Below are 54,597 nucleotides of genomic sequence, written 5' to 3'. Positions count from 1 at the left end.
CCTCCTTCATTTGAAAGCAGGAATCAGTGTGGCGAAATTCAGTTGCCAGCCACAGGTGCGGATTTATTGGCGCTTACGGATGTCCACTGAGCGATCCCGTTGCTTGCCCATGTAAAACCCAACCCGACTCTCGGGCTTGATGCGAAGGTAAGTTGCTGCCGCCTGGTGAAGAATTTCTTCCCGGTGGGCGACAAATAGAATTCGTCGAGCACCCACCTGCACTGCGTCGAAGGCCGAGAGCCAGGTTTTCCCGAGCCCTGTTGCCAAAACCACCAAGCCCCGTCGGTAACCCTCTTCGCGGGTCTGCTCCAGTGCATTCAGTGCGGCTGCCTGAACCTCATTTGGTTTGGGTGAAGGCTCCTGTTCTGCACTGCCGGGGGCAACTGGCAGAGGTGGCGGCACCCTTCGCTTGGCGTAGTCATCTATCCATTGGTCGGTAAGGGGGACCACGTTGGGATGCTGAAACAATTCCTCAAACCGGCTGACGGCCTCCAGGTAGCCGGGGTCCGGGGGAAAATCCACTTGGTAGTTCCACTCCAATCCATCCTGTAACGCTTGGCGGCTGATATTGCTGGAGCCTATGAAAGCCCTACCCCAAGACTGGTCATTACCGGAGTGACCTGCGAACAGGTAAGCCTTCATGTGAAAACTGCTGCCGCGACTTTGGTAGACCCTTACTTGGGCACCTTGATCCTGCAAAAGGACCAACTTTCGCAATGCCTCCGGGTCAGTAATATCCAAATAATCACTGGTTAGAATCTTGATAGTGACCGGTGAGGAATCACGTTGAAGGGCGCTAATAAGGTCGGGGAAAAGGAGGTTTAAACCGGTCGTTTTGACAAACGCGACGGCCATATGTACCTGATCTGCCGACCGGATGCCATGGCACAGCTTTGGGAGAAAATGGTGGCTCTTTCCCCCAATTGTGAGCTGCTTGTGGGGCGCGTGCTGTTTGCATACCAGAATGTTCAGCCACTGCTCGTCTCGTCCCGGACGCTGATCAGTTGTGCGCCAAAGTCTGAATGATTCCACTTGAGACAAATGGTGTATCCATCGCTCGGCCAGATCTTCATTGGCATCAGTAAAGTGACGGCCATTACTTTGCCGCTCACCCGAACCGACCTTAAAACTCATATACAGAGCACGACTGGGTTTCAAGGCAAGCCAGAGACGCTCAATCGCATCTGGGACGTCGGATTCCGGGAAATGCAATAAGCTGGCACAGGCCCAAATACCATCGTAAACGCTGAGCTCAGACACATCGGAAAATGTTCGATGCTGAACTGACAGCCCAGACTTCTTCGAAGCGAGCATAGCAATCGATTCGGAGCCATCAAAGGCCGTCACGCGGTAGCCGCTTTGAGAGAAATAAAGTGCGTCCCGGCCAGAACCACAGCCTGCGTCTAAAATGTGGCCACCGCCAGGGACCATTGGTAGAAATTCCTCGTAGAGTTCGTTCATTCTGACCTCAAACGTCGCCTCTACAAACGCTGCGGCATTATTGTCGTAATAGCCTAGCGTGTCTGGCATTTGGTGGTTTCCTTGCAGCTGCTTCGCACCCTACTTATTGATTAACCAGGTTAGCAGTTGGTGATCTGATGGCCAACTTCCGTCAAAGCCTCGTCTTAGATTTCGCAAAAGCCCTACGGCCCACAAAACCCGTTCCTGATACAATGCGCTCAATTATTAGCCGCCGAACAATCGCCGCGGCAGAACACACAAAGATTCGGATCAAGCAGTCAATGACCGCAAACAACGCCACACACACCACCAACCTTTCTCAGGCTCGTGACCAGAGTGCTGGTTCCGGCCCGTCTCGCCGCTTCTGCGTGGCCCCCATGATGGACTGGACCACTACCCACTTCCGTTATCTGGCGCGCCAGCTGAGCCGCAATACGCTGCTGTACACGGAGATGGTAACCACCGGTGCGCTGATCCATGGCGATACCGCCCGCTTCCTGCGCCATGACGAGGCGGAGTACCCGCTGGCGTTGCAGCTGGGCGGCAGTGATGCCGGTGAGCTGGCGCATTGCGCGACGTTGGCGGAGCAGTATGGGTTTGATGAGGTGAACCTGAATGTGGGCTGCCCCAGCGATCGGGTGCAGAACAACATGATCGGTGCCTGCCTGATGGGGCATCCGGACAAGGTGGCCGAGGGCGTACGGGCAATGATTGACGCCACCGGCCTGCCGGTCACGGTCAAGCACCGGATCGGGATTGACGGCCGGGAGTCCTGGGACGATCTGTGCGAGTTTGTGGAAAAGGTTGCCGCCGCCGGCTGCCGTACGTTTATTGTTCACGCCCGCATTGCCATCCTTGAGGGCCTGAGCCCCAAGGAAAACCGCGACATTCCGCCGCTGAAGTACGACTGGGTGTATCGTCTGAAGGCGAAATACCCGGAGCTGGAGATCATCATCAACGGCGGCATCAAGACCTTTGAGGAATGCCACCAGCACCTGCAACACACCGACGGCGTGATGCTGGGCCGGGAGGCGTACCACAACCCCTGGTTGCTGGCCGGCGTCGATCCCGAGTTCTTCGGGCAGGCCGCGCCGGTACAGAGCCGCCATGAGGCGTTGCGGGCGACGCTGCCCTTTATTCAGCGTGAGCTTGAGCGGGGCGTGTTTCTTACACACATGTCACGTCACCTGCTGGGGCTGTTCCACGGGCAGCCCGGGGGGCGTCAGTTCCGCCGCCACATCAGCGAGAACGCCCACAAAACCGGGGCCGGGCTGGAAGTGATCGAGGAAGCCCTCGCGCGGGTCCACGAGCCTGAAAAACCGGTGATAGCGCCGGCTTAATCGGATCTATACCTTTTGTTGTCTTGTTCCTGTCAGACCAGCCCGTTATTGTAGGGAAATTGCCGCAAACTCTGCGTGAGATGCGCGCCAACACCCAAGGAGCGGGTGCTCCAATAACGAATCAACCGGGACGACAGGACGACGAATGACCAGCAAACTTGAACAACTGAAAACCATGACCACGGTGGTTGCCGATACCGGTGATCTGCAAGCCATTGCTCAATGGCGCCCGGAAGATGCCACCACCAACCCGTCCCTGCTGCTGAAAGCGGCGGCGTCCGACGCCTACCGCCCGATGCTGGACAAAGCCATAGCCATGGCCAGCCGCCAGGGCGGGTCGGATACCGAGCAACTGGCGTACGCCACCGATACGCTGGCGGTGCTGGCCGGCCGCGAGATTCTGGAGCTGATACCCGGTGTGGTCTCCACCGAAGTGGATGCCCGCCTGTCGTTTGACACCGACGCCACCCTGGCCCGTGCCCGCCGCCTGATTGAGCTTTACGACCAGCAAGGCGTAGACACCAGCCGGGTGCTGATCAAGATTGCCTCCACCTGGGAAGGTATTCGCGCTGCGGAGCAGTTGGAGAAGGAAGGCGTTCACTGCAACCTGACGCTGCTGTTCTCCTTCATTCAGGCCGCCGCCTGTGCCGACGCCGGGGCGTTCCTGATCTCCCCGTTCGTGGGCCGTATTCTGGACTGGCACCTGGCCAACAGCGGCCGCGACAGCTACCCGGCGGCGGAAGACCCCGGCGTGCAGTCGGTCTCGCGCATCTACAATTACTATAAGACCAACGATTACAAAACCGTGGTCATGGGCGCGAGCTTCCGCAACATCGGTGAGATCGAGATGCTGGCAGGTTGTGACCGCCTCACCATCAGCCCTGCCCTGTTGCAGGAACTGAAGGACGACGCCGGCACGCTTGAGCGCCAGCTCTCTCCTGCCACAGCCAGTAGCCAGGACAAGCCCGGCACACTGGATGAGCGCCTGTTCCGCTGGGAATCCAATGAGGACGCCATGGCCACCGAGAAGCTGGCAGACGGCATCCGCCGCTTCGCCGCGGACCAGATTGAGCTGGAGAGCCGGGTGCGCAAGCTGGCGAGCGCCGCGTAACCCTATTCGCAAACACCGGAGGATCCGCCCCACCATGATCGAACGCCTGAAGCAGTTGTTTGCCCCCAACGAGGGTGATGCCCGCGAAGCGCCGGACCCGCATCAACTGGCCGTCGCCGCCACCGCCCTGATGGTGCAACTTTCCCGTGTGGACAACAACGAAGACGACCGGGAACTGCAAGCCATTCTCGATCTGGCGGTGAACGTGCACCAAGTGACCCGGGAAGAAGCGGAAGACATCCTGCAGAACGCATTAAGCCACGCGGATGAAGCCACGTCGCTCTATGAGTTCACCGGGCAGATCAACGAACACCTGGATCAGGCGGCCAAGCAGTCGTTGCTGGAGAACATCTGGCGGGTGGCGTTTGCCGATGGCCGCATCGACAAGTACGAAGAACACCTGATTCGCAGAATGGCGGACCTGCTCCATCTCAACCACCGCGAATACATGCAGGCACGCCACCGGGCCGACGCCGCGAGCTGACCCCAAAGCACCGAACAAGGAGCGATCATGTTAGCCATTCTTCATCCCGACACTCCGTTGGACAGCGAAGCCTACCGGCAGACCCTGCACTTTCTGGAGCATCTGCCCGGGGTCACCGTGCGGGTTCATGAGATTCAGGGCGCCACTCAGCGGTTGACGGAAATCTACCTGCTCGGCGATACCAAGTCCCTGGACAAGGAGGAGATCGAGGCCCTGCCTGCGGTGGAGCGGGCGATCCGCATATCCGACGACTACCGTATTCTGGGTCGCCATCGGGATGATCGCCGCCAGAGTGGCTTTACCTACAACGGGGTGGAGTTCAGCCAGTCAAACCTGAACATCTTCGCGGGACTGTGCGCCGTGGATGTGCCGGAGCACGTCGAGATGATGATGCAGGCGCTGGAAGAGCATGGCGAAGTCTGCACCCGCATGGGCGCCTACAAGCCGCGCACCAACCCCTATTCGTTCCAGGGCCACGGCAAGGGGTGCTTACCCTGGGTGTTCGAGAAAGCCGGGAAGCATGGTATCAAGGTGGTTGCCATGGAGATTACCCATGAAAGCCACATCGAGGAGATCGACACCTGCCTCGAAAAGCTGGGCCGCCCCACCGGGGTGATGCTGCAGGTCGGCACACGCAACACCCAGAACTTCGAGCTGCTGAAGGCCATTGGCCGCCAGAGCACCTACCCGGTGCTGTTGAAGCGGGGGTTCGGTATTACCCTGAACGAATCCCTGAATGCGGCGGAATACCTGGCCAGCGAGGGTAACGCCAACGTGATCTTCTGTTTGCGCGGCATGAAAACCGAAGCCGGCCAGCCGCACCGCAACATGGTGGATTTTGCCCATGTGCCTGCGGTGAAGCGACTGACCCGGATGCCAGTGTGTGTGGATCCGTCGCACTCGGTGGGCAGCCGCGACCGGGCGCCCGATGGCATCCTCGATGTCATGCACGCCACCGCTCAGGGCGTTATTGCCGGCGCCAACATGGTACTGGTGGATTTCCACCCGAAACCGGAGAAAGCGCTGGTGGACGGCCCACAGGCCCTGCTGATGCGGGAATTGCCGGCGTACCTCGAAGACATTCGCCTGTGCCACGACACCTGGAAGCAACGCCAGGCCATTTATCAACGCTTGAAGGAATCAGCCACAGAATGATTGTGTACGGACACCGGGGTGCCAAGGGCGAAGCCCCGGAAAATACCCTGGCGGGGTTTACCCACGCCTATCGCCACGGCATTCGTCATTTCGAGTTTGATCTGGTGCTGTCCAAAGATGGCAAACCAGTGATCATTCACGACCTGACCGTGGATCGCACCACGGGCCAGAAAGGCGCGGTGGCCAATTACACCGCAGACGAGCTGGCCGCCATGGACGCCCGGCGCAACGGCACACCGTGGCCCCGCAAGGCGGGCGTGCCCTCGCTGGAAGATCTGCTGGACGAATTTCCGGACCTTGAGCACCTGCAACTGGAGGTCAAGAAAGACAGCCGCCAGCGGCTCAACGTCCTGTGTAATCGCCTGACCGAGATCGTTCAGCGGCGGAACCTGTATCAACAGGTGGCGGTGACGTCCTCGGATACCTGGTTCCTGCAGCAGATGCGCCGGCGCGACACACAGATCCGGCTTGGCCTGGTCACCGAGAAGAAATTCCCGCGCCCGGTCAATCTGGCGGCGCGCCTGCATTGCGATTACCTGTGCATCAACTGGAAAATCTGCAGCAAGGCCATTGTAGAGGACGCCCACCGGCGCGGCATGCACGTGTCCGCCTGGACGGTGAACCGTATCCACGACATGCTGGAGCTGGAGCAGCAGGGGGTGAACAGCATCATTTCGGACTTCCCTACCAGCACCCGCATGTTCTTCGATAACCGTGCCAATTCCGTTCTGGCCCTGACCCGCAGCGATTCGGCGGACAGCACAGGCGAGCCCGCGGCCCTGCCCACCAACTGATCCTTCGGCCATAAAAAACCGGGTGGCGGACTTTCCTCCGGCACCCGGTTTCTGGCTTCAGCCCACTCAGAAAATGCGATTCAGGCCGTTCAGCGCCGCCACCCGGTAGGCTTCCGCCATGGTCGGGTAATTGAACGTGGTGTTGATGAAATAATTCAACGAATTGGCTTCGCCTTTCTGGTTCATGATGGCCTGACCGATGTGGACGATCTCGGCCGCCTGGTCGCCAAAACAGTGAATGCCCAGAATTTCCCGTGTCTCGCGGTGGAACAGGATCTTCAGCATGCCTACCGCATCGCCGGTGATCTGCGCTCGCGCCAAATCCTTGAAAAACGCCTGGCCCACTTCGTAAGGCACCTTGGCTTCGGTCAGCTCGCGCTCGGTTTTGCCGACAGAGCTGATCTCCGGGATGGTGTAAATCCCTGTGGGTACATCCGAGACGTAGCGGAAATACTCGTCATGAACAATATCAGACGAGGCTGAGCGGCCCTGATCATAGGCGGCACTGGCCAGGCTCGGCCAACCGATCACATCGCCGGCGGCGTAGATGTTCTCGACCTCGGTGCGGTAATGCTCGTCCACCTTCAATTGGCCACGGCCGTTGGGCTCGAGGCCCACGTTTTCCAGGCCCAGCTTTTCGGTATTGCCGCTGCGCCCGTTACACCACAGGAACGCATCGGCGCGAATCTTTTTGCCGGATTTCAGCGACAGCACCACGCCGGCATCATCGCCGTCGACCCGTTCGTATTCTTCGTTGTGCCGCACCAGCACACCGTTGTTGCGCAGGTGGTAGCTCAGTGCGTCGGAAATCTCATCGTCGAGGAAAGTCAGCAGTCGGCTGCCCGGGTTAATCAGGTCCACTTTCACGCCCAGGCCTGCAAAGATCGAGGCGTATTCCGAACCGATAACGCCGGCACCGTAAATAATCAACGTGCGCGGGGTGTGGGAGAGGTTCAGAATAGAATCCGAGTTGTAGATTCGGTGGTGGCGGAAATCCACATCCGGCGGCAGATACGGCCGCGAACCGGTGGCAATGATTGCCTGCTTGAAATGCAGGATTTCTGCCGACTTGGCGCCACGTACCTCGATCCGGTTAGCGTCCAGGAAATAGGCGCGACCGTTGATCAGCTCCACCCGGTTGCGGGCATAGAACTGGGTGCGCAGCTTGACCTGCTTGCCGATCACTTTCTGGGCGTTCTGCAGTACCCGCGGGAACGAGAACCAGCGCGGCTCACCAATGTCGCGGAACATCTGATTGGTGTTAAAGGTGATGATCTGCTTGACGGAGTGACGCAGCGCCTTGGAGGGGATGGTTCCCCAGTGGGTGCAGTTACCACCAACGGTGGGCTTGTCTTCGATGATCGCGACACGTTTGCCGTGTTTCGTCGCATTCATCGCTGCACCTTCTCCGGAAGGACCAGCGCCGATAACGACGACGTCGTAATGATGTTCTGCCATGCGTGCAGTGACTCCTTAAGTACGTCGCAAGTGATACGCGTGAAACTGTCTTATTATTTCCTGGTGGCGTCGTAACTCAGCGAGTTCGCAGCATTGCCCTCGTTGGCAACCCGCTCATTCTCCTCTTCACATTTCTGGGTGTTACCGCCACAGATATCACAGGACTGGTTGATACCCAACGCCCCGATACCACCACAGGTGCCGCTGATGGGCTTGCGGCCAAAAATAACGCCCACCGACATGGCGGCCACCAGAACCGAAACAATCAACAAAACCAACAGAAAGGTACCCATAAGGCCTCCCCTTTACTGAGTAAGGTACGACGTGAATGCAGGGGTGTGATGGCTCTCGAACCCGCCATCACGACGCACAATGAAATAAGCCGCTATGTTTTCGCGGGTGGCCAACGCCTGTGCCCGTTCGTATCCCATAACGTTGAACCCCGTTGCCAACGCATCCGCCAGCATGGTGTTCTCGGCGATCACCGTGACCGACGCGAGATTGTGCACGATGGGCCGACCGGTATCTGGGTCTATTGTATGCGAATAACGACGGCCTTCCGATTCGTAATAGTTACGATAGTCGCCGGACGTCGCCATGGCATGCTCGTCGAGCGCCACTACCCGGTTGATCTGGCGCTGCTCCGACACCGGCTCTTCGATGGCCAATCGCCAAGCGCTGCCATCCGGTTTGCGGCCGTTGACCCGCACTTCCCCGCCGATCTCGACGAGGTACGACGCCACGCCGGCATTCTCGAGAAAGCGGGAGACGGCGTCGACCCCGTACCCCTTGGCGATGGCCGAAAGATCAATGTACTGGGACTTGCTGGCCCGGATTGCCGGGGGCTCCGCTCTCAACTCGAGCTTTTCGTACCCGGTAGCGTCCAGACGTGCCGCCAGCTCGTCGTCATCAGGCACCTTGTCCGGGCGGGCTTCAGGGCCGAATCCCCAGAGATTGACCACAGGGCCGATGGTGATATCAAACGCACCCCCGGTCAGGCTGGATACGTCGACCGCGGTGGCGAGCACTTCGTGAAGCGGCACGGAAATATCAATCCAGTCGGACTGATCTTCGCGACCGTTCAGGCGGGAGAGCTCGGAATCCTCACGCCAGGTCGACATGGAAGCGTCAACCTCTTCAAGAACCTCTGTTATGCCCTCGCCCAGATTCTCAAGCGAGGCCTCGTCGTCGGTCAATACGACGTTGATATGATAGCGGGTGCCGAAGACAGGTCCGGCAATTTCCCAAATCTGTTGCGGCTTCTCAAACGAACAACCCGCCAGCGCGACCAGGGCCAGCGTCATGAGGACGCTGGTCACTGCCACCCTGGCGGGTCGGAACATGCGGGATGTCATCTGAGCTGATTACCCTCCGAAGTCATCCAGCATGATGTTCTCGTCTTCGACACCCATATCTTTGAGCATCTTGATGACGGATGCGTTCATGATTGGGGGCCCACACATGTAGAACTCACAGTCTTCCGGCGCCGGGTGGTCCTTCAGATAGTTTTCGTACAACACGTTGTGGATAAAGCCGGTCGGGCCTTCCCAGTTATCTTCCGGCAGCGCGTCTGACAGGGCAACGTGCCACTCGAAGTTGTCATTCTCTTCGGCCAGGCCGTCGAAGTCTTCCACGTAGAACATCTCGCGGACACTGCGGGCGCCGTACCAGAAGCTGATCTTGCGCTTCGAGTTCAGGCGCTTGAGCTGGTCAAAGATGTGGGAGCGCATCGGCGCCATGCCGGCACCACCACCGATGAACACCATTTCGGCATCGGTCTTCTTGGCGAAGAACTCACCAAACGGCCCCATCACCGTCACTTTGTCACCCGGCTTCAGGTTGAACACGTAGCTGGACATGATGCCCGGCAGGTGATCAGTGCCCGGGGGCGGTGTCGCGATACGGATGTTGAACTTGAGAACACCTTTCTCTTCCGGATAGTTCGCCATGGAGTAGGCGCGAATGGTGTCTTCCTTGTTGATGGCCTTGTAACGCCAGATGTTGTGCTTGTCCCAGTCTTCGTGGAACTCTTCCTCAATAACGAAATCCTTGAAATCGATTTCGTACGGAGGGCACTCAAGCTGAACGTAACCGCCCGCGCGGAAGTCCACTTCCTCACCTTCCGGCAGCTTCAGGACCAGTTCCTTGATGAAGGTGGCCACGTTGTGGTTGGACACCACTTCGCATTCCCACTTCTTCACGCCGAAGAACTCTTCCGGCACTTCGACCTTCATGTCCTGCTTTACCGGCACCTGGCACGACAGGCGCCAGCCTTCTTTCTCTTCACGATTGGTGAAGTGGGTCTTCTCGGTGGGCAGCATGGCGCCGCCACCTTCCAGAACCTTGCACTTGCACTGGGCACAGGTGCCGCCGCCGCCACAGGCGGACGACAGGAAAATACCATTACCTGCCAGAGTTCCCAGCAGCTTGCCACCGGCTTCGGTGGTCAGCGTATGTTCCGGGTCGTCATTGATTTCGATGGTCACATCACCGGTGCTTACCAGCTTTGAACGGGCCGCGAGAATAATCGCAACCAGCGCCAGTACGATAACGGTGAACATGACCACGCCAAGAATAATTTCAGTACTCATGGTCTCGCCTTTTCGTTAAACCGAATCACCGGGTTGATTACAGTGAAATACCTGAGAACGACATGAAGCCAAGTGACATCAGACCCACAGTGATGAAGGTGATGCCCAGGCCACGCAGTCCCGGTGGCACATCGCTGTACTTCAGTTTTTCGCGGATGCCGGCCAGCGCAACGATCGCCAACGCCCAACCCACACCGGCACCGAAGCCGTACACCACACTCTCGCCGAAGGTATAGTCCCGCTCAACCATGAACAGCGACGCGCCCAGAATGGCGCAGTTCACTGTGATCAGCGGCAGGAACACACCCAACGCGGCGTAAAGCGAGGGAATGTACTTGTCCAGTACCATCTCCATGATCTGAACAATCGCAGCGATTACACCGATATACGTAATAAGTCCGAGAAAGCTCAGGTCCACGTTCGACAACCCGGCCCACTCCAGCGCACCGTCACGAAGGATGCTGTTGTACAGCAGGTTGTTCACCGGCACCGTGACCGTGAGCACCACCACAACGGCGATACCCAGACCCGTAGCGGCTTCGATCTTCTTCGAAATCGCCAGGAATGTGCACATACCGAGGAAGAAGGCCAGCGCCATGTTCTCAACAAAAATGGCCTTCAGAATCAAGCTGATATAGTGTTCCATCAGAAGGCCTCCTTGGCGGTTTGGCGCGACATCTTGTAATCCGCCTCTTCGATCTGGTCAGGCTTCCAGACACGCAGTGCCCAGATCGCAAGACCGATGATGAAGAACGCGCTCGGCGGCAGCAGCATCATACCGTTCGGCACGTACCAGCCGCCTTCGTTGACCACCGGCATCAGGGAAATCCCGAACAGGGATCCTGCGCCCAGCAGTTCACGGAAAAACGCTACAAAGAGCAGCAGTACTGAATAGCCCAGGCCGTTACCGATGCCGTCGAGGAAGCTCAGGTAAGGACCGTTCTTCATCGCAAAGCCTTCAGCGCGGCCCATTACGATGCAGTTGGTGATGATCAGACCCACAAACACCGATAGCTGCTTGGAGATCTCGTAGGCGTAGGCCTTGAGCACCTGGTCCACCACGATAACCAGCGAGGCGATGATGGTCATCTGCACGATGATCCGGATACTGCCCGGAATCTGGGTGCGAACCAGCGATACCGCCAGGTTGGCAAACGCCGTTACCGCGATAACCGCCGCACACATAACCAGGGTTACGTTCATGCTGGTGGTCACCGCCAGTGCCGAGCAGATCCCGAGGATCTGCAGGGCGATCGGGTTGTTACTGAAAATCGGCTCGAAGAGAACCTGTTTGGCTGAAGCGTCTGCCATGATCAGACCTCCCCTTCACGAAGTTTTTGCAAGTAGGGCGCAAAGCCGCGCTCGCTCATCCAGTAGTTGACGAGCTGCTCAACACCGCGGCTGGTCAGCGTCGCTCCGGACAGCGCGTCCACTTTGTGCTCGCGATCCGCAGCATCGGCACTGACGCCGCCTTTCACCAGGCGAACCTGGGGCTCGGCCCGCTCGCCGTCGTAGACCTCTTTACCCACCCACTGCTGCTTCCAGCGGGGGTTATCCACCTCGCCACCCAGACCCGGGGTCTCGGCGTGCGCGTAGAAACCCAGACCTTCGATCGTGTTCAGGTCACCTTCCAATGAGATGAACCCGTACAGTGTTGACCACAGGCCATACCCGTGAATGGGCAGCACCACGCGGGTGACTTCGCCGTTCTCGCTCATGGTGTAGATCTTGGCAACGTTCGGACGACGTTTGATGCCGGCCTTGTCCTCGGACGACGGAATATTGGTCGACATACTCGGGTCCGATGCTGCCTTGTACATGTCGTACTTCATCGGATCCTGCACATTCACCACGGACGGTTCAACGTACTCACCGGTGTTGAGATCGACCAGGCGCACCTCGAACTCGCCGAACAGTTCCTCAATTTCTGCGGCACTGGCGCCTTGCGGCAGCAGGCCGGCAGCCGACAGGATGTTGGTTTTGATATCGAGGTTCTGGTTCTTCACCTGCGCCGGTCTGAGCACGACGGCAGCAGTAGACACCACCACCGAGAAAAAGATACTCAGAACTGCGGCAACAACCAGTGTTCTGGAGACGGTTTCTTTAGCTTTAGCCACGAGCAAGCCTCCGTTTGATGTTGGCCTGAACCACGTAGTGGTCCATCAATGGCGCAAACAGGTTGGCAAAGAGGATGGCCAGCATGATGCCCTCGGGGAAGGCCGGGTTGACCACACGGATCAACACTGTCATCACACCCACAAGGATGCCGAAGCACCAACGACCGGTGTTGGTCATGGCCGCAGAAACCGGGTCCGTGGCCATGAACATCATACCGAACGCAAAGCCACCCATGACCAGATGCCAGTGTGCAGGCACGGCAAACATGGGGTTGGTATCGGAGCCGACAATGTTCAACAGTAAGGACGTGGCAATCATGCCGATCAGCACACCCCCGACAATGCGGTAGGAGGCAATTTTCATCGTCAACAGGATCGCGCCGCCGATCAATACGGCCAGGGTGGAGGTTTCGCCCATGGAACCCTGGATCGTGCCCATAAAGGCGGACATCCAGCCAATCTGGGTCTCCAGCGCTTCCAGGCCGCCACTGGCAGCCCAGCTCAGCGCCGTAGCGCCACTGAAGCCGTCGACAGCGGTCCACACGGTGTCACCGGAAATCTGCGCCGGGTAGGCGAAGTACAGGAACGCACGACCGGTCAGGGCCGGGTTCAGGAAGTTCTTGCCGGTACCGCCGAACACTTCCTTACCGATAACCACACCGAAGGTGATACCCAGGGCCACCTGCCACAAAGGAATGGTCGGCGGGCAGATCAGTGCAAACAGCACCGACGTGACAAAGAAGCCTTCGTTGACTTCGTGACGGCGAACCGTCGCGAACAGCACTTCCCAGAAACCACCGACCACGAAGGTGACGGCGTAGATGGGTATGAAGTACGCCATGCCATATACGAAGTTGTCCCAGACACCCGCACCGGCGCCGGTGACGGCAAGCGCCTGAATGAACGCAGTCCGCAGGCCGCCGTCGCCGATCAATGCATCCGGATTGGTTGCAAGGTAACTGTTGGCCTGAAAGCCGATGTTCCACATGCCGAAGAACATCGCAGGGAAAGTACACATCCACACGGTAATCATGATGCGCTTGAGGTCAACGCCGTCACGCACGTGTGCCGTGGTGGAAGTCACTTTGCCAGGGGTGTAGAAAATGGTGTCTACGGCCTCGTACAGCGCATACCAGCGCTCGTACTTGCCGCCCTTCTCAAAATGATGCTCGATTCCATCGAGAAACTGTCTGATAGCCATCGTATTAGCCCTCGATCTCGATTCGGGTCAGGTTCTCGCGGAGAATCGGACCATATTCATATTTACCCGGGCACACAAAGGTGCACAGCGCCAGATCTTCTTCATCCAACTCCAAAGCGCCGAGCTTCTGTGCCATTTCGGTATCACCGACAATCAGCGACCGAAGCAGCTGGGTGGGCAGAATGTCCAGCGGCATGATCCGCTCGTAGACACCGGCCGGAACCATCGCGCGCTCACTGCCATTGGTGGTGGTGGTGAAATTGAACAGCTTGCCGGACATCAACTTGGACACGTAGATGTTCAGGGTAGAGAACCGATTCGGCCCCGGAGACAGCCAGCCCATGAATTCGCGCTTGTTACCCTCTTCCAGTACCGAAACCTGATTGGCGAAACGGCCGAGATAGGCACAGGGGCCGTCGCTGCGGCGACCGCCGAATACCGAGCCGGAAATCACCCGAACGTCGCAGTCTGTGGCCACTTCGTCTGCCAGCAGCTCGTCCAGATTGGCACCAACACGGGTGCGCACCAGACGCGGCTTGGCGGCTTTGGGCCCACCAATGGCGACAACGCGCTCGACCGGAAGTTCCCCGGTTTCGAACAGTTTGGCGATGTCGATGACGTCCTGATAACCGATGGACCAGACCAGCTTGTTGCCGGCAATCGGATCGAGGTAGTGGATGTGAGTACCCACGTTGCCCGCCGGATGCACGCCGTCAAACTGATGAACCTCAACATTATCCGCCTTGGGAACCGGCACGTCTGAGCCGGGCTTGCCGGTCACAAACACCTTGCCGGTGGTCAGCTTGCCCAGGATTCTCAGGCCTTTTTCGAACGCGGCACCGTTTTCACGGATGATCACGGTCGGGTCAGCGGCCAGGGGATTGGTGTCCATCACAGAGACGAAAATGGAATGAGGCGCTGAATCGATGGTGGGCACCTTGCTGTAGGGACGCGTTCTCAGCGTTGTCCACAGACCGGATTCAACCAGATTATCAACCACCTGCTGGCGTTCCAGACCCGCCAGGCCGGCATCGCTGTAGCGCGCGAAGGTTTCCGCGTCATCGCCATCGATCTCGACGACAACCGACTGGAACACGCGGCGCTCACCGCGGTTAATTTCTTTCACCACACCGGCAGCCGGTGAAGTGTAACGAACGCCCTCGGTCTTCTTGTCCGTGAACAGCAGCGTACCGCGCTTGACACGGTCTCCCTCTTTCACAGCCATCGTCGGCTTCATGCCGTTGTAGTCAAAACCGATCAACGCCACGTGGCGAACGGCTTTGCCATCAGTAATGGTCTGTTCGGGAGCGCCGCTGATGGGAAGATCCAGGCCTTTTTTGATCTTGATCATTAGCCTCATCCAATCATCAGAAACTATTCTATGGATTTGTAACGCCAGACACCTGCGGCCCAGGAAATGTTGAGAAACGGGGTGCCAGACGTACCCAAAATCGCGCCAATTATAGAGATTAGTTAACCTCATTTCCACCAGAAACCCCGCGGACTTTGTGCACGAACGTAACTTGCGGCGGTTTTTTCGGGGCCAAAAAAAGAAACCCCGCCAGCGCGAGCTGACGGGGTTTCGCGATCCTTCAGGGAAAGATCAGTCGCGGGCGCGCTTGGGGAAAATCGGGTAAGTCACGCCGGCCATCTGGTTCACCACACGAACCACCTGGGCACTGTAGCCGAACTCGTTGTCGTACCACACGTACAGGATCAGTCGCTTGCCACCGGCAATGGTGGCCTGGGAGTCAACGATACCGGCATGGCGGGAGCCCACGAAGTCGGTAGACACTACTTCCGGCGAATTAACGAAATCGATCTGCTTCTGCAACTCAGAGTGCAGCGCCATTTCACGCAGGTACTCGTTCACGCCCTCAACGTCCACGTCCTTCTTGAGGTTCAGGTTAAGGATGGCCATGGACACGTTCGGGGTCGGCACGCGGATGGCGTTGCCGGTCAGCTTGCCTTTCAGTTCCGGCAATGCCTTGGCGACTGCCTTGGCGGCACCCGTCTCGGTGATCACCATGTTGAGCGCGGCACTACGACCACGGCGGCTGCCCTTGTGGTAGTTGTCGATCAGGTTCTGGTCGTTGGTGTATGAGTGAACGGTTTCAACGTGGCCGTCCTCGATACCGTATTCGTCATGAATCGCCTTCAGTACCGGCGTGATCGCGTTGGTGGTACAGGAGGCCGCTGACAGAATCTTGTCTTCGTCAGTGATCCAGTCGTTGTTGATGCCATACACGATGTTCTTGATGTCACCCTTACCCGGCGCAGTCAGGATCACGCGGCTCACACCCTTGGACTTCAGATGCAGGCTGAGGCCGGCCTCGTCGCGCCAGATACCGGTGTTGTCGATCACGATGGCGTTGTCGATGCCGTAGGCGTTGTAGTCTACCTGGTCCGGACCTTTGGAGTAGATCACCTGGATGTAGTTTCCATTGGCGATCAGCGCGGAGTTCTCGGCATCGACAGTGATGGTGCCATCGAAAGGACCGTGCACGGAGTCACGACGCAGCAGGCTGGCGCGCTTCTCCAGATCGTTCTCGGCGCCGCCCTGGCGAACCACGATCGCACGCAGGCGCAGGTTGTTACCGCCACCGGCCTTTTCAATCAGGATACGTGCCAGCAACCGGCCGATACGGCCGAAACCATAGAGAACAACGTCTTTGGTGCCATTCTCGGCGTTCTGCTCGGACTGAGCCGCGTACTGACCCACAATCGGACCGATTTCACGGTTGAGAAAATCCTCAAGCGAACCGCCTTCGGCCTTGAACTTGACCGCCAGCTTGCCGATGTCCACGTGGGCAGTGCCAAGCTCCATCTTGTCCATGGCCTGCAGGATGGGCAGCGTGTCATGAACCGACAACCCGCTGTCTTCTACCTGGCGCACAAAACGGTGAGCACGAATGATTCCGATAACCGACTGGTTAATGATGGCGCGACCGTAAACGGAGGTCACCACGTTGTTCTTGCGGTACAGGCGGCCGATCAGCGGAATCATCGCTTCCGCAGTGGATTCTCTGTCGGTCCAGTTAGACAGGTGCTGGTTGATCTGTTCGTGACTCACGCTTGAACCTCTGCAGTTGGCACTTGGAAAATAGGGCGCATATTATCCAACTTAAACCGCCAGACCGCAAATACAGACGCTGATTCCGTTCGTAGACGCTCTGCCCTGCATTGCGGACAGGCCGCTTGCGGGCATGTAGAATACGCGCCTCGCCGCCCCGGACTTCACACAGCAGGAGATTGAACACACCCATGACCGACGGTGCCTCTTCCCGGAATGCCCCCGCGCTGGTCGCCCCGGCTTTTCCCGCCAAAGCCGGCGATCATCGCCAATGGGGCCAATTGCATGGCAGCAGTGATGCACTGGCCATCTGCGAGAGCGCACGCCAGCATCATGGCCTGACCCTGGTGATCACCCGCAGCACCGACGAAGCCATTCAGCTTGAGCAAGCCATGCGCTATTACCTGGGGCTGCCGGCGGAAGAGGACGGTGCCGCGTTGACCGGCAGCGGGCTGGAGTTGCTGTCGCTGCCGGACTGGGAAACCCTGCCCTACGACCTGTTCTCGCCGCACCAGGACATAACGTCTCGCCGTATCCGCACCCTGCACCGCCTGCCGGCCACCCGCCACGGCGTGCTGGTCGTGCCGGCGCGCACGCTGATGCACCGGTTGCCTCCGGTGAGCTATTTGCAGGGCAACACACTGTTGCTAGAAGTTGGCCAGTCGCTGGATATCGACACCTGGCGGCTGCAGCTGGAATCCGCCGGCTACCGCCATGCCGAAAATGTCTATGAGCACGGTGAATATGCGGTGCGGGGCGCCATTCTCGACATTTTTCCCATGGGCGCCACACAGCCGTTCCGCATCGACCTGTTCGATGACGAAATCGAAACCCTGCGCACGTTCGATCCGGAAACCCAGCGCTCCATCGACCGCATCGAGCGCATTGAACTGCTGCCGGCGAACGAGTTCCCCTGGAACAAGGAGGCCCGGTCCGGCTTCCGCAACCGCTGGTTCGAGCACTTCCCCCACGCCGACAAGAACGCCCCGATCTATCAGGACGTGACCCACGGCATTACGCCTCCGGGCATTGAATATTATCTGCCGCTGTTTTTCGACGAGACAGCCACGCTGTTCGATTACCTGCCAGCGGGCACCCACGTGTTTACGGCGGATGGCCTCAACGAGGCGGTTTCCCATTTCGACGTGGATACCCGCGCCCGCCACGAAGACCGTCGCCACGACCGGTTGCGCCCGATTCTTCCGCCGACCGCGCTGTTCCTGCAGCAGGACGAACTGTTCGGGCACCTCAAGCATTTTCCGCGCGTAACCATGACCACCGGTAATGTCGACGGCGCCGGTGCCGAAAACTGCGGCGCCGCAGAGCTGCCCGATGTGGCCATGGACGGGCGCGCTGCCGATCCGGCAGGACGCCTGAAACGCTTCGTTGAAGAGTTTGCCGGGCGCGTGCTGCTGTGCGCCGAGTCATCCGGTCGTCGGGAAGCCTTGATCGACAACCTGTCGGATCAGGATGTAAAGCTGGAGACCCTCGACAGCTGGCAATCGTTCCTCACCAGCCCGGACTGCAAGCTGGGCATCACCATCGCCCCCATGGAACAGGGCCTGCTGCTGCCCGGCCAGGGCCTGGCGCTGATCACCGAAACCGCCCTGTTTGGCGAGCGGGTACTGCAGCGGCGGCGGCGGGAAAAACCCACGGAAGTGGACGACTCCGGCTATCGCGACCTGTCCGAACTGCGCATCGGTGCGCCGGTGGTGCACATCGACCATGGCGTGGGCCGGTATCAGGGCCTGGAAACCATTACCGTAGAGGGCGAAGCCAACGAGTTTCTGATGCTGGAATACGCCGGCAATTCCAAGCTGTACGTGCCGGTTTCCAGCCTCCATCTGATTTCCCGCTACAGCGGTTCCGACACCGAGCATGCGCCCCTGCACAAGCTGGGCACCGACCGCTGGAGCAGCGCCAAACAGAAAGCGCTGGAGAAAATTCGCGATACCGCTGCAGAGCTGCTGGATGTGTACGCGCGCCGCGAGGCCCGCAAAGGCTTCTCGTTTGAGGATCCGAAGGAAGCCTACCGCAGCTTTGCTGCCGGTTTCCCCTTCGAGGAAACCCCGGATCAGCAGATCGCCATCGAGTCGGTGTTCGAGGACATGACCAACGAACGCCCCATGGATCGTCTTGTTTGCGGCGATGTGGGCTTCGGCAAAACCGAGGTGGCGATGCGCGCCGCCTTCATGGCGACCTTCTCCGGCAAACAGGTGGCGGTGCTGGTGCCCACCACCCTGCTCGCCCAGCAGCACTATGAATCGTTCCGCGACCGCTTCTCCGATACCGCGGTGAATGTGGAGCTGCTCAGCCGCTTCCGCAGTGGGGCCCAGACCAGCAAGGCCATGGCCGCCATCGAGGCGGGCAATGCAGACATCGTGATCGGCACCCACAAGCTGCTTCAGGGCGACATTAAATTCAAGAACCTGGGGCTGGTGATCATTGATGAGGAACACCGCTTCGGTGTGCAGCAGAAGGAAAGGCTGAAGGCCCTGCGCGCCGAAGTGGACATGCTGACACTCACCGCGACACCGATTCCCCGCACCCTGAACATGGCCATGGGCCATCTGCGGGATCTGTCGATCATCGCCACGCCGCCGGCGCGACGGCTGTCGGTGAAGACCTTTGTGCGTCAGCGTGACGACGCCATGGTCAAGGAAGCCATCCTGCGGGAGATCCTGCGCGGTGGTCAGGTGTACTTCCTCCACAACGACGTGTCCACCATCCAGAAGACCGCCGAGGACCTGCGCAGGCTCATTCCGGAGGCCCGCGTCGGCGTTGCCCACGGCCAGATGCGCGAGCGGGAACTGGAACAGATCATGTCGGACTTCTACCACAAGCGCTTCAACGTGCTGGTGTGCACCACCATTGTGGAAACCGGTATCGACATTCCCAGCGCCAATACCATCATCATCGAGCGTGCCGACAAGTTCGGTCTTGCCCAGCTGCACCAGCTCCGGGGTCGGGTCGGCCGCTCGCACCACCAGGCCTACGCCTACCTGCTGACACCGCCACCCCGCTCCATCACCGCAGACGCAAAAAAACGGCTGGATGCCATTTCCGAAGCTCAGGATCTTGGGGCCGGCTTCATGCTGGCCACCCACGATCTGGAAATCCGGGGCGCCGGCGAGCTGCTGGGAGAGGAACAGAGCGGCCAGATCGAGAGCATCGGCTTCACCCTGTACATGCAGCTGCTGGACGAGGCGGTCAAAGCCATTCGCGAGGGCCGCACGCCCAACGCCGACCTGCCCCTGAGCCACGGCACCGAGATGAACCTGCGCATTCCGGCACTGATCCCGGACGATTACCTGCCGGATGTGCACAACCGGCTGATGCTCTACAAGCGCATCGCCAGCGTCGGTAAAAAAGAAGAATTAAAAGAACTTCAGGTTGAGATGATTGATCGCTTCGGTTTATTACCGGATCCGGCAAAGAATCTTATGCGCCAGACCGAACTTCGCCTGCAGGCGGAGGCACTGGGCATCGTCAAAATCGATGCAGGAAAGGAGTGGGCGCGGCTGGAATTCGGCGCAACCACGCCGGTTGATCCGCTGGTTCTGGTTAAAAAAATGCAATCGGCACCGGACCAGTACCGACTCGAAGGGGCCAACAGTTTCCGGTTCCGGCTGAAGGATGACTCAACCGGTGGTAAACTCGACGGCATTTCCGACATGCTCGGCCAGCTGACTGCCTGAAACACCGGCAGCGGCCCGCCGACAGACAGCAACTGACACAGTGGAGTACAGCCCTTGCGAATGCCCGGTTATGCCCTGCCCGGAAAGGCCCTGATGACCTTCGCCGCCGCCCTGCTGGCGCTGGCCCCGATGTATGCCGGTGCCCAGTCACGGGACAACTACTACCGGGCCGAAATCGTGATTGTGGAGCGCATTGTCGACCCGGAAAATGTGCAGGAGCGCATGGCCAGCCGCGTGCCGGAATCGGCCGACGACATCACGGGCATGATGAAAGTGGTCGGCGTGGACGGCAGCGTTCAGTCCACCCTCAACCTGGCACCGAACGGTGATCTGCGCCTGCGCTCCGCCGCTCAGAGGCTGGAAAACAGCGGTCGTTACCGGGTACTGATGACCGCAGGCTGGTACCAGTCCTTTCCACCGGATTACGACGGCGAACCCCTGCGGGTCGCGGTGGGCGACTGGCTGGCCGATGCCGGCCATCGTGAAGTGGAAGGGCATATCACCATTGATCGCCAGCGTTATCTGCACGTGGGCGTAAACCTGAACCACTGGCAACCTGCCGCGGCCTCGATCAGCCCGGTTCAGAGTGATGAGCGCATCGACAACAATGCCGCTGAAACCGGCGATTCCGATGCATTCGACACACCGGTAGAGGGTGACGGTTCAACCGGCTCGCTGGCCAACGGTGGAGACATCAACCCGGACAACGCCCCGGCCGCACTGGCGGCCAAGGCGGAACTGCTGACATGGATTCGGGAGACCCGACGCATGCGCAGCGAGGAAGTTCATTTCATCGACTCCCCCACCATCGGCGTGCTGGTATTTTTCAGGCGGGTTGAGGACTGAGGGCGCCAAGCCCACCGATGGATTCTTCGAGAATCCGTTTGATCCCTGACATGCCCTGATCAATGGCGGCCTCGATTTCGTCCATGGTAATGATGTGATCGGACTTGCCGGCCGCCCAGTTCACCACCAGACCCAGGCACACATAATTCAGCTTCAGCTCGGCGGCGAGCGCCGCTTCGGGCATGCCGGTCATTCCCACCAGATCGCAGCCATCCCGCTCCATGCGGACAATTTCAGCCGCGGTTTCCAATCGCGGCCCCTGTGTCGCGCCGTAGACACCAAAATCCGAGAATGTCAGGCCAAGATGACGAGCCGCCCCGACCAGCGCCGCTCGCGCCGATTCCGTGTAGGGGAAGGTGAAATCAATGTGGGTAACGCCGTCCAGCTCACCTTCGAAAAAGGTACTGGCGCGCCCCCAGGTGTAATCAATAATCTGCTCGGGGATGACAATGTGGGCGGGCCCCATCGCCCGATGGATGCCGCCGACGGCGTTAACGCCCACCACGGTTCTGACCCCGGCCTTTTCAAGCGCCCACAGGTTGGCCCGGTAGTTCACCTGATGGGGTGGAATGCGATGGGGATTGCCATGGCGCGACAGGAAAATCACCGGCTGGTCACCCAGCCGCCCTTCAACCAGCGCGGATGAGGGATCGCCCCAGGGCGTTTGCACTTCCCGTTCGCCGGTGATTTCAAGGCCCGACAGCGTTGTCAGTCCGGTACCACCGATAATGCCGACCGGGGCCGGCGCTGCTGCACTGCTCATGAATTCACTCTCTCCTGGGTCATCTCAGTCGGCACCGCCGGTGGCTTCCGCTGACGACCCATGGCGGGTGCGCTGGGAGGCATGGGATTTGTCAGATCCTTCGTCGTCGTTCTCGATGGGCCCGTCGTCGCCAACCTTGTCGGATTTCTGGCTGTCTGCGCTGGCCAGGCGCAGGCTGTCCGCCACGTGCAAGGTGCGTGTCGGGAAAGCCACTTCCGCGCCATGGCTCTCAATGATTTCACTGATCTTCAGCAACACGTCCTGTTTGACCTCATGGAACTTCACCCACTGGGTCGTCTTGGTAAAGCAGTACACCATGATATCGAGGGAAGACGCGTTGAACGCGAGGAAATTGACGATCAGCGTCTGCTCACTTTCTATGTCTTCGTGGTTCTCCAGCATGGTGCGTATTTCAGAGACTATGGTGGAAATCTCGCGAACATCCGCGTAGCGAATACCGATGGTTTCGGAAATACGACGGTGGCTCATGCGGGACGGGTTCTCGACCGCAATGGTGGTGAACGCGGCGTTGGGCACATAGAGAGGGCGCTTGTCGAAGGTACGCACGGTGGTCAATCGCCAACCGATGTGCTCAACCGTGCCCTCAATGTTCCGGTCCGGTGAACGCACCCAGTCGCCGACCTTGAAGGGCCGGTCCAGGTGGATAATAAAACCGCCAAAGAAATTGGCCAGCAGGTCCTTGGCAGCGAAACCCACGGCAATGCCGCCAACGCCACCAAACGCCAGCACACCGGAAATGCTGTAGCCGAGGGATTGCATGGCGATCAGTACCGCGGTGATGATCACCACCGCACGGGACAGCTTGCTGACGGCATTGACGGTGGTGTAATCCATCGGCGCGGCCATCTTCACCGGCGACGTCAGGATACCCTCCCCCTCTTTGATCAAGCGCAACAGCGCCCACACCAGCACCCAGACAAATCCGATCTGCAGCAGTTTGTCATTCACCGCGAATATTTCGGCTTCAGAATAGCGGTAGGCCACTTCGGCGGCCCAGTACACGCCCTGTATCCAGACGAACGCGACCACCGGCTTTCTTGCCGCGTGCAGAAAGGTGTCATCCCAGAGGTTCTTTGTTTTGGCAAAGCGCCTTTCCAGGGCGCCCACAATGAAGCTCGCCAGGTAGGCGGCCGTCGCAGTCCCGGACACCAGGGCGAACACCACGATGCCCACTCGCCAGTTTTCCGACAACAGGTCCCAGTTCTGGATCCAGCCGTTTATAGTCGCCTGCATTTCTCCGATCATTCATGTCCCCGGTGATCAATTCAGTGTCAGGTGAATCTGGGCGATCGAAGCCGCTCAGGCCTCGTCGATAATGACAACGGTGCCGGGCTCGACCAGATCGAACAGCGCGATGACATCGGCATTGCGCATACGGATACAGCCGTGGGACTTTGCCACGCCCATGGGCTCGGTGTCCGGTGTGCCGTGAATGTATATGAAGCGCCGAAAACTATCGACCCCGGCACCGCGATTTTTTCCGGGCTCGCAGCCGCACAGCCAGAGAATACGGGACAGAATCCAGTCACGCTGAGGATGCCGATCGGCCAGTTCTGGAGAGTAAATTTCGCCGGTGGGGCGACGGGCAACGAACACGGTGTTTTCCGGCAGGCCCGCGCCCACCATGGCGCGGATAACGTGCTTGCCACGGGGGGTGCACCCGCTGGCGTTCTGCTCGCCGGGGCCGTTCAGTGCGGTGGACACGGGCCGTTCAAACAGGCGGGTACCGTCGGCACCGATGAGCGCCAGAAATTGGTCAGCAATACTGATTCGCAGGTAAGGCGCGGCGCCCTCTTGGATACGCATGTGCAGCTAAGCTCCGGATAGCCATGGCCAATCCGGAAGCCTAACCGACAGCAGACAATTCAGGCAACCGGTGCTTCGCTGAGCGAGGGCATCAACATGGTGTCCTGAGCCTGCATGCCTGCGGCCAGGAACGGCACCAGGCGGGCTGCGATTTCCTGCACGGTTGTCTCCACACCCAGCTTGTTCTGCAGGATGTCTCTGAGGGCATCACTGCTGGACATGGTAAACGCGGTAGCGCCGAGCATGAACTGGATGCGCCAGTAGCGGTCAACCGCGGACAGCTGCGGCGTGGCTTCCTTGAGCAGACGCATGAAGCGGCTGAACGGCTGGCTGTATTCCTGCTCCAGAAACTTGCGCAAATGCCCCTGAGACTGAGTATAGGCAAGACCGAGCAAGCGCATAAAAATGGAGATGCCGTTCTCGTTGCGCTGAGGCATGCGCACGGCACTTTCGGTCAGGGCCCAGAGGGTCTGGTTGAGTGTGGGCGGATGGCCATCACAGCGCTCCTCCAGATCGTTGAACGCGTTTTCCAGAGTGGCCGAAAATGGCGTCAGGAAACGGGCAAATACCGCATGAATGAGCGCGTTCTTCGACCCGAAATGGTAATTGACAGCCGCGAGGTTCACTTTAGCCTTACTGGTGATCATTCGCAGCGAGGTTTCGGAGAAGCCCCGATCGGCGAACAACTCTTCAGCAGCATCCAGAATGCGGTCAACGGTATCAGACTGAGCCATATTGTTTTCAGTGCCTCTAGCAAACGTCTGTTTGAAACATACGTTTGAGGCACCGTTATGTCAAGCTCTCTGCCCCGGCGACGCGGCCACCGACGCCCAGCCCCGGTCCATGGCTTGTTGATTGCCATCAAAGAAGGCTTTCTGCACCCGGTCATACGCCTTTTCCGCCTCCAGAAGATAGATCAGATACAGACGGATGTACTCGCGGCGGGTCATGTTTCGGGCCAATGCCCGCTGCTCGGACAGCGCCAGCAGTTCACTGAACCGGGAGGAACGGAGCGAGGTGTTGAATTCCGCCATGCGGGCACACTGCCAGACCAGTCCTTCCTTACCTTCCAGGTGCTCAATATGCTTGCGGGCATCCCGCAACAACCGCTGGCGTTTAATCACCAGATCCAGGTAAGACGGGCGTGCGGTGTAAATTCGGCGGATGGCCGGCACGCCCAGCATCAGGATGATAACGAATGCACCGAACCCGCCACCGGCAATCCACGCGGGAATAAACCCGGTGAGGCCGCTCAGAAACACCAGCGCGGCCACCAGCGCACTGAACAGCCAGAGGTCACGGTTACGCCTTGCGGCGGCGAGGGAATAGTTGTCGGGCCAGCCCGACATCGCCAGAAGGTCGAAATCCATCAACAGCACCCGGTCGCACTGCTTTAGCATCAGGCGTAACGTGCGTTGCCGGGTTTCCGCCAGGGCTTTTTCAATCGCTGCCGGACTCTCCTCCTGCTCAGGCTCGTTCTGCCCGGACTCCGGTGCAGCCGGTGAGGTCGCTGTGGCGGGTTGGGCCGGGGCCTGGTCACCCCGGTCAGCATCGCCCAGCGGCGGCTCAGCACCCTGAGCGGCCACTGTGGGGTCTTTCGCCGGCGGCGGCGCCACCGTCGATACCGCCTGTGACGTGGCGGGTGATGGCGACATAATTGGCGCAGGCACCGGGTCTGCCGCGCGGCCCTGTCGCAACACCGGCTCATCAGGCATCTGCTCCGCGCCAGTGGCGGCCTTCAATCTGCTCTCTGCCATAACTCTGTACCAGCGACGTCCGCTGCCAGCGGCCCGCCACGCAGCCTCTTTGAATGGATTCTATTCAGGCTATCGGCCATTTGCCGGGAACCTTGAACCCTTGGCATCGCCGGGTCGTATCGCTATGCTTTCCCGGAGTTTCCAGGCGGCCAGTTGCAGCCGCCCCTGACCAGAGGCAAATTCATGTTTACAGGTATTGTCCAAGGCGTTGCCACCATCGAGACAGTGTCCCCGGCCCCGGGTCTGAACACTTACGCCATTCGGCTTCCTGCCGGACACACCGGGGGTGTGACCATCGGCGCTTCCGTGGCGATCAACGGCACCTGCCTGACCGTTACCCGGCAGGACGGTGACTGCCTGTATTTTGATGCCATGCAGGAAACCCTGAGGCTGACCACCCTCGGCGCCCTGGGCCAGAACGATCGGGTCAACTTCGAGCGAGCGGCGCGAATTGGCGACGAAATTGGCGGGCATCTGCTTTCGGGCCACGTTCACACCACCGCCACGGTCACCACCATTGAACGCCCGGAAAACAACGTCACCCTGGAATTCGAGGTGCCGGACACCTGGGCGCGGTACATCTTCCCCAAGGGCTACATTGCGATCAACGGCGCCAGCCTGACCATCGGCGAAGTCACCGGAAACCGGTTCAATGTGCACCTGATCCCGGAAACCCTCAGGGCCACCACGTTCGGCGACCTCCAAGAGGGCAATGTTGTCAACATCGAGATCGACAGCCAGACCCAGACCATCGTCGACACCCTGGCACGGCTTGGCTACGACCGACCTGCTCCGCTGTCCTGATGACGGGCAGAGAACACCACGAATTTCGGGTCGGCCTGCAGCTGCTGAACCACCGGGAAGTAACGCTTGAGACTGCGGTGGTAACCAAGGTGGCGGTTGCCCACGATTAATAGCTGCCCGTCTCGGGCGAGATGTTGGGCCGCCTGCTGAAACAGCCGTAGGGCGATGTGATCCCCGACCACACCGCCTTCATGGAAGGGTGGGTTCAACAGGATCAGATCAAACGCCCCGACCTCAGCTGGCACACCGTCCGCGTGGTGGAATTCTGCGACGGCATCGGGCGCCAGTTCCTGCACGTTGTGGCGGGCGCTCGCCACGGCCTGACTCGACACATCACTGAACACCACCGCGGCCCCCGGCCGCGCCCGCAGCAGTTCGAGACCAAGAACGCCATTACCGCAGGCGAGATCCAGCACCCGGGCATCTACAGGCAGTGACGCCGCACTATGGCCAATGGCGGGAAATAACAAGCGGCTGCCAATATCCAGACGCTCCCGGGCAAACACCGCCGGCAGGCCCTCCACCGCCCGATTGTAGCCATCCATCACGTAACCCTTCCACTGCCCCGGCCATCCGTCCAGTGTGGCACTGCCCTGCCCGCAGACCACCACGCGGGCTTTCTTCCGGGCCGGGCATACCTGGCGGGTCTGGAGCAGTTCGTTAAACACCTCGGCACTGCGATCCGGCAGGTGCTTGATCATGCCGCCGGCAATGACCACACCATCGGGAGCCAGAACGCTGTTTACCCACCGCAGCAGCCAGCTCAGGTAGTCCAGCTGGCGGGGAATGCGCATGACCACGGCGTCAAACGGCCCCTCTGGCGGTGCCAGCCAGCTCAACGGGGGGGCGGCAATCAGGTTATTGGCCACGCTGTTGCGCTCGAGAGCGTTGGCCAGGGAGGCGCTGTCGGCCAGGGACACGGTATCGAACTGGCCAAGCCCCAGCGTCAACGCACCGAACTGATCGTCCAGCACCAGCACCCTTGGCGGCCCGCCGGTGGTGGTAATCCATGCAGCAGCCTGCTCCAGCAAAAGTTCGTCTGCAGCATCCCAGGCCCTCAGGGTCGGGTCGGTGTTGCCGGGACGCTCCAGACTCAGATTCCGATAGGCGGTTTTCAGGGTGTTGCTTGTCATTTCAGGCACCAAATCAGACAGGGTTCAGACGCGCATCCATTCTAGGCTGATTATTCTAGAAATTAACCCTATGGTGTTTTCCAAGTTGTTTTGAAACCGAACGCACACGAGAGACACCCTATGATCCGCGACTCCATCAAAACCCGTTTTGAATCCGTTCAGGCCGCCGGCAAGCGTTTTGAAGACCAGCTTCGCCCGCAGCTGGACAAGGCGTCGGTCGAGCTGAAGAAAGTACTGGCCAGCCTGGGTGCCGACGTGTCTGAACCCCGTAGCCTGTCTGAAGTGGTCAGCCAGATTCGCAGCAAAAACCCGACCTTCCGCGAGCTGACGCTGCGCCTCGACGTGGCAACCTACGATCTGCGTAAGAAGCTGTGGTGGGATGCCAACATGATGACCGCCTACTTTACCGACAAGGCCGGCAAAACCTACGAGGCAGAGGTCAAGCCCAAACTGACTGAGGCCCGCAACCGCGCCGAGTCTGAAGCCCGCCGCTTGCTTGAGCAGGTGCGTGAGCTCGCGCCGCGCCGTCCGGCCCCCGAGCAGGCCGAAGAGGCCGGCAAGCAGGACTGATTTCAGGTTGGCTCCGTTTTAGTGTTGGAAGCAACCTTTTGCCCCTCACCCCAGGGGCTTTTTTATGTCTGGCGTTTGGCGGAATACACCGTGAAGCGCTTGTCGCTGGCGAGGCGGGTGACCGGTCCGATCGTTCTGCGGATCAACGCCTCATAGGGCAAGAAACTGTTCGCCACCAACCGTAATTCCCCTCCAGGCTGAAGATGCGCTGCCGCTTGCCGCAGAAATTGCTCGGTCATGGTGGTATCGGTGCGCACACCAGCATGAAACGGCGGATTGGTCACAATGGCGCGGTACTTCCGGGTTACCGCAGCCAACCCGTCGGATGCCAGCACGTCTCCCAGGGTCTGGTTTTTCTGGTAGGTCGCACGGGTGCAAATCACCGCCTGTGACTGCACATCCACCGCATCAATCGGCGCGGGGTCGATGCCGCCAGCCCGCTGCCACGCCTGAATCCAGCTACCAATCACACCCGAGCCGCAGGCAAAATCCAGGGAATGGCCCCGGGGCAGCGGCAGGTCCGCCAGGGTTTGCAGCAGCATCAGGGTGCCATGATCCGGTTCGCCGTCACTGAAGATACCCGGTAACCCGGCCACGGACACCTGAACACCGGCGGCGTCGACGATATGCCAGCTCATCCAGTGCTCAAGGTCAAACCCGCCAGCAGTGGCAAAACTGTCGGCCAGCCACACCTGGCAATGGCGGGCACTGTCGACCTTGCTGGCCTCCGGCGCCACCGCCTTGAGCTGCTTGACGGCACCGGCGATGCCTTCGCGCTTCTCTCCGATCAGGATCAGTCTCGCCCCGGCAGCCGCCAGATACCCCGCCAGAGCCAGACGGAAGGCCAGTTCTGCCCGCGCCTTGGGCAGAAACACCACCACCGTGTTGGCAGCATTACCCTGCAGGGCCGTGTCGTCATAACCGAAGGCCATTTGCCAGCCGCTCAGGGCCGGGGTTCTGGCGAACACACCCGCATGATCCGTGAGCGCCAGGCCGCCGCCGGGCAAGTCGGACAGTAGCGCGGTATCGGACAGGCCGATCAGGGCCAGACGGCCGACAATAAGATCACGATTCTTGAGCAGGGCTTCGTGGACGTTGGGCAGAGCAGACATGACGTTCGAGTATCCCGGGCTGGTGTACAGGCGGGATACTCTAACCGGAAATGGCCCCGGAGTCTTGGGAGAGTTGGCGGTTACTTTTTCTGACGCCCAGACCGGACAGGCCGCAAAATCAGCTCTTCGACGCTGTTGGTCTGCACCGCATCGCGCTCTTCCTCACTGGCGATGGACAACCCCATATCCCGCAGGATGCCGTCGGCGACATCGTAGACGAAGCCATGAACGGTCAATGGCTGGCCCCGGCGCCACGCTTCCTGCACGATGTTGTTCTGACACACGTGACCCACCTGCTCCACCACGTTCAGTTCGCAGAGGCGATCCACCCGGTCCTGATCATTGGACAGAGCATCCAGCACCGATTGGTGCTTGTCGCGCACATCCTGGACGTGGCGCAGCCAGTGACTGATCAGGCCAAAGCCCTCGTTCATCATCGCCGCCTTCACCCCGCCGCAGCCATAATGGCCAACCACCAGGATGTGCTTGACCTTCAGCACCTCGATGGCGAACTGAAGAACAGAGAGGCAATTGAAGTCGGTGTGTACCACCACGTTGGCAACATTGCGGTGAACGAACAGTTCGCCGGGCATCAGATCAACGATCTGGTTTGCCGGAACGCGGCTGTCCGCGCAGCCGATCCACAGATACTCCGGCGCCTGCTGATTCGACAAACGATTAAAAAACTGGGGATCCTGAGCCTTGATGCCGTCGGCCCAGGATTTGTTTTTTTCCAGAAGGTGATCAAGCTGCCGCATTTGCATTCTCCCCGTTAAATGAACCTGTAGCGGAATTGAACGGGAATCAGCGGCTTAACGCAATACTCAGTTTGTCTGAATGCTTCCATCCACGTGACTGCTGTGCATCGTGGATTGCGCCAGATCCAGCAATTCCCGCAGCGCCACCGAGAACATGGCGTACTCCGGTTCGCGGACCCCCTTCAATTCGGTGAGCATGGTTTTCCAGCGACTGATCATGCCGTCATGTCTGGCCATCCAGCCCTCCACGCAGCTCGGGACGTCCTTGGCATTGCCGGCCAGCTTGAGCACCCCGGTGGTGAGGGCCCGCTGTTGCCAATCCAGATCCTCGCGGAAGCTTTCCCGCGCCAGCGCCTGCCAGTGCGACGCAGGAATCAGCGCAGCGATGGCATTGGCAAACCAGCTCAGATCCAGCCGTTCGCCCAGATCATAGTAAAGGTTGGCGACCGTTTTCAGCGGCAGTCCGGTGGCTTCCCGGGCCTCGATGATACCCAGCGAGGAATACAGGTAACTCGTGCCCGCCAGCACCGAGGCCAGCTCCTTGGGCAGCCCGGCTTCCAGCAGCTCGTTAAAACGTTTGTCCCAGTGAGACCGCGCCTGTTCGCCAAGGTAATCCGGCAGATCAGCGGTGATTTTCCAGACGCTGTCAGCAAACCGCTCCATGTGGCTCTGGATGCTGAGTTCGGCACGACGATTGCGCAGCAGCCAGCGCACCGAGCGCCGCACCAGTCGCATCAGGTCGTTCATCAGCTCCATCTGCAGTTTTGCCGGAATGTGGAAGTCGAGAGATTCGATCCGGTCCCACCAGGTGTCCAGGCGGAACACGTCCCGCGCGATGATCCAGGCCAGGGCGATCGACGCCGGATCAGCACCGGTAGACTGCGACAGGCGCTCCACAAAAGTAATCCCCATGTGATTGACCATATCGTTGGCGATCTGAGTGGCAATGATTTCCCGCCGCAGCTGGTGCTCGCCGAGCTCATCGGAGAACTTACGGGTCAGTGCCTGCGGGAACACCTTGTACATTTCGCCCGCCAGCAGGGGTTCGTCCGGTAATGAGCTGGCAATCAGTGTCTGCTTGAGATCCCCTTTGACGTAAGAAATCAGTACCGACAGCTCCGGGCGGGTCAGGCCTTTCTTGTCGAGCTTGCGTTCAGACAGTGTCTCGTCCTCCGGAAGGAATTCCAGGGCACGATTGAGCTTGCCCTCGCTCTCGAGGGTATTCATCAACCGCCGGTATTCTTCCATACGGCCAGTGGCATCGACGCTGGCGATACTGATGGCCTGGGTCTGGCGGTAGTTGTTCTTCAGCACCAGATCGCCGACATCGTCGGTCATGTCCTCGAGCATAACGTTGCGCTGCTTGGCGGTCAGATCGCCCAGGGCCACCGCCCGGTTGAGCAGGATCTTCATGTTCACTTCGTGGTCGGAACAATCCACGCCGCCGGAGTTGTCGATGAAATCAGTATTCAGGCGGCCACCGTTAAGAGCGAACTCAATACGGCCCAGTTGGGTCATGCCCAGATTGCCGCCCTCACCCACCACCTTGCAGCGCAATTCGGCACCGTTGATTCGCAGACCGTCGTTGGCCTTGTCGCCGACGTCACCGTGGGTCTCCGCCTGCCCCTTGACGTAGGTGCCGATGCCACCAAACCAGAGCAAATCCACCTGTGCCTTGAGAATATGGGTGATCAGCATGTTTGGCGGCACCCGGTCCGACTTGATGCCCAGCAGCTTCTTCATTTCCGGGCTGACCGGAATGGACTTGGCGCTGCGACTGAAAACACCCCCGCCTTTGGAGATCAGCTTGCTGTCGTAATCGGTCCAGGACGAACGCGGCAGCTTGAACAGACGCTTGCGTTCCTTATAACTCTTCTCGGCATCCGGGGTCGGGTCGATGAAGATGTGCACATGGTTGAACGCCGCCACCAGGCGGGTTTTCTCGGAGCACAGCAGGCCATTACCGAACACGTCGCCGCCCATATCACCAATGCCGATGGCGCTGAACTCGTCCAGCGCAGGATTGATGCCCATTTCGCGGAAATGCCGCTCCACGGACACCCAGGCGCCGCGGGCAGTAATGCCCATCTTCTTGTGGTCGTAGCCATTGCTGCCACCGGAGGCAAAGGCGTCGCCCATCCAGAAGCCATATTCGGCAGAGAGGCCGTTGGCAATGTCGGAGAAAGTGGCTGTGCCCTTGTCGGCAGCGACCACCAGATAGTGGTCGTCGTCATCGTGACGAATCACCTGCTCCGGAGGCTGAATGCCGGCGTCCACCAGGTTGTCGGTGATGTCCAGAAGGCCGCGGATAAAGGTTTTATAGGCTTCGATCCCTTCCGCCTGGAAGGCTTCCCGATCGGAAGGGTCTGGCAACCGTTTGGCTACAAAACCGCCTTTGGCGCCCACGGGCACGATCACTGCGTTCTTTACCTGCTGGGCTTTCACCAGGCCAAGAATCTCAGTGCGGTAGTCCTCGAAGCGATCAGACCAGCGCAGCCCGCCGCGGGCCACTTTGCCACCTCGCAGGTGCACCCCTTCAACCCGCGGCGAATACACGAAGATTTCAAACATCGGCATCGGCAGCGGCATGTCCGGAATCTGGGTGGGATCGAATTTGACGCTGATGTAGGGTTTGTTGTTGCCGTCATCATCGCGCTGGAAATAGTTGGTGCGCAGGGTCGCCTGGATCAGTTCCAGGTACAGGCGCAGCACGCGGTCTTCACTGAGGTTCTCGACATTGTCCAGGCCCGCATTGAACTCGATCTCCAGCTTCTGCTGGGCGGCCCGGCTCTTGCCTTCGCTCTGGTAACGCTCGGGATTGAAACGCACTTCGAAGAACTCGAGCAGCATCTGCGCCAGATCCACATGATTGACCAGAGTGTTGGAGATGAAGGTCTGGCTGTTGGAGAAGCGGATCTGCCGCATGTAGCGGGCGTAAGTCCGCAACAGGGCGATCTGCCGCCAGCTCATGTAGGACGACAGCAGCAACCGGTTGAAAGCATCGTTCTCGGCATCGCCATACCAGACCCGGCGGAACAGATCCTCGAAGATCGGACGGATGCGGTGGATATCCACCACACGGCCGCTATAAGCCTGCAAGGTGAAATCGTGGATCCACACCACCTTGCCATGCCGGTCGCTGACTTCGAACGGGTGCTCACCGATAACACGGAAGCCGAGGTTATCGAAGATCGGCATGACATCCGACAGTGGCAGGGGCTCGTCAGCGTAGAACAGCTTGAAGTGAAGAACGCTCTCCTCTTCCTCAAGCGCTCGGTAGAAACTCATAGTCAACTGCCCGGCAGCGGCGCCGGCAATGTGCTCCAGATCGATGGCAGCGCGGCGGGGCGAGAACATGTCGGTGTAACTGGCGGGGAAACCGCCGGAATACAGCCGGTGCAGCTCGTTGCCCTGCTCTTCACCGTACACTTCATTGAGCGCCTCCCCCAGGCCATCCCGCCAGGACTGGGCCAGTTCGATCACTTTTTCGCGAATCTCGGCAATCGGCAACTGGCGGTTTTCCACCTGGGGAACGCGGATGGTGAACTGCACCCGCGCCAGTACCGACTCCGAAAAGTGGGTCACAAATTCGATGTCTTCCGCTTCCAGGCGATCCAGCAGCACCTGCTCCACCTTCAGGCGCAACTCGGTGTTGTAGATGTCCCGCGGAAAGAACGCCAGACAGGTCACAAACTGGCCATACACGTCCTCGCGCATGAACAGCTCGATCCGGCGCCGCTCCTGGATGTAGAGAATGCTTTTGGCCACACCCAGCAGCTCCTGGGGCTCGATCTGGAAAAGCTCGTCACGGGGGTACAGCGTCAGGATCTGTTCGAGCTCCTTGCCGGCATAATCTTCCCGCAGGAAGCCGGACTTCTTCATCACCAGCTCGAACTTGCGGCGCAGCAGCGGGATTTCGTCCGGCCGCTCGTTGTAGGCGCGGGCGGTGTACAGACCGAGAAAGCGGCGCTCACCCACCACTTCCCCTTTACTGTTGAATTTCTTGACTGCGATGTAATCCGGGTAAGCCGGGCGGTGAACGCGGGACCGCTGCGCCGATTTGGCAAAAATGAAAATGTCGTCGGTGCGGGTCATCTCGTGACGGGTTCGCTGGGGCAGCTCGTTCAGCCGCACCCGGTCCGGCCGCTCGTTGTTGACCCGCAGAATACCGAGCTCGGAATTCTCCACCCGGCGAACCACCATGCCGCTCTTGTCCTTGGCAAAGTCGTATTCGTCATACCCGAGGAAGGTGAAACGATCCCCCAACAACCAGGTCAGAAACGCCCGCGCTTCTTCCTTGTCGTCATCGCTGATGCCTGCCGTGGTGGCATCCAGTTCCGCCAGAATCTCGCTCACCTTGCCGGTGACCACCGGGAAATCCTCGACGGCGATCCGCACTTCGTGGAGGATGGTCTGCAGCACCTGCTCCAGCTCACGCAAATCCTTCGGGTCGCTGTGGCGGTCAATCTCCAGCACAATGAATGCTTCGTACTCGGAGCCGGCGCTGGATTTCTTGGTGGAATGCAGTTTCTGCAGCTTGCCGTCAGCGTTGCGGTCAACCCGCAGGATGGAATGCTGGATCGAATGAGTACCGATTTCGCGCTGGTTGATGGCAATGCGCAGGGAATCGATCAGGAACGGAATGTTCGGATGCAGGATAAAGATGACAGTGTGGGTGGACTGCCAGCCATCGCTCTCCAGGTCCGGGTTGAACACCGCCACCGGGGTTTCTTCCGCACTGCGTTTCTGCAGGAACTGCCAGGCCGCGAGCACCGCTCCGTAGGTATCCGAAAATCGTCGACTGACCAGCTCCTCAAGGGGAATATGCGCGTAATGTTGCTTGGCAAATTCACTGATCTTTTTTGCTTCGGTTTTCGCAATTTTCTGTGCGAAAGCTTCAGCCAGCTGTTCGAAGAACTGATCCTTGCTGGCCACCGTCAGCGCATTCATAGTCAACCTCGGTTAGTGTGAAATAAACGTAATCAGGGTATCGTCACATAAGCATAGTCAAGCCCTTGATTTTTGCCGACCAAATGCCAAAACTGCGGCAACTACGTACGCAAAGAGCCTCCACACAGGAACAACGATTACCCATGTCATTACAGCATACGTTCGGGGAGCTTCGATCTCAGTTAGCCAAAAGGATCATAGGTCAGGAAAAGCTGGTAGACCGGCTGCTGATTGCGTTACTGGCAGACGGTCATCTGCTGGTAGAAGGGGCGCCGGGTCTGGCCAAAACCACGGCCATCAAGGCACTTGCGGAGCATCTCGAAGGGGACTTTCACCGAATCCAGTTCACCCCCGACCTGCTGCCGTCGGACGTCACCGGCAGTGAGATCTACCGCGCCGAAACCGGCCAGTTCGACTTCCAGCACGGCCCGATCTTCCATAACCTGGTGCTGGCTGACGAAATCAACCGGGCACCGGCAAAAGTGCAGTCGGCGTTGCTCGAAGCCATGGGCGAGCGCCAGGTCAGTGTCGGCATGCGCACCTTTCCCCTGGACCCGCTGTTCATGGTGATGGCCACCCAGAACCCGATCGAACAGGAGGGGACCTACCCGCTGCCAGAAGCCCAGCTTGACCGCTTCCTGATGCACGTGGTGATTGACTACCCGTCGGCCGATGCCGAAAAAGCCATTCTCCATCTGGCCAGAAACGATTACCGCCAGGGACAGCCGGCGGTGGAAGTGCGGCTGAGCGCGGACCAGGTGTTCCAGGCACGCCGCGAAATTGGCGACATCTACATGGCCGAGCCGGTCGAGCAGTATCTGCTGGCGCTGGTATTGGCTACGCGTAACCCGCAAAGTCTGGATCCGGAGCTGGCGCGCTGGACGGCCTTTGGCGCCAGCCCCCGTGGCACCATCGCGCTGGATCGCTGCGCCCGCGCCCTGGCCTGGCTCGATGGCCGCGATTACGTCAGCCCGGACGATGTGCGCCAGATCGCTTTTGACGTGCTTCGCCACCGCATTCTGCTGACCTTCGAAGCGGAAGCCGAAGGAATGACGGCTGACATGGTGATTCAGAGACTGATTGATCACGTTCCCGTAACCGCCTGATCACACGCAATGATGCTTTCGCCTCACGCCACCCATATCGACCTGCCCGCGCTGATCCGCCTTCAGGCGGACGCCAGGGCCCTGAAGCTGCCAGCCGCACGGCCGGTGCGCAGTCAGCAGGCCGGCCTGCAGAGGTCTCCACAACGGGGCAGAGGCATGGCATTCGCGGAGGTGCGGCAGTATCAGCCGGGTGATGACATCCGCAGCATAGACTGGCGGGTGACCGCCCGCCGCCAGGCCCCCCATACAAAGCTATACGAGGAGGAACGGGAGCGCCCGGTTCTGCTGCTTTGTGATCTCGGGCCCACCCTGTTTTTTGCCAGCACAGGGGCCTACAAACAGGTACGCTGCGCGCAAATGGCCGGCATTCTGTCCTGGCTGGCGCTGTGGTCCGGAGATCAGGTCGGGGGCATTGTGTTCAACGGCCGGGAGCTGACCGTGCAGCGCCCTGCCCGACGCAAAAAATCCGTGCTGCAACTGCTCGACACCCTGGCGAAACAACAGAGGCTACCGGACAACCCGCAAGCGCCGGATGCGCGGGCAACCGCACTGACGGCCAATCTGGATACCGCGCTTGGCGAGGCCCGACGCGTTGCCCACACCGGCAGCCGCATCTTTGTGATCAGCGATTTCCTCAACCTCACAGCGGATACCCCCCGACTGCTGGGCGCTCTGGCCCGGCACAATGCCGTCAGTGCCCTGCGCATTGCCGACCCGTTGGAGCTGGAGCTGCCGGATAGCGGGCGCTTCGCCGTGGCCGGTGAGGAAGGCCCGGTGTGGTTCGATGCCGGCAATTCTGCATTCCAGCAGGCCTGGCACGACAAAGTGGCGCATCACGAAGCCGATCTTGCCGACTGTTTCCGAACCGGAGGGGTCCGGCCAGCGACCGTAATGACCGGCGATGAGCCGGCCATCGTGCTGCAATCCCTGCTTGGCCCCAGAGGGAGGATCGGCTGATGGAACAGGATCCGCTGAGCCAGCTTCGGGATATCCAGCTTCCCGAAACCGGCGGCTTCTGGCCCCCGGCACCGGGCTGGTGGCTGCTCCTGGTTCTGGTGCTGATCGCACTGATGGCCCTCTTCCTGATGATCCGTCGCCGCCGGCGCAGACACCGCTGGTTGCGGATTGCGCGCCGGGAGCTGGACCTGCTTGCCCGGTCCCGCACCGCCTCTCCCGAGTGGTTTGCCCAACTCAATGCCCTGCTGAAACAGTGTGCCCGCACACGCTACCCCACGGAGCGCCCGGAGGCCATGAGCGGCGATCAGTGGGCGGACTTCCTGTTGAAAACCAGTCCGCAAGACCGGGTGGCGTCGCGGCCTGCCGTTGAGGCCATGATCACCAGCAGCTGGCAACCGACAGCGTCGGCGGATCCGGACAGCGCTATCGCGTTCGCACGGGCGTGGCTTGGGGGTCAGTCATGCTGAGTCTTGCCTATCCCTGGGTGTTGCTGTTGGTGCTGGCGCCGCTGTTGGTCCGCCTGGTCCGGCGCTCGGGGCAATCGGTCGACGCACCGGTGCTGCCCGTCGGGCACTGGCTGTCGGATCTCCCCGGGGTTAGCCGCAGTGGCAGCCGCTTGCCCTGGTGGCAGGGGGTGTTTCTGCTGCTTGCCTGGCTGTTGCTGGTGGTAGCGGCAGCGCGCCCTCAACACGTGGGTGAGCCCGTGCAAATGCCGGTCAGCGGCCGCGACCTGCTATTGGCAGTGGATATCTCACCCAGTATGGATGAGCAGGACATGATCATTCAGGGCCGCGGCATCAACCGCCTGCAGGCGGTCAAGCGGGTGGTGGATGACTTTATCCAGCGTCGCGAAGGGGATCGCCTGGGCCTCCTGCTGTTCGGCACTGAACCCTATATCCAGGCGCCGCTGACCTTCGATCTGGCGACCGTACGCACACTGCTGAATGAAGCCGGAATCGGCATGGCCGGTCGCGCCACCGCCATCGGCGATGCTATCGGACTCGCGGTCAAACGATTGCGAGACCGCCCTCAGGAGCAGCGCGTGGTGATCCTGCTGACCGATGGCGCCAACACCGCCGGTGAGATCACCCCCGACAAGGCCACCGAAATTGCCAAGGCAACCGGTGTGCGCATCTACACCATCGGCATTGGCGCCGAATCCATGATCCAGCGCGGTTTGCTGGGCTCCCGCCAGGTGAACCCGTCACGGGATCTCGATGAAGCCCTGCTGGAACGCATGGCCGAGCAGACCGGCGGCGAGTTCTTCCGCGCCCGCAGCCTGCCGGAACTGGAGATGATCTACCAGAGTATTGATCAGCTCGAACCCATTGAGCTTGAAGGCAAACATTACCGCCCGGTGACGGACCTGTTCGTCTGGCCGGCTGCCGCGGCGGTCTTGGTCTGGCTGTTATTACAGGCACTCAAACTGGCGCGGGTGGCGGGCGTACGCAATCCCGATAATCCGCGTCAGCGGGGACAACGGAGGCCGCGCCATGGCTGACTTCCACTTCCTGCGCCCGCTGTGGCTGTTGCTCCTTCTGGCCATTCCATTCCTGCCAGTGATGTTCCGCAAGGCGCGCCAGAGTGACAGCGGCTGGGCACGCATCATCCCGGATCGGTTGCTGCGCCCGGTCATCACCCGCCATGGTCAGTCCAGCGGGCACAGCCGGTCACCCTTGCTGGTTGCCGCCGCAGCGCTGCTCGTTCTGACCATTGCGCTGGCAGGGCCCGCCTGGCGTCAGGTGCCAACGCCGCTGCAGCAACAGAATGACAGCCTGGTGGTGGTACTGGATTTGTCGTTGTCGATGCTTGCCACGGACGTGGAGCCCGATCGTCTGACCCTGGCAAAGCGCAAGATCCGCGACATTCTCGATCAGCGGGAAGGCAGCCTCACCGCCCTGGTGGTGTATGCGGCGGACGCCCACGCTGTCAGCCCTCTGACGGACGACCGCAACACTATCGTCGGCTTGCTCGATGTGCTCGATCCGGTGATCATGCCGGCGCCCGGAAACCGGGCCGATCTCGGCGTTGCGCGGGGGCTGGCGTTGCTGGAACAGGGTGCCCCCGGGGACGGTCAGCTGCTGCTGTTGACCGATAATGTCAACGACCGCTACCAGGACCAGATCACGGAAACCCTTCGAGACAGCCCGTTCCCACTGAGCACCCTGATCGTCGGCACTGCGGAAGGCGGCCCCATTCCGTTACCCAAACAGGGCTTTATCCGCGAAAACGGCAGTATCGTCATGGCCAAGGCCAGTCCGTCGGCATTGCAGCAATTGGCCAGCCGCAACGGTGGCCGTAGCCAGCGCCTCACCATCGACGACACCGACATCAATAACCTGCGCCTGCGGTCCGAAGACGCCGGGGAGTGGCAGGACAGCGAGCGGGATCTCACCGTCAATCGCTTTCAGGACGACGGTTACTGGCTGCTATGGCTGGCCCTGCCGCTGATTCTGATCGGGTGGCGTAAAGGCGCCCTTGCCCTGATGTTGTTCACTCTGCTGCCACTGGCACCCAGGCCCGCAATGGCACTGAGCTGGGCAGAACTCTGGGCGCGCGAAGACCAACGGGCACCTGCAATGATCGCCGAAGACCCGGCAAGCGCTGCCACGGAACTGGAGAATCCGGAGTGGCGCGGCAGCGCACACTACCGGAATCAGGATTACGAGGCCGCGGCAGAAGCGTTCGACCGCGCCGCCACGCCGCGGGCCGATTACAATCGCGGTAACGCTCTGGCCCGCGCCGGCAAACTGGAAGAAGCGATCAAGGCCTATGACGACGCGCTGGACGCAGAAGCCGACATGGAAGATGCCCGTGTCAACCGGGATCTGGTGGAGCAACTGCTGAACCAGCAGCAGTCAGAAAACCAGTCCGGGAACGGCGACCAGGACCCGGACAATCAGAACAGCGACGATAATGGGAGCGACAGCGACCAGAATCAACAAGGCAATGACAGCAACAACGGTGAACAGGATCCCGACAGCCAGCAGGGCGACCAGAGTGGCCAGGAGAGTGGCCAGGAGAGTGGCCAGGAAAGCAGCGAAGAAACCGGCGAGCAGCAGAATAGCCAGAGTGGTGCGCCGTCAGACCAGGAGAATGGCAACGAGCCACCACAGCAGCCCTCTGGCGCCGAAAAGTCTGCCACGGCCAATGACGCCAACGGCCAGCAGCAACCGGCGCCGGCAGAATTGACCGAAGCGCCCCTGACCCAGGGCCAGGAGCAGTGGCTGAGGCGGATTCCGGACGATCCGGGCGGACTGTTACGGCGGAAATTCCTGCAGCAGTACCAGCAACGAGATACTCAATCCGACGAGGGTGATACCCCATGGTAAACCGGCTTGCGACCCCCTTCTTCCTGACCGCCATGCTGTTCTGCCTGGCGTGGCCCGCCTGGGCCGAGAATGAACTCACGGTAGAGCCGGACAGAGCACAACTCTACGAGGGCGAGGTGCTCACGCTCAATGTGCGGGGCAGCATGAAGATCGACATCAACCTCGGCAACCTGTTCGATCTGGACATTTCCAACCTGCCGTCACCGGACATCGAAAAAGTCGAGGAAGACTTCGAGATTCTCGGGCGCAACCAGCGCTATAGCATCCGCACCGTCAACAATGAAATGGTGGGCGAAATCACCTGGACCTTCGAGCTGGCGCCTAAGACCACCGGCAGGCTGACCATCCCGGCCCTGACCTTCCAGGACGCCCAATCAGAACCGGTGGATATCAATGTGATGAGCGGAAGTCCACCGCAGCAGGACAGCGAGGAACCGCGGGACAGTTTCATTGAGCTGTCCACTGACAAAGACGAGGTGTTCGTTCAGGAACAGCTGGTGCTGACCATCAAGCTGTTTTTCAGCGGCAATTTGATCCGTGGCGAATTGTCCGAACCCGAGCACCCGAACGCGATCATTGAAACTCTGGGCAAACAGCGGGAGTACAGCCGCTACCGCGACGGCGCACGCTTTCGCGTGGTGGAGCGGCGTTACGCGATCTATCCCCAGCAGCCCGGGGAATTCACCCTCAATACTATCCGCTTCGAGGGGCGGGCACGCACCCCGGACGGCCAACTCAAGTTCCTGCGTGACAGCGAGGACCTGTTCGATATCCCGGTGAAAGCCATACCCGCCAGTTTCAGCGGTGATACCTGGTTGCCGGCGCGCAGCCTGGAGCTGACAGAGTCCGGGCTGCCCGAAAACCAGACACTGACCACCGGCCAGAATCTGACCCGCACACTGGCACTGAAGGCGGAGGGATTGCCCGCAGAAACGCTGCCACCGTTTACGGAAATGGACGTGCCGGGCATCCGCACCTACCCGGAAACCCCCGAACGGAACACCGACGCCACCGGCGACGGCCTCACCTCTAGCCTGACACAGACCACGGCCATGGTGCCCGTGCAGCCAGGCAACCTGATTGTGCCGGAGATACGCATTGCGTGGTGGGACACCGAGGCGGATGAGGAAAAATACGCCGTGATTCCTGCTCGAACCCTGGCCGTGAAGGCACCACCGGGTCAGGCACCGGCGCCGTCACCCCGCCAGGACAAAAAGCCGGATACAGGCGCCGACACCGCCCAGCAAGCTGCCCCGGCCATGCCGGGGAGTTCCGGTTTCTGGCCGTGGCTCAGTCTGATTCTGGCCCTGGCCTGGCTGGTAACAGCGGGCTTGTGGTGGCGCACAAGGGGCAAAAAGGATGCGGGGCAGCGCGGCCAGCCGTTGGCCACCGACGAAGGCGAGAAAGTCCTGTTCGAGCAGCTGTGCAAAGCGGCCACCACCGGATCCTCGAACACCCTCAGGCTGCTGCCGCAATGGGCGAACCGGCATTTTTCCCACCGCGGTGGTATCGACCACCCGTTTGACAGCGTTGCCGAGGTCACAGCCCATGTGGGCGATGCGCGCCTGAGTGAACAGCTTGAGGCCCTGCAGCGCCACCTGTTTGGCAAGCCCGGGCAAGAACAGGAACCGTGGCACGGTTCAGCGCTGGTCGCCGCCCTCAGGCGGGTTCGCGGCGATCGTGCTTCCCTCGCCAGCCAGGCAGACAGCCTGCCTCCGCTGTACCCGGAAGGGCTGACCGGTCACTCGTGAGCCCGGGCCTGACGGCCGGCTTCAGTCCCGCAGCTGGTGGTCAATCACCAGGGTTGCAGCGACCTCCCGGTTATCGGTCACGGCAACCGGATCCGTCACTACACCCTGCCAGTCGCCTTCCTGGGCCTTCGCCGTACCGGACGGCGACAGGCGAGCCACCAGCAAGACTTCGGCGGCTTCCGACACGCGGTTTTCCGGCGACATGGTGTAGCGGTCGTCAAGACGGATGTCCGCTGGCAGATCCCCTGCGGTCAGACGCGCCACCGCTAGCGGAACGCGATTCTCCCGATCCGTGCTGCGGGCAAACACGAACAGCGTGGTGTCATCGGGGATCTGTCCTTCGAAGGCTTCCGTCAACTCAACCCGTACCGTCACACCGGGTCCGTTGGCCTCTGCGACCTCCTGTTCTGGCGCATCCCGGCCGAGTCGTTGATAGGCCTCGCGGATGCCCTCGCGAATGGACGCGATCTGCGGATGATCTGGTGCCACGTCGACAATGCGTTCCCAATAGCCTACAGCCTGTTCGTAGTTTTCCCCGCTGAACGCGGAGATGCCCAGCAGACCCAGTGCATTGACCTCGTCCGGATTCAGCGCTCGCGCCTTGCCGATCGCTCGGGTGACATCATCGTTCAGTGCGCCCTGACTGTTAAAGAACAGCGCCTGGGCAGACAGCCCCCAGGCCGTGGCTTCGGACTGTTGGTCATCCTGCACCTGGCCGGCCAGCTGTTCAAACGCCCAGGCTGCATCCTCGTATTGCTCCAGACGCATGTAGCTGCGCCCGAGCATGGCCCAGCCCTCGGTATTGTCAGGCTTGGCTGCCAGGCGTTCCCGCAATTGTTCGGTGAGCCGGGTCATCTGCTGAACACGGTCGCCAGAGGAGGCCGTCATTTCCTGCATCGCACGGTACTGCGCAACGTCCTCCATGGCGCCCCACTGCTGGTACATGTACACCGCAGCCGCAGGCACCGCCAAAAAACTCAGCAGGGCAATGACCAGGGCGCTGCGGCGACCCCGCCCCGGCGTAACCCCACCCGCCGAGCCATTGTCAGCGTCAGGGACATCGTCCAGCATGCTGCCCGCCAGCTCTTCGCGCAGTTGCCGGTAATTCTCTTCATCGAGAATGCCGGCCTGGTATTCGCTGTCGAGCTCCTCCATGCGGGAACGATAGGCCATCAGATTCTGATTACGCAGATCCAGTTGGGCGCGACGATCCGCGCAGTGCGAAAACAGCGGCCAGATAATGAAAGCCAGCGACAGGCATATCAGCGCCGCGGCGAGTATCCAGAATAAAGTATCAGTCATAGGAGTTTCGTAACGTGTTGGAAGGGAGTGGAAACATCAGATCAGGAGTGGCTGTTCCGGTCTTCGCCGGCCAGCAACCGGCTGACCCGGGCCTGCTCCTCGGAAGTAAGGCTGGCGCCCTGCTCACCGCGGCGGCGCGACCGTATCACAATGCCGCCGACCACCAGCAGGCCGATACCCACGGTAATGGCGGGTGTCGCCCACAGTAAAAAGGTACGACGGTCCACCTCCGGGTTGTAGCGCACAAACTCGCCGAAGCGATCCACCAGGGCACCGACAATGGCGTCGTCTGACGCGCCATCCTGCATCATCAGGTAGACCGCATCCCGCATGTCCTTTGAGATCGGTGCATTGGAGTCGGCAATGTTCTGATTCTGACACTTCGGGCAACGCAGCTCGGATATCAACTCGCGGTAGCGCTGCTCCTCCGCCAGGTTATCAAAGCCCTGGACGTTCGCCTCGTCGGCGGACACCGTCTGTGGCAGCATCGCCAGCAGCAGACACATGGCAAACCACCGGGCCATCACGCGCCCTCCCGGTATCGAGTCACCAGCGGTTCCAGGTCTTCTTTCCAGACCTTTTCATTCACCACCCCGACATGGCGGTGCCGCACAATGCCCTCGGGGTCAATCACGTAGGTTTCCGGCGCGCCGTAGACGCCCAGATCAAAGCCCAGCGTACCCCGGGGGTCGTAAAGGGTCACCGCATAGGGGTCACCCAGGCGCTCCAGCCAGACCAGCGCATCTTCGCGATTGTCCTTGTAGTTCAGGCCGATAATACGCACGCCCTTGTCCTCCGCCAGCCACAACAGGTCGTCGTGCTCGTCGCGGCAGGCGGGGCACCAGGTGCCCCACACGTTCAACAGAGACACCTCGCCCCTGAAAACCTCACCGTCCAGTTGCCGCTCAGCGTCAGCGAGATCGGACAGGTTAAAAGCTGGCACGGGTTTGCCAATCAACGCAGATTCCAGCCGATTGGGATCTTTGCCGATACCTGCGAAAAGCACCACGCCAAGCACGATGACCAGAATCACCGGCAAAAACAGGAACAGGCGCTTCATGACAGCGCCTCCGCCGCGTCGCCCCGGGGCTCGGGCGTAGTGGCGGCGCGCTTCTCAGTAGCCTTGTCGCGGACACGATAGCGCCGGTCCGCGATGGCCAGGAAGCCGCCGGCGGCCATGAAAATCGAACCCAACCACAGCCAGCGCACCAGCGGCTTGTATTGCAGCCGGATCGCCCAGGCGTCGTCGCTGATGCGCTCACCGACCGCGACAAACACATCGCGGAACAGTCCGGCGTCAATGCCTGCCTCGGTCATGACGCTGCGCTGCACGAGGTACTGGCGTTTTTCCGGATGCAGGATCGAGACAGCATCTCCGTCCATCGACACTACAAAAGTGCCATACTGGGCGGAAAAATTGCGGCCCTGGCGATCCCCGATCTCGATAAACTCGACCTGGTAATCCCCCACCATCGCGGTGTCACCCGGACTCATGCGCACATCACGTTCGATCCCGTAATTGGAAACTACGGTGGCACCGGCCATGGTGATGGCCATGCCCAGATGCCCCAGCACCATGCCGTAATAGCTCCGGGACTGGCGCTTGAGGCCATACAGCCGCCCTTTTCTCGACGCCGATTTGTCCCACAAATCCCAGAGGGTCGCGACCGATACCCACACCGCTGCGAAACAGCCCATGAAGGCCCAGGGCTTGAATCCACCATAGACCACCATCAAAACGGTGGTTACCAGCAGGCTGACCGCCAGCGGCCACAACAATTTACGACCCAGCCAGCCCCCGTCGGTTTTCTTCCAGCGCGAGAACACTCCGGCGCCCATCAGCAATCCGGTCGCCACGGCCAGCGGGCTGAAGGTGAGATTGAAGAATGGCTCACCGATGGACAACCGCCCCATGTCCAGGTAATCCAGCACCAGCGGGTACAGGGTTCCGATCAGAACCAGCAGTGTGGCAGCCACCAGCAGCACGTTGTTTAACAGCAGAAAAATCTCCCGCGACATCGAGCCGTAGCGGGAACGGACATGCACGACCGGGGCACGAACCGCGTAAAGCATCAGGCTCGATACAATGGTGATGGCCAGCAGCGCCAGCAGGAAAGTACCGCGCTCAGGGTCGGAAGCAAACGCATGCACCGAGGTCAGTACACCGGAGCGGACCAGGAAGGTGCCCAGCAGGCTCAGCGAGAAGGTGACGATGGCCAGCAGTACCGTCCAGCTCTTGAACACACCGCGTTTTTCCGTCACTGCAAGCGAATGCATCAGTGCAGTGCCCGACAGCCAGGGCAGCAACGAGGCGTTTTCAACCGGATCCCAGAACCACCAGCCGCCCCAGCCAAGCTCGTAATAAGCCCACCAGCTGCCGAGAGCAATGCCCAGCGACAGAAAGGCCCAGGCCACCGTGGTCCAGGGGCGCGACCAGCGAGCCCAGGCCGCATCCAGCTTGCCATTGATCAGCGCGGCGATGGCGAATGCAAAGGCAACCGAGAAGCCCACATACCCCATGTACAGCATCGGCGGGTGGACGATCAGCCCGAAATCCTGCAGCAGCGGATTCAGGTCGTTGCCGTCTGCCGGCACGTTCGGCAGCATCCGGTCAAACGGGTTGGACGTCAGGATGGTGAACAACAGGAAACCCACGGTGATCATGCCCATCACCGCCAGTACCTGGGCAATCATCACCGAGGGCAAGCGGCGGCTGAACACCGCGACGGCGAGCGTCCAGCCTGCCAGCATCAGAATCCACAGCAACAGTGAGCCTTCATGGCCGCCCCAGACCGCACTGAACTTATAGTACCAGGGCAGCATACTGTTGCTGTTATTGGCGACATAGGCCACGGAGAAGTCATCAATCAGGAAGGCGTAGGTGAGAATCGCGAAGGCAATGGCGACGAACACGAACAAGCCGGCCGAGAGCGGGCGTGCAAACGCCTGCAGATTATCCCGGCCGGTTACCGAGCCCGCCAGCGGGACCACAGAAAGAAGCACAGCAAGTAGTAGCGCAAGTATCAGCGCAAACTGTCCGAGTTCCGGATACATCAGACCTCTCCCAACGTCAGCAAATAGAAATCGTCTCAGTAGGCCGTGTCTGCGCTACTGCTGTCACCGGCCTTGAGCTTTGCCGCCGAGGCTCTTTCCAGGGCTTCGGCCACTTCCGGTGGCATGTAATTCTCGTCGTGTTTCGCCAGCACCTGATCGGCCACAAACCGGCCATTGTCGGCCATCCGGCCCATGGCGACGACCCCCTGCCCTTCGGCAAACAAGTCCGGCAGAATGCCGGTGTATTCCACCAGCACGGACGCATTGAAATCGGTGACCTTGAACTCCACCTTCAGGCTCTCCGGGTCCCGCAGCACCGATCCTTCCTCGACCATACCGCCGGCTCGGATTCTGACATCCAGCGGCGCTTCACCGGCCGCGATCTGGCTGGGGTCGTAGAACAGGTTGATATTCTGGCGCAGGGCATAGGTCGTCAGCCCGACAGCAACGGCAATCCCTGCCAGTAGAAACAGCACAATGGTCAGTCGTTTTCTTCGAATCGGATGCATCGGTTTCCTGCCGTTCAGTCTTGAGATTCGTGAACCCGGTTGAAGCTTGCGCCAACCGCGGCCTGGGGGGTAGCAGACTGACCAGCCGCAGCGCGGGCCATGTCGCGGCGCTGGGCAGACACCACCCGGCGGCGCTGCAGCAGTGACCAGTAAACCAGCGCCCCCAGCAACAAAAAGAACACACCATAACAGGTCCAGACATAGGGACCGTGGCCTTCCATGACGATAAGCGCAGTCAGAGAATCAAACGCCATGTGATCAGTTACCCTCCGCCTGAACCAGCTCTTTAACCCAGCGGGTACGGCGTTCGCGAATGAGTATTTCCGTTTGCATGCGCAGGCAGGCAAACCAGCCAAAAATCAGATAAAGCCCCAGCACCGACAGTAAAAGAGGCACCCACATTTCCATGGGCATGGAGGGCTTTTCCGTCAGCTTGAACGTGGCGGGCTGGTGCAGCGTATTCCACCACTCCACGGAATACTTGATGATAGGTATATTCACCACCCCCACCAGCACCAGAACCGCCACCGCCCGCGCCGAGGATTTCTCATCGGAAATCGCCGCGCCCAGGGCGATGACACCGAAATACAGAAACAACAGAATCAGCATGGACGTCAACCGTGCGTCCCAGATCCACCAGGTGCCCCAGGTGGGCTTGCCCCAGACCGCTCCGGTAAACAGAGCCAGGAACGTGAGCACCGCACCGACCGGCGCCGCCGCTTTGACAAACACGTCCGCCAGCTTCATCCGCCAGACCAGAGTGACCAGCGCCGCCGACGCCATCATGACGTATACGGATTGGGCCAGAAAGGCGGATGGCACGTGGATGAAGATAATCCGGTAGCTGTTCCCCTGCAGGTAATCCTTAGGGGCAAACGCCAGCCCCCACACCAGGCCGGCAAACAACAGCAACGCCCCGCCCCACAGCAGCCAGGGCATCAGCCTGGTCGCAATACCGAAGAACCACTTTGGCGAGCCCAGCTTGTGAAAGAATTGCCACATCCGGTGATACCTTTTTTAACTGTTTGACAGACTGATTCGCAATGCCGCCGCCGAGGCGAACGGAGCCAGCGTCAGAGCGAGCACCAGAAATGCTCCCAGCAGCGCCATGTAACCGCCCACCGGCGCGCCGTCCGTCGCCGCTGCCACCGTGCCAGTGCCGAAAATAAGCACGGGAATGTACAGCGGAATAATCAGCAGAGACAAGAGCACGCCGGCCGACCTCAAACCCAGGGTGAGCGCGGCACCGATGGCCCCGATCAGGCTCAGCACCGGCGTACCGATCAGCAGCGTTAGACATAAAACCGCAATAGAGTTCCCGTCCAGATGTACCATCACCCCGAGAAGAGGCGCCAGCAACACCAGCGGCAGTCCGGTCAGCACCCAGTGCGCCAGAGTTTTAGCCAGCACCAACAGGAACAGTGGCTGCGGCTGCAATACCAGTTGCTCCAGCGTGCCGTCGTCAAAATCGTGGCGGAACAGGTGATCCAGAGACAGCAACACCGAGAGTAACGCTGCCACCCACAGGATACCGCTACCGGCCTGCTGGAGAAATGACACTTCCGGACTGACCCCGAGCGGAAACAGCGACACGACCATGACAAAAAACAGCAGCGGATTCAGCAGATCCTGGCGCTGACGGAAAGCGGTCTTGAGATCCCTCAGGAAAACGGCTTTCATCGCGGGGAGCACGCCGATCGCCTCATGGGCCAGACGCAGGCGCACGCGAGCATCAGAAGCCATCGCCACCCCCCAGGGATATCCGCTGCATCGAGGGCAACCGGAGGTCATGGTGCGTGGTCACCACGATTGCGCCGCCCTCTTGAGCCCGTTGCACCAGCAGGCTCTCAAGCGCTTCCACGCCGTCCATATCAATCGCTGTGAACACTTCATCGAGAATCCACAATGGCTCGTCGGCAATCAGCAGCCGCGCCAGCGCTACCCGGCGTTGCTGGCCGGCCGACAGCCGGCGACAGGGCACATCCTCAAAGCCGTACAGGCCGGTACCGGCCAGTGCCTGCATCAGCACGGCGTCACTCACGGTTTTTCGTCCGGCCATCAGCGCCCGCAGGTTCTCGAGCGGTGTCAACAGCGGCTTGATGCCCGGCCGGTGGCCGACGTAGAGCATGTTATGGAGAAATTCTTCACGCCGGTGTGCACGGGGCTCGCCGAGCCAGTGCAGGTCTCCGGACCAGGCGTCGTTCAGGCCCGCCAAAATCCGCAACAGGGTCGTTTTACCGGAACCGTTGGGGCCCTCGACACGGGTCAGGGTACCGGGCAGTATGGAGAAACAGAGATCCCGGAACAGTATCCGGTCGTCACGCTCACACTGCAGATTCATGGCCTGTAACAACGGCTCAGACATCAGGGCCCCAGATTTTGCACAACACGGGTCGCGGAGATCCGTCGTTGCAAACATTCGATTCTGCTTCCTCATCATCAACGGGTTGAGGGAAAACAGAGGTTTCAGGCAGGCAATGGTTACCGGCGCGGCGTATTATAACGAAACCGTGCCTTGAATACTCTTGTCCGGAATCAAATCGATACAGATGAAATTACCAAACGGTAACCCCACACCACCGCCAACCGGCGACCAGCCCCGACCGCTGGCGTCGACCGCTGGCCGTGAGCCCCAACAAACGACGACGGCTGTGTCTGCACGCCAGCAGCTGGACCAGTTGAAGGTGGCGAACCGGGAAACACTGCTTGCCCGTGTTGCCGAGGTGATAAACCGCCAGCCCGGTGCCGGGGCGCAACTGTTGCTGGAGGTACGAGGGCGTACCCTACCCGTACAGGCGGCGGTGGGGGAGACCGCGCTGGAGCCCGGTGACTGGGTGAAGATCATGCGGGCCGGAAATGAGCTGCAGTTGCTGGGCAAACTGGCACCGGCCCAGGAAGCCGGCATCGCCCGTGCGCTTGCGCAACGGCTGCCCTGGCAGCAAAGCATCGACGCCGGGCTGGTGCGAATCCTCGCCAGTCTGGCACAGGGCATGCGCCCGGACGCCGGCGGCAGCGCGCCGCCCTCGGCGCTAAAGCCACAACCCCTGCCCGCCCCGGTGCGCCAGGCGATTGAGCAACTGCTCAGTCGCCTGCCGGTCAGCACCAATCTCGCCACCCCGGGTACCAGCAACGAAGCCGGCCAGCAGGTGCGCCAGTGGATCGCCGAAAGTGGGCTGTTCGCAGAAGCGCGACTGGCCCAGTCCCGCGATCCTGCACTTCCGGACCTGAAGCTGGCCCTGGCCCGCATCATCACCACCCTGCTGACGCAACAGGGCAATGGCCCGGAACAGTTCAACCGGCTGACACCCCTGGCAACTCCCGCGCTGATTCAGGCCCCGCTGCAATTTCCCAACGCACTGGCCCCGCCGCCGCCACAGAGCGCCACCGAGCCGGCAACGGTGGGCCAGATGCTGCGCCTGCTGGCCGGCATGCTGAACCGGATCACAGTAAACCAGTTGCACAGCCAGGTATTGTCCACTCGCACCACGGCAGACGCACCGGCGCCGACGACAACGCTGTTGCTGGAGCTGCCCTGGGTAACACCACAGAACGAGCCCCGGCTTGCCCAGTTGCGAATCGAACACGAACGTCAGGATGAAGGCAGTGCTGGCACCAAACGCGCCGCCGGCATTGCCGAGTGGCGGCTGTCTCTGGCCATGGATCTGGACGATGCGGGCCCGGTTCACTTTGATGTGGCACTGCGCCAGCAACAGGTGTCTGCCAGAGTGTGGGCCGAGAAGCAGGCCACTCTGGCCCACGTGCAACAGTCGCTGCCCTCGTTACGCCAGAGCCTGTCGGAACTGGGCCTGGAGGTCACCGACCTGGAGTGTCGCCGGGGCAACCCCAAGGGCGCTACCACGCGACTGGAACACCGTTTAGTGGATACCCGAGCATGACAGAAGACAAGCACAAACAGGCCGCCAATGCGGCGGTAGCGCTGAAGTATGACGGCAAGACCGCACCCACTATTGCCGCCACCGGCACCCATGAGCTGGCCGAGGAAATCATCCGGATTGCCCGGGAACACAACGTGCCGCTCTACGAAAACCCCGAACTGGCCAGCATTCTGGCGCGCCTCGACCTGAACGAGGAGATACCGGAAACCCTGTACCAGATCATCGCGGAAATTCTGGCCTTTGCCTTCAACCTGCAGGGTAAGACGCCCGAGGACGCCGGCAATCCAGCGTCGGACTGATCACAGGTTTTCGGTGTTCAGGCAGCCTGTCGCTTGCGAAGAGCAGAGACCAGCTCGGCTTCGGGACGGGAAATACCGCACGTGTTCATAAGATCGTCGATATCCGCGCCGAGATCAACCAGGCGTGATGCTTCGTCGTAAGAAATTCTCAGGGGATCGTTCTGGCGCATCTCGTCCAGCGCGCCGCGCAGTTCGTGCAGCTGACGCTCACAGGTCACCAAGCGCTGGCCCACGCCCATGCTGCCGCTGGTGGTCGCGTGGAGTTCGCGACCGAGGGTGTCGCACCGCTGCTTGAGCTGACTGCGCAGGCGGCGAAGCTCACGACGCGACAGGATACCCTGAGCGGCCAGCAGCGCAATAACGACGGTGGTCATAATCCAGGGGATCAGGGAAGCGTATTCTGCAAACATGATGAACGTCCTCAGCTAGGTTAAGCCACGGGAGCGTTCATCATGCCGGCCTGCTCCGAAAAAGGTTCGGAGGTTACAGTGACGCGATTTCAGCCCACTCGTGGTTTGACAACATCTTGTCGAACTCGACCAGAATGATCAGTTCGCCATCTTTATTGCACACGCCCTGAATAAACTTGGCGCTTTCCTCGTTACCCACGTTCGGTGCGGTTTCAATCTCACTGGACTTCAGGTACACCACCTCGGCCACGGAATCCACCAGGATGCCCATCACCTGGTTGGCCGATTCCATCACCACGATCCGGGTGGCGTCGGTCACGTCCGAATCCGCCAGGCCGAAGCGGCGACGGGTATCGATGACGGTGACCACGTTGCCCCGCAGGTTGATGATGCCGAGCACGTAATCCGGCGCACCCGGTACCGGGGCAATTTCCGTGTATCTCAGTACTTCCTGAATCTGCATGACGTTCAGGCCGTAGGTCTCGTCATCCAGGCGGAAGGTCACGTACTGGAGTACCTGATCGTCCTGGGCCTGATGTTGTTGTCCGCTCGGGGATGCCATAGCGTTATGTCTCCTCTGTGGCTGCCCGGCGGGCAACCTGATCGTCAAAAAATCATCATCAGTGCCCAATACTATAGTTAAGGGCACAAACCGTGCCAGCACAGCACGGTATCAATCGGTAACGTCTTGTCAGCTCAGATCCAGGTGGTGTTCGCGCTCGGCGCGCACCAGCAGATCGGCCATGGTGCGCACATCAATCAACGCGCACATGTGATTGACAACGGTACCCGCCAGCCAGGGGCGTTTGCTGCGGGCGGTGCGCCAGCGCACCTCGTCCGGCTTCAGGGTGAACGACTGGGCCACATCGTCACAGGCCAGACCCCACTCACTGTTGTCCAACCGGATCACAAAGCGGTAGTTCTCCCGCGCGTTCGGCGGCACACGGCCGGCCATGATCCACTCGGCGGTGTCCACCACCCTCAGGTTCTGATCCTGATCGGCACGGATCCCCATGTACCAGCGGGGGCTGCCCGGAATCGGTTTAATGTTCTCGTCAATACGGTGGATGGCACCCAGCAGAATCAGTGGTACCGCCAACTGCAAGCCCGCCACGGTAAATATCAGGCACTCGAACGGCTGCCCCGACCATTCCGGGCGCGACGGCGGCACTGCCGGCTCCTCCGGTTGCTGCGGCAAAGGCTCGGCCCTGGGCACAGGTTCTGCCACTTTTCTGGCAGCAGGCTCAGGTGCCGGGGATACCGCCACAGGTTCGATCTCGACCGCCTGCGCCTCCTGTACCTCCTGCACCTCTTGAGAATCTGCGACTGTCTGGATTTCCCGAATCTCTTCGACGTCCGCCTCGCGTGCCGTATCGGTTGCGGTGTGCAGCAACTCGTCCAGATAACTGGCAATGGCGCTGGCGGGATCCGCCAGCTTCGTCAAATTATCGTCAGCCATGTTTATGCTCCCGCCCAGCTCCGGTTGTCGCCAGCAGATCATCCAACAGGTGACTGTAAGCCCGCACGCCATGGGTACCGGCGTCTAGCGACGACGGCACCACACCGGCCTGGCTGGCATCGCGGAATTTGGTGTCAACCGGGATGGCGAATCGCCACAGGGTGTCCGGGTAGGTCTTGCGAAGCAGGTTCAGGCTCTTGACGGAAGCCTGGGTGCGGCGGTCAAACATGGTGGGCACAATGGTGTAGGCCAGCTCGTTCTTCTGAGAGCGCATCACCATTTGAAGGGTATGCAGCATACGCTCCAGGCCCTTGATCGCCAGAAATTCCGTTTGCACCGGAATGACCAGATACTGCGCGGCGGCCAGGGCGTTCACCATCAACACCCCCAGTGACGGGGTGTTATCGAGGATCACGTAGTCGAAATCGTCCCACAGCTGGGCCAGCGCCCGGGAGATAATCAGCCCCATACCCTCAACGCCGACCATCCGCCGCTCCAATGTTGCCAGCGCAGTGCTGGCTGGCAGCAACGAGACTCCTGAGCAACTGGTTTCGGTGACCAGCTGGGCCGGCAGGCCTTCGGGCACTTTGCCCTGATGTTGAAACAGATCGAACACACTATGGGCGAGGGTGTCAGGGTCGTATCCGAACCAGCTGGTCAGTGAGCCATGGGGGTCCAGATCCACCACCAGCACACGCTTTCCTCGCCCGGCCAGCAACCCGGCCAGCGCCACCACCGAAGTGGTTTTTCCGACACCGCCTTTCTGATTGGCTACCGCCCAGATTCGCACGTTACGCTCTCCACTCAACCTTTCCCGGTCATGCTGACACACAAAGCCCCGGCCCTACCTCAAAGTATCGGCCATACAAGGGACAACTTGAACAACTCCGGCAAGGTTTTGCCGAAACGAATTATCCGGGGGAGTAAATACAGAAACTGTGCCAACCTTCCTGTACGCATCTGCCACCGTGACGCTGACGTGCTTGCGGCAAAAACTGTCAGACGAGGTCCGGCCGTTCAGCGCATGGCGCCGCGGACGCTGGCATCGCGGGAGATCATCAGCACCACACGCCGGTTGCGGCGCCGGCCTTCTTCGGTATCGTTACGGGCAACCGGTTGATGCTGGCCGTAACCGACGGCCGCCAGCCGCTCCGCCTCGACGCCTTCCATGGTCAGGATACGCACCACCGCGGCAGCACGGGCCGTCGACAGTTCCCAGTTGGAGGGAAACGCATTGGTGCGGATTGGGCGGTTGTCGGTGAATCCCTCCACCTTGACTGCGTTGTCACGATTGCGCAGCACCCCGGCGATCTTCGCCACCACGTCAAAGCCATCGTAATGGGGTTCGGCAGCGCCACTGCTGAACAGCAGGCTGTCGGGCAGGTTGAGCTCCAGCCAGCGCTCATTGGTCTCCAGCGTCACAACGCCCTGGGTGATCAGTTCGTCAAACTCCAGCGCCAGCTGATCGGCCATGGCCCGCAGGGCCTCGGTTCTGCCCTCCTCACTGACGTCCGGATTG

51 protein-coding genes (1 of these 51 running past the window's edge) are annotated in these 54,597 nt (G+C 60.4%); 17 read left to right on the top strand and 34 right to left on the bottom strand.

The window, feature by feature from the left end:
- Positions 1 to 63 precede the first annotated feature (63 nt).
- Complete coding sequence (locus tag MLC70_RS12025; protein ID WP_248184039.1) at positions 64 to 1,530, bottom strand: DEAD/DEAH box helicase family protein; 1,467 nt, start codon at positions 1,528 to 1,530, stop codon at positions 64 to 66.
- Positions 1,531 to 1,742: 212 nt separating this feature from the next.
- On the opposite strand from MLC70_RS12025, the gene dusA reads away from it, so the two are divergent.
- From dusA to MLC70_RS12000, 5 genes are all read left to right on the top strand, one after another.
- A complete protein-coding gene (gene dusA / locus MLC70_RS12020; RefSeq protein WP_282448439.1) occupies positions 1,743 to 2,801 on the top strand; it encodes a tRNA dihydrouridine(20/20a) synthase DusA in 1,059 nt (352 codons plus the stop codon).
- Between the two features lie 145 nt (positions 2,802 to 2,946).
- Complete coding sequence (tal, locus tag MLC70_RS12015) at positions 2,947 to 3,912, top strand: transaldolase (RefSeq protein WP_248184038.1); 966 nt, start codon at positions 2,947 to 2,949, stop codon at positions 3,910 to 3,912.
- 34 nt (positions 3,913 to 3,946) lie between these two features.
- Positions 3,947 to 4,396, top strand: a complete 450-nt coding sequence (locus MLC70_RS12010; protein ID WP_248184037.1) for a tellurite resistance TerB family protein — start codon at positions 3,947 to 3,949, stop codon at positions 4,394 to 4,396.
- Between the two features lie 27 nt (positions 4,397 to 4,423).
- On the top strand, positions 4,424 to 5,551 hold the full coding sequence (locus MLC70_RS12005) for a 3-deoxy-7-phosphoheptulonate synthase (protein WP_248184036.1): 1,128 nt from the start codon (positions 4,424 to 4,426) through the stop codon (positions 5,549 to 5,551).
- Entirely contained in the window at positions 5,548 to 6,345 is a 798-nt protein-coding gene (locus tag MLC70_RS12000) for a glycerophosphodiester phosphodiesterase (RefSeq protein ID WP_248184035.1), read from the top strand. Before MLC70_RS12005 ends, MLC70_RS12000 begins: the two co-directional genes overlap by 4 nt.
- Before the next feature lie 66 nt (positions 6,346 to 6,411).
- Here the strand turns inward: MLC70_RS12000 and sthA are convergent, their stop codons facing one another.
- The 10 genes from sthA to MLC70_RS11950 form a co-directional block, all read right to left on the bottom strand.
- Entirely contained in the window at positions 6,412 to 7,803 is a 1,392-nt protein-coding gene (gene sthA, locus MLC70_RS11995) for a Si-specific NAD(P)(+) transhydrogenase (RefSeq protein ID WP_248184034.1), read from the bottom strand.
- Between the two features lie 53 nt (positions 7,804 to 7,856).
- The gene (gene nqrM, locus MLC70_RS11990) at positions 7,857 to 8,096 is read right to left on the bottom strand and encodes a (Na+)-NQR maturation NqrM (protein ID WP_248184033.1); all 240 of its coding nucleotides are present in this window, start codon (positions 8,094 to 8,096) and stop codon (positions 7,857 to 7,859) included.
- Positions 8,097 to 8,108: 12 nt separating this feature from the next.
- Positions 8,109 to 9,158 carry an FAD:protein FMN transferase gene (locus tag MLC70_RS11985; RefSeq protein WP_248184031.1) on the bottom strand — a complete coding sequence of 350 codons (1,050 nt, stop codon included), beginning with the start codon at positions 9,156 to 9,158 and terminating at the stop codon, positions 8,109 to 8,111.
- Between the two features lie 9 nt (positions 9,159 to 9,167).
- Positions 9,168 to 10,394 carry an NADH:ubiquinone reductase (Na(+)-transporting) subunit F gene (nqrF, locus tag MLC70_RS11980; protein ID WP_248184030.1) on the bottom strand — a complete coding sequence of 409 codons (1,227 nt, stop codon included), beginning with the start codon at positions 10,392 to 10,394 and terminating at the stop codon, positions 9,168 to 9,170.
- Positions 10,395 to 10,431: 37 nt separating this feature from the next.
- Entirely contained in the window at positions 10,432 to 11,040 is a 609-nt protein-coding gene (nqrE, locus tag MLC70_RS11975; RefSeq protein WP_248184029.1) for an NADH:ubiquinone reductase (Na(+)-transporting) subunit E, read from the bottom strand.
- Positions 11,040 to 11,705: an NADH:ubiquinone reductase (Na(+)-transporting) subunit D gene (locus MLC70_RS11970; protein WP_248184028.1), complete on the bottom strand. Its 666-nt coding sequence runs from the start codon at positions 11,703 to 11,705 to the stop codon at positions 11,040 to 11,042. The genes nqrE and MLC70_RS11970 overlap by 1 nt, the downstream gene beginning before the upstream one ends.
- A gap of 2 nt (positions 11,706 to 11,707) precedes the next feature.
- The gene (locus MLC70_RS11965) at positions 11,708 to 12,511 is read right to left on the bottom strand and encodes a Na(+)-translocating NADH-quinone reductase subunit C (RefSeq protein ID WP_248184026.1); all 804 of its coding nucleotides are present in this window, start codon (positions 12,509 to 12,511) and stop codon (positions 11,708 to 11,710) included.
- On the bottom strand, positions 12,504 to 13,712 hold the full coding sequence (locus MLC70_RS11960; protein WP_248184025.1) for an NADH:ubiquinone reductase (Na(+)-transporting) subunit B: 1,209 nt from the start codon (positions 13,710 to 13,712) through the stop codon (positions 12,504 to 12,506). The genes MLC70_RS11965 and MLC70_RS11960 overlap by 8 nt, the downstream gene beginning before the upstream one ends.
- Positions 13,713 to 13,716: 4 nt before the next feature.
- Entirely contained in the window at positions 13,717 to 15,063 is a 1,347-nt protein-coding gene (locus MLC70_RS11955; protein ID WP_248184024.1) for a Na(+)-translocating NADH-quinone reductase subunit A, read from the bottom strand.
- Positions 15,064 to 15,315: 252 nt separating this feature from the next.
- Complete coding sequence (locus MLC70_RS11950) at positions 15,316 to 16,770, bottom strand: glyceraldehyde-3-phosphate dehydrogenase (RefSeq protein WP_410797591.1); 1,455 nt, start codon at positions 16,768 to 16,770, stop codon at positions 15,316 to 15,318.
- Between the two features lie 206 nt (positions 16,771 to 16,976).
- Between MLC70_RS11950 and mfd the strand changes: the two genes are divergently transcribed.
- Positions 16,977 to 20,483, top strand: coding sequence for a transcription-repair coupling factor (gene mfd, locus MLC70_RS11945; protein WP_248184022.1), 3,507 nt, complete (start codon positions 16,977 to 16,979; stop codon positions 20,481 to 20,483).
- A gap of 60 nt (positions 20,484 to 20,543) precedes the next feature.
- Positions 20,544 to 21,329 carry a CsiV family protein gene (locus MLC70_RS11940; RefSeq protein ID WP_248184020.1) on the top strand — a complete coding sequence of 262 codons (786 nt, stop codon included), beginning with the start codon at positions 20,544 to 20,546 and terminating at the stop codon, positions 21,327 to 21,329.
- On the opposite strand, the gene MLC70_RS11935 is transcribed toward MLC70_RS11940, so the two are convergent.
- From MLC70_RS11935 to MLC70_RS11915, 5 genes are read right to left on the bottom strand one after another with little or no spacing between them, the layout of a single operon-like run.
- Complete coding sequence (locus MLC70_RS11935) at positions 21,310 to 22,092, bottom strand: S-methyl-5'-thioinosine phosphorylase (protein ID WP_248184018.1); 783 nt, start codon at positions 22,090 to 22,092, stop codon at positions 21,310 to 21,312. The genes MLC70_RS11940 and MLC70_RS11935 overlap by 20 nt on opposite strands.
- Before the next feature lie 24 nt (positions 22,093 to 22,116).
- Positions 22,117 to 23,358 (bottom strand): mechanosensitive ion channel family protein, encoded by a 1,242-nt coding sequence (locus MLC70_RS11930; RefSeq protein WP_248184015.1) that lies wholly within the window; start codon positions 23,356 to 23,358, stop codon positions 22,117 to 22,119.
- Between the two features lie 54 nt (positions 23,359 to 23,412).
- Positions 23,413 to 23,919, bottom strand: a complete 507-nt coding sequence (locus MLC70_RS11925; RefSeq protein WP_248184014.1) for a L,D-transpeptidase family protein — start codon at positions 23,917 to 23,919, stop codon at positions 23,413 to 23,415.
- A gap of 59 nt (positions 23,920 to 23,978) precedes the next feature.
- Positions 23,979 to 24,653: a TetR/AcrR family transcriptional regulator gene (locus MLC70_RS11920; RefSeq protein WP_248184012.1), complete on the bottom strand. Its 675-nt coding sequence runs from the start codon at positions 24,651 to 24,653 to the stop codon at positions 23,979 to 23,981.
- Between the two features lie 60 nt (positions 24,654 to 24,713).
- Positions 24,714 to 25,676, bottom strand: coding sequence for a hypothetical protein (locus tag MLC70_RS11915; RefSeq protein ID WP_248184010.1), 963 nt, complete (start codon positions 25,674 to 25,676; stop codon positions 24,714 to 24,716).
- Between the two features lie 183 nt (positions 25,677 to 25,859).
- Here MLC70_RS11915 and MLC70_RS11910 point away from each other — a divergent pair, with 183 nt between their 5' ends.
- Positions 25,860 to 26,480 (top strand): riboflavin synthase subunit alpha, encoded by a 621-nt coding sequence (locus MLC70_RS11910; RefSeq protein WP_248184007.1) that lies wholly within the window; start codon positions 25,860 to 25,862, stop codon positions 26,478 to 26,480.
- On the opposite strand, the gene MLC70_RS11905 is transcribed toward MLC70_RS11910, so the two are convergent.
- A complete protein-coding gene (locus MLC70_RS11905) occupies positions 26,453 to 27,613 on the bottom strand; it encodes a methyltransferase (RefSeq protein ID WP_248184005.1) in 1,161 nt (386 codons plus the stop codon). The two genes, MLC70_RS11910 and MLC70_RS11905, sit on opposite strands and share 28 nt — an antisense overlap.
- A 120-nt stretch (positions 27,614 to 27,733) precedes the next feature.
- Between MLC70_RS11905 and MLC70_RS11900 the strand changes: the two genes are divergently transcribed.
- On the top strand, positions 27,734 to 28,183 hold the full coding sequence (locus tag MLC70_RS11900; protein WP_248184003.1) for a hypothetical protein: 450 nt from the start codon (positions 27,734 to 27,736) through the stop codon (positions 28,181 to 28,183).
- A 62-nt stretch (positions 28,184 to 28,245) separates the two neighbouring features.
- On the opposite strand, the gene MLC70_RS11895 is transcribed toward MLC70_RS11900, so the two are convergent.
- From MLC70_RS11895 to MLC70_RS11885, 3 genes are all read right to left on the bottom strand, one after another.
- Complete coding sequence (locus MLC70_RS11895; RefSeq protein WP_248184001.1) at positions 28,246 to 29,295, bottom strand: class I SAM-dependent methyltransferase; 1,050 nt, start codon at positions 29,293 to 29,295, stop codon at positions 28,246 to 28,248.
- An 80-nt stretch (positions 29,296 to 29,375) separates the two neighbouring features.
- On the bottom strand, positions 29,376 to 30,053 hold the full coding sequence (can, locus tag MLC70_RS11890; protein WP_248183999.1) for a carbonate dehydratase: 678 nt from the start codon (positions 30,051 to 30,053) through the stop codon (positions 29,376 to 29,378).
- Positions 30,054 to 30,119: 66 nt separating this feature from the next.
- The gene (locus MLC70_RS11885; protein WP_248183998.1) at positions 30,120 to 35,003 is read right to left on the bottom strand and encodes an NAD-glutamate dehydrogenase; all 4,884 of its coding nucleotides are present in this window, start codon (positions 35,001 to 35,003) and stop codon (positions 30,120 to 30,122) included.
- A gap of 143 nt (positions 35,004 to 35,146) precedes the next feature.
- On the opposite strand from MLC70_RS11885, the gene MLC70_RS11880 reads away from it, so the two are divergent.
- Genes MLC70_RS11880 through MLC70_RS11855 form a run of 6 tightly spaced genes read left to right on the top strand, consistent with a single transcriptional unit; the run spans position 35,147 to position 42,149 of the window.
- The gene (locus tag MLC70_RS11880; protein WP_248183997.1) at positions 35,147 to 36,109 is read left to right on the top strand and encodes an AAA family ATPase; all 963 of its coding nucleotides are present in this window, start codon (positions 35,147 to 35,149) and stop codon (positions 36,107 to 36,109) included.
- Positions 36,110 to 36,118: 9 nt separating this feature from the next.
- Positions 36,119 to 37,066: a DUF58 domain-containing protein gene (locus tag MLC70_RS11875; protein ID WP_248183996.1), complete on the top strand. Its 948-nt coding sequence runs from the start codon at positions 36,119 to 36,121 to the stop codon at positions 37,064 to 37,066.
- Positions 37,066 to 37,533: a DUF4381 domain-containing protein gene (locus tag MLC70_RS11870; RefSeq protein WP_248183994.1), complete on the top strand. Its 468-nt coding sequence runs from the start codon at positions 37,066 to 37,068 to the stop codon at positions 37,531 to 37,533. The genes MLC70_RS11875 and MLC70_RS11870 overlap by 1 nt, the downstream gene beginning before the upstream one ends.
- Positions 37,527 to 38,567, top strand: coding sequence for a vWA domain-containing protein (locus MLC70_RS11865; protein WP_248183993.1), 1,041 nt, complete (start codon positions 37,527 to 37,529; stop codon positions 38,565 to 38,567). The genes MLC70_RS11870 and MLC70_RS11865 overlap by 7 nt, the downstream gene beginning before the upstream one ends.
- On the top strand, positions 38,560 to 40,398 hold the full coding sequence (locus MLC70_RS11860; RefSeq protein WP_248183992.1) for a vWA domain-containing protein: 1,839 nt from the start codon (positions 38,560 to 38,562) through the stop codon (positions 40,396 to 40,398). Before MLC70_RS11865 ends, MLC70_RS11860 begins: the two co-directional genes overlap by 8 nt.
- Complete coding sequence (locus tag MLC70_RS11855) at positions 40,392 to 42,149, top strand: BatD family protein (RefSeq protein WP_248183990.1); 1,758 nt, start codon at positions 40,392 to 40,394, stop codon at positions 42,147 to 42,149. Before MLC70_RS11860 ends, MLC70_RS11855 begins: the two co-directional genes overlap by 7 nt.
- A gap of 21 nt (positions 42,150 to 42,170) precedes the next feature.
- Here MLC70_RS11855 and ccmI read toward each other — a convergent pair whose 3' ends face one another.
- The 9 genes from ccmI to ccmA are packed head-to-tail and all read right to left on the bottom strand — an operon-like array spanning position 42,171 to position 49,379.
- Positions 42,171 to 43,451: a c-type cytochrome biogenesis protein CcmI gene (gene ccmI, locus MLC70_RS11850; RefSeq protein ID WP_248183988.1), complete on the bottom strand. Its 1,281-nt coding sequence runs from the start codon at positions 43,449 to 43,451 to the stop codon at positions 42,171 to 42,173.
- A gap of 41 nt (positions 43,452 to 43,492) precedes the next feature.
- Complete coding sequence (locus MLC70_RS11845; protein WP_248183987.1) at positions 43,493 to 43,975, bottom strand: cytochrome c-type biogenesis protein; 483 nt, start codon at positions 43,973 to 43,975, stop codon at positions 43,493 to 43,495.
- Entirely contained in the window at positions 43,975 to 44,511 is a 537-nt protein-coding gene (locus MLC70_RS11840) for a DsbE family thiol:disulfide interchange protein (protein ID WP_248183986.1), read from the bottom strand. The genes MLC70_RS11845 and MLC70_RS11840 overlap by 1 nt, the downstream gene beginning before the upstream one ends.
- Positions 44,508 to 46,505: a heme lyase CcmF/NrfE family subunit gene (locus tag MLC70_RS11835; RefSeq protein ID WP_248183985.1), complete on the bottom strand. Its 1,998-nt coding sequence runs from the start codon at positions 46,503 to 46,505 to the stop codon at positions 44,508 to 44,510. The genes MLC70_RS11840 and MLC70_RS11835 overlap by 4 nt, the downstream gene beginning before the upstream one ends.
- A 35-nt stretch (positions 46,506 to 46,540) precedes the next feature.
- Positions 46,541 to 47,014, bottom strand: coding sequence for a cytochrome c maturation protein CcmE (ccmE, locus tag MLC70_RS11830; RefSeq protein ID WP_248183983.1), 474 nt, complete (start codon positions 47,012 to 47,014; stop codon positions 46,541 to 46,543).
- Positions 47,015 to 47,028: 14 nt separating this feature from the next.
- On the bottom strand, positions 47,029 to 47,268 hold the full coding sequence (gene ccmD, locus MLC70_RS11825) for a heme exporter protein CcmD (RefSeq protein WP_248183982.1): 240 nt from the start codon (positions 47,266 to 47,268) through the stop codon (positions 47,029 to 47,031).
- Positions 47,269 to 47,272: 4 nt separating this feature from the next.
- Positions 47,273 to 48,016: a heme ABC transporter permease gene (locus tag MLC70_RS11820; protein ID WP_248183981.1), complete on the bottom strand. Its 744-nt coding sequence runs from the start codon at positions 48,014 to 48,016 to the stop codon at positions 47,273 to 47,275.
- Positions 48,017 to 48,031: 15 nt separating this feature from the next.
- Entirely contained in the window at positions 48,032 to 48,757 is a 726-nt protein-coding gene (ccmB, locus tag MLC70_RS11815) for a heme exporter protein CcmB (RefSeq protein WP_248183980.1), read from the bottom strand.
- Positions 48,747 to 49,379: a cytochrome c biogenesis heme-transporting ATPase CcmA gene (ccmA, locus tag MLC70_RS11810; protein WP_248183978.1), complete on the bottom strand. Its 633-nt coding sequence runs from the start codon at positions 49,377 to 49,379 to the stop codon at positions 48,747 to 48,749. Before ccmA ends, ccmB begins: the two co-directional genes overlap by 11 nt.
- 184 nt (positions 49,380 to 49,563) lie before the next feature.
- On the opposite strand from ccmA, the gene fliK reads away from it, so the two are divergent.
- On the top strand, positions 49,564 to 50,910 hold the full coding sequence (fliK, locus tag MLC70_RS11805) for a flagellar hook-length control protein FliK (protein WP_248183976.1): 1,347 nt from the start codon (positions 49,564 to 49,566) through the stop codon (positions 50,908 to 50,910).
- Positions 50,907 to 51,209 (top strand): EscU/YscU/HrcU family type III secretion system export apparatus switch protein, encoded by a 303-nt coding sequence (locus MLC70_RS11800; RefSeq protein WP_248183975.1) that lies wholly within the window; start codon positions 50,907 to 50,909, stop codon positions 51,207 to 51,209. Before fliK ends, MLC70_RS11800 begins: the two co-directional genes overlap by 4 nt.
- Positions 51,210 to 51,226: 17 nt before the next feature.
- On the opposite strand, the gene MLC70_RS11795 is transcribed toward MLC70_RS11800, so the two are convergent.
- The 5 genes from MLC70_RS11795 to motD all read right to left on the bottom strand — a co-directional run.
- The gene (locus MLC70_RS11795; protein ID WP_248183973.1) at positions 51,227 to 51,619 is read right to left on the bottom strand and encodes a DUF2802 domain-containing protein; all 393 of its coding nucleotides are present in this window, start codon (positions 51,617 to 51,619) and stop codon (positions 51,227 to 51,229) included.
- A 73-nt stretch (positions 51,620 to 51,692) separates the two neighbouring features.
- On the bottom strand, positions 51,693 to 52,181 hold the full coding sequence (locus MLC70_RS11790; RefSeq protein WP_248183972.1) for a chemotaxis protein CheW: 489 nt from the start codon (positions 52,179 to 52,181) through the stop codon (positions 51,693 to 51,695).
- A 129-nt stretch (positions 52,182 to 52,310) separates the two neighbouring features.
- On the bottom strand, positions 52,311 to 53,078 hold the full coding sequence (locus tag MLC70_RS11785; RefSeq protein WP_248183971.1) for a chemotaxis protein CheW: 768 nt from the start codon (positions 53,076 to 53,078) through the stop codon (positions 52,311 to 52,313).
- Positions 53,071 to 53,868, bottom strand: coding sequence for a ParA family protein (locus tag MLC70_RS11780; RefSeq protein ID WP_248183970.1), 798 nt, complete (start codon positions 53,866 to 53,868; stop codon positions 53,071 to 53,073). The genes MLC70_RS11785 and MLC70_RS11780 overlap by 8 nt, the downstream gene beginning before the upstream one ends.
- Before the next feature lie 227 nt (positions 53,869 to 54,095).
- Positions 54,096 to 54,597, bottom strand: partial view of a flagellar motor protein MotD gene (gene motD, locus MLC70_RS11775; protein WP_248183968.1) — the 3' portion only. The gene runs 281 nt beyond the window's last position; the window shows 502 of its 783 coding nt (coding positions 282–783); the start codon falls outside the window, past its right edge; its stop codon occupies positions 54,096 to 54,098.

It is taken from the genome of Marinobacter goseongensis, from assembly GCF_023156235.1.
Classification (GTDB): Bacteria; Pseudomonadota; Gammaproteobacteria; order Pseudomonadales; family Oleiphilaceae; genus Marinobacter; species Marinobacter goseongensis.
The sequence above is the reverse complement of the archived record's forward strand: the minus strand, read 5'-3'. Positions and strand labels throughout refer to the sequence as shown.

What these genes read in the sequence shown, in the direction of transcription:
- MLC70_RS12025 (WP_248184039.1), bottom strand. Translation starts at nt 1,530, where the DNA reads ATGCCAGACACGCTAGGCTATTACGACAATAATGCCGCAGCGTTTGTA.
- dusA (WP_282448439.1), top strand. Translation starts at nt 1,743, where the DNA reads ATGACCGCAAACAACGCCACACACACCACCAACCTTTCTCAGGCTCGT.
- tal (WP_248184038.1), top strand. Translation starts at nt 2,947, where the DNA reads ATGACCAGCAAACTTGAACAACTGAAAACCATGACCACGGTGGTTGCC.
- MLC70_RS12010 (WP_248184037.1), top strand. Translation starts at nt 3,947, where the DNA reads ATGATCGAACGCCTGAAGCAGTTGTTTGCCCCCAACGAGGGTGATGCC.
- MLC70_RS12005 (WP_248184036.1), top strand. Translation starts at nt 4,424, where the DNA reads ATGTTAGCCATTCTTCATCCCGACACTCCGTTGGACAGCGAAGCCTAC.
- MLC70_RS12000 (WP_248184035.1), top strand. Translation starts at nt 5,548, where the DNA reads ATGATTGTGTACGGACACCGGGGTGCCAAGGGCGAAGCCCCGGAAAAT.
- sthA (WP_248184034.1), bottom strand. Translation starts at nt 7,803, where the DNA reads ATGGCAGAACATCATTACGACGTCGTCGTTATCGGCGCTGGTCCTTCC.
- nqrM (WP_248184033.1), bottom strand. Translation starts at nt 8,096, where the DNA reads ATGGGTACCTTTCTGTTGGTTTTGTTGATTGTTTCGGTTCTGGTGGCC.
- MLC70_RS11985 (WP_248184031.1), bottom strand. Translation starts at nt 9,158, where the DNA reads ATGACATCCCGCATGTTCCGACCCGCCAGGGTGGCAGTGACCAGCGTC.
- nqrF (WP_248184030.1), bottom strand. Translation starts at nt 10,394, where the DNA reads ATGAGTACTGAAATTATTCTTGGCGTGGTCATGTTCACCGTTATCGTA.
- nqrE (WP_248184029.1), bottom strand. Translation starts at nt 11,040, where the DNA reads ATGGAACACTATATCAGCTTGATTCTGAAGGCCATTTTTGTTGAGAAC.
- MLC70_RS11970 (WP_248184028.1), bottom strand. Translation starts at nt 11,705, where the DNA reads ATGGCAGACGCTTCAGCCAAACAGGTTCTCTTCGAGCCGATTTTCAGT.
- MLC70_RS11960 (WP_248184025.1), bottom strand. Translation starts at nt 13,712, where the DNA reads ATGGCTATCAGACAGTTTCTCGATGGAATCGAGCATCATTTTGAGAAG.
- MLC70_RS11955 (WP_248184024.1), bottom strand. Translation starts at nt 15,063, where the DNA reads ATGATCAAGATCAAAAAAGGCCTGGATCTTCCCATCAGCGGCGCTCCC.
- mfd (WP_248184022.1), top strand. Translation starts at nt 16,977, where the DNA reads ATGACCGACGGTGCCTCTTCCCGGAATGCCCCCGCGCTGGTCGCCCCG.
- MLC70_RS11940 (WP_248184020.1), top strand. Translation starts at nt 20,544, where the DNA reads ATGCCCGGTTATGCCCTGCCCGGAAAGGCCCTGATGACCTTCGCCGCC.
- MLC70_RS11935 (WP_248184018.1), bottom strand. Translation starts at nt 22,092, where the DNA reads ATGAGCAGTGCAGCAGCGCCGGCCCCGGTCGGCATTATCGGTGGTACC.
- MLC70_RS11930 (WP_248184015.1), bottom strand. Translation starts at nt 23,358, where the DNA reads ATGATCGGAGAAATGCAGGCGACTATAAACGGCTGGATCCAGAACTGG.
- MLC70_RS11925 (WP_248184014.1), bottom strand. Translation starts at nt 23,919, where the DNA reads ATGCGTATCCAAGAGGGCGCCGCGCCTTACCTGCGAATCAGTATTGCT.
- MLC70_RS11920 (WP_248184012.1), bottom strand. Translation starts at nt 24,653, where the DNA reads ATGGCTCAGTCTGATACCGTTGACCGCATTCTGGATGCTGCTGAAGAG.
- MLC70_RS11915 (WP_248184010.1), bottom strand. Translation starts at nt 25,676, where the DNA reads ATGGCAGAGAGCAGATTGAAGGCCGCCACTGGCGCGGAGCAGATGCCT.
- MLC70_RS11910 (WP_248184007.1), top strand. Translation starts at nt 25,860, where the DNA reads ATGTTTACAGGTATTGTCCAAGGCGTTGCCACCATCGAGACAGTGTCC.
- MLC70_RS11905 (WP_248184005.1), bottom strand. Translation starts at nt 27,613, where the DNA reads ATGACAAGCAACACCCTGAAAACCGCCTATCGGAATCTGAGTCTGGAG.
- MLC70_RS11900 (WP_248184003.1), top strand. Translation starts at nt 27,734, where the DNA reads ATGATCCGCGACTCCATCAAAACCCGTTTTGAATCCGTTCAGGCCGCC.
- MLC70_RS11895 (WP_248184001.1), bottom strand. Translation starts at nt 29,295, where the DNA reads ATGTCTGCTCTGCCCAACGTCCACGAAGCCCTGCTCAAGAATCGTGAT.
- can (WP_248183999.1), bottom strand. Translation starts at nt 30,053, where the DNA reads ATGCGGCAGCTTGATCACCTTCTGGAAAAAAACAAATCCTGGGCCGAC.
- MLC70_RS11885 (WP_248183998.1), bottom strand. Translation starts at nt 35,003, where the DNA reads ATGAATGCGCTGACGGTGGCCAGCAAGGATCAGTTCTTCGAACAGCTG.
- MLC70_RS11880 (WP_248183997.1), top strand. Translation starts at nt 35,147, where the DNA reads ATGTCATTACAGCATACGTTCGGGGAGCTTCGATCTCAGTTAGCCAAA.
- MLC70_RS11875 (WP_248183996.1), top strand. Translation starts at nt 36,119, where the DNA reads ATGATGCTTTCGCCTCACGCCACCCATATCGACCTGCCCGCGCTGATC.
- MLC70_RS11870 (WP_248183994.1), top strand. Translation starts at nt 37,066, where the DNA reads ATGGAACAGGATCCGCTGAGCCAGCTTCGGGATATCCAGCTTCCCGAA.
- MLC70_RS11865 (WP_248183993.1), top strand. Translation starts at nt 37,527, where the DNA reads ATGCTGAGTCTTGCCTATCCCTGGGTGTTGCTGTTGGTGCTGGCGCCG.
- MLC70_RS11860 (WP_248183992.1), top strand. Translation starts at nt 38,560, where the DNA reads ATGGCTGACTTCCACTTCCTGCGCCCGCTGTGGCTGTTGCTCCTTCTG.
- MLC70_RS11855 (WP_248183990.1), top strand. Translation starts at nt 40,392, where the DNA reads ATGGTAAACCGGCTTGCGACCCCCTTCTTCCTGACCGCCATGCTGTTC.
- ccmI (WP_248183988.1), bottom strand. Translation starts at nt 43,451, where the DNA reads ATGACTGATACTTTATTCTGGATACTCGCCGCGGCGCTGATATGCCTG.
- MLC70_RS11845 (WP_248183987.1), bottom strand. Translation starts at nt 43,975, where the DNA reads ATGGCCCGGTGGTTTGCCATGTGTCTGCTGCTGGCGATGCTGCCACAG.
- MLC70_RS11840 (WP_248183986.1), bottom strand. Translation starts at nt 44,511, where the DNA reads ATGAAGCGCCTGTTCCTGTTTTTGCCGGTGATTCTGGTCATCGTGCTT.
- MLC70_RS11835 (WP_248183985.1), bottom strand. Translation starts at nt 46,505, where the DNA reads ATGTATCCGGAACTCGGACAGTTTGCGCTGATACTTGCGCTACTACTT.
- ccmE (WP_248183983.1), bottom strand. Translation starts at nt 47,014, where the DNA reads ATGCATCCGATTCGAAGAAAACGACTGACCATTGTGCTGTTTCTACTG.
- ccmD (WP_248183982.1), bottom strand. Translation starts at nt 47,268, where the DNA reads ATGGCGTTTGATTCTCTGACTGCGCTTATCGTCATGGAAGGCCACGGT.
- MLC70_RS11820 (WP_248183981.1), bottom strand. Translation starts at nt 48,016, where the DNA reads ATGTGGCAATTCTTTCACAAGCTGGGCTCGCCAAAGTGGTTCTTCGGT.
- ccmB (WP_248183980.1), bottom strand. Translation starts at nt 48,757, where the DNA reads ATGGCTTCTGATGCTCGCGTGCGCCTGCGTCTGGCCCATGAGGCGATC.
- ccmA (WP_248183978.1), bottom strand. Translation starts at nt 49,379, where the DNA reads ATGTCTGAGCCGTTGTTACAGGCCATGAATCTGCAGTGTGAGCGTGAC.
- fliK (WP_248183976.1), top strand. Translation starts at nt 49,564, where the DNA reads ATGAAATTACCAAACGGTAACCCCACACCACCGCCAACCGGCGACCAG.
- MLC70_RS11800 (WP_248183975.1), top strand. Translation starts at nt 50,907, where the DNA reads ATGACAGAAGACAAGCACAAACAGGCCGCCAATGCGGCGGTAGCGCTG.
- MLC70_RS11795 (WP_248183973.1), bottom strand. Translation starts at nt 51,619, where the DNA reads ATGTTTGCAGAATACGCTTCCCTGATCCCCTGGATTATGACCACCGTC.
- MLC70_RS11790 (WP_248183972.1), bottom strand. Translation starts at nt 52,181, where the DNA reads ATGGCATCCCCGAGCGGACAACAACATCAGGCCCAGGACGATCAGGTA.
- MLC70_RS11785 (WP_248183971.1), bottom strand. Translation starts at nt 53,078, where the DNA reads ATGGCTGACGATAATTTGACGAAGCTGGCGGATCCCGCCAGCGCCATT.